The sequence below is a fragment of the Acidovorax sp. GW101-3H11 genome, assembly GCF_001633105.1.
GTDB lineage: Bacteria > Pseudomonadota > Gammaproteobacteria > Burkholderiales > Burkholderiaceae_C > Acidovorax.
Genome location: NZ_LUKZ01000031.1, coordinates 55821 through 112823, shown reverse-complemented (window position 1 = coordinate 112823; position 57003 = coordinate 55821). Strand labels below are relative to the sequence as shown.

Sequence of the window (57003 nt, the reverse complement as noted above, 5' to 3'; positions counted from 1 at the left end):
CGCGCGTGGTACGGGCCTTTTTTGCTATCAATCTGGTAGTTACTGGATCGTGAGCGTGGTGGCTTTGCTGGCAGGTTCCACCTTGGCAAGGGTCAGCGTCAGCACGCCGTTTTCCAGCTTGGCGCTGCTCTGGGCGGCATCGATGTCGGCCGCCAGCTCCCAGGCGCGCTGCACCTGGCGCGGGGCGCCTTCCACACTCTGCAGGCGCACCACATTGCCTTCGATGCTGATTTGCAGCTGTTCACGGGCCAGGCCGGGCACATCCAGCTGCAGCGTGGTGGCCTTGTCGTCCTGCGTCACGGTGCAACCGGCCGAAGGGGCTGTGGTGGGCTCTGCCAGCGCGCCCATCAGAAAACGCTGCAGCGCGAGGTCGGCGGAACGGGGGGCCTGGGCGTAGGCGGCGCGGCGGATCACAGGGGCGAAGATCATGGGTAACTCCTATAAACTGCGCGGCTCTCGACGTGGTCGCCGCATGCCAAGGAGTTGTGTACGCCCGCGTCGCTTTTCAAGGGAAAAAGTGGCATGAATAAATTGCAAGCCGTGGGCTTGAAATCGGGCGCAGCAGCATTACGTCACACTGTTTGGGCCACTGCCATGGTGGTGGCGGGCGCCGTGGCCCCTGTGTCCGCCAGCTGGGCACAGGCCCCGGCGCCAGCCGCTGCGGTGGCCCAGGCCAAGCCCGTCAAGGTGGCGCTCATCGAAAGCCTGTCGGGCGCGTTCTCCAACACCGGCGAGGCGGTGTACCGCAACGTGTACTGGGCCATGGAGCGTGTGAACGCGCGCGGTGGTGTGCAGCTGCCTGCCAGCAGCGGCGGCCCCCGCCCCCTGGCCCTGGAGCGCTACGACAGCAAAGGCCAGAACGAAGAGGCGCTGTCGGCCTTGCGCGCTGCCATTGACGATGGCGCGCAGGTCATCCTGCAGGGCAATTCGTCCGCCACGGCAGCGGTGCTGATCGAGGCCATCAACAAGCACAACGAGCGTGAGCCGAACAAGCGCGTGCTGTTCCTCAACTACTCGGCGGTGGACCCCATCCTCACCAACGAGAAATGCAGCTTCTGGCACTTCCGTTTTGACGCCCATGCCGACATGCGCATGGCGGCGCTGATGGACGTGATGCGCGAGGACAAAAGCCTCAAGAGCGTGTACCTCATCGGCCAGGATTACAGCTTCGGCCAGGCCGTGCTGCGTGAGGCCAAGAAGCAGCTCGCCGCGCAGCGCCCCGACGTGGCCGTGGTGGGTGAAGAGCTGCACCCCATCGGCCGTGTGAAGGACTTCGCGCCCTACGCCGTGAAGATCAAGACCAGCGGTGCCCAGGCCGTGGTCACCGGTAACTGGGGCAATGACCTGACCCTGCTGGTCAAGGCCGCGCGCGAGGTGGGCTACGAAGGCAGCTTCTACACCTTCTACGGCAATGCACTCGGCGCGCCCGCCGCCATTGGCGACGCAGGCATCGGCAAGGTGGTGGCCGTGGCCGACTGGCTGCCCAATGTGCCGGGCGCGCAGAGCGAGGCGTTCTACCAGTCCTTCCGCACCCGCTTCCCCAAGCCGCAGGACGACTATGTGCACATGCGCATGCAGCTCATGGTCGAGGCGCTCGCCCAGTCCATCGAGCGTGCAGGCAGCACTGATGTCGTGGCCATCGCGCGGCAGATGGAGAGCGCCAATGTGCAGCTCTCCGGCCAGGGCGGCACCATGCGCGCGGCAGACCACCAGTTCCAGCAGGCGCTGGTGGTGGGCGTGATGGACAAGAAGGGTGCGCCGGGCGTGAAGTTCGACGTGGAAGGCTCGGGCTACGGCTTCCGCGTAGTGCGGCAGATCCCTGCCGCCAAGGCCCAGCAACCCCACAGCTGCACAATGCAGCGGCCCTGACCCACGGCGTGGGCGGTATGCGGCGCAGCGCGCGCCGCATATCGATATGAAAAGTTAGCGCAACCGGTGCAGGCCCCCGGGCCACAGAATTTGTCGCATTGATCACTCATGCGCAAATTGCTGCTCCCACCGTGTCCTACGCCCTTTCCCTGCTCGACAAAAGTCCCATCCCTGAAGGGGCCACGGCGGCCGAGGCGCTGCAGCGCACCGTAGCGCTGGCCCAGCGCGCAGAACAACTGGGCTATCGCCGCTTCTGGGTGGCCGAGCACCATGGCAACCCGGGCCTGGCCGGTTCGGCCCCCGAAGTGCTGGTGGCACATCTGCTGGCGCGCACCTCGCGCATCCGCATCGGCTCCGGCGGCGTGATGTTGCAGCACTACAGCCCCTTCAAGGTGGCCGAGGCCTTCAAGGTGCTGGCCTCGCTCGCGCCGGGCCGGGTGGACCTGGGCGTGGGCAAGGCCCCTGGCGGTTTGCCACTGGCCACCCGGGCGCTGCAGGCCCTGCACGACAAGTCCCCGGTTTCAGGCTTCGATGTGCGCTTTGCGGAGCTGGATGCCTTCCTGCACAACACGCTGGACCCGGAGCATGCGCTGGCCGGTGCCATCGCCTTCCCCAGCCCACCGAGCCTGCCCGAGCGCCATCTGCTCGGCGGCAGCCCCGACAGCGCCGCGCTGGCCGCGCGCCATGGCTGGCACTTTACCTACGCGGGCCATTTCAACGGCGACCCGGTGAACATCGAGCGCACGGTGCGCGTGTACCGCGAGGCTTCGGGGCGGTCGCCATCGCTGGCGCTGTATGCCCTGGTGGCCCCCACGCAGGCGCAGGCCGAAAGCCTGGTGGGTGCCTTGCGCGTGTTCAAGCTGCACCTCTCCACGGGGCAAAGCGTCAACCTGCCCAGCGCCCAGGCCGCAGCGGAGTTTGCGCGCCAGGCGGGCGTAGTGGACTACCGGCTGGAAGAGACCCGCCCCCATGTGATTGCGGGATCGCCCGAGCATGTGCGCCAACAGCTCGATGCGCTCAGCGCGCGCTACGGCATTGAGGAGTTTGTGATCGATACGCCCGTCACGGGTTTTGCCGAGCGGCTGGCCTCCGTCGAACTGCTGGCCAGCGCCTACGCCATGGCCGAAGCCTGAGCTTGCTCCCCACACATCCCCTGGAGAAAAAACCATGAGCCACCACCACAACAACAACAACAAGTCTCCCATCCGCTTTGGCGTCATGCTGCACGGCGCGGGTGGCCACATGAATTCGTGGAAACACCCTGCGGGCCCGGCGGACGCAAGCGTCAACCTGGGCTTCTACATCGAGACCACGAAGAAGGCCGAAGCCAATGGCATTGCTTTTGCCTTTGTGGCCGACGGGTTGTTCATCAACGAGAAGTCCATCCCGCACTTCCTGAACCGCTTCGAGCCCATCTCCATCCTGTCGGCGCTGGCCGTGGCGACGTCCAAGATCGGCCTGGCGGGCACCATCTCCACCTCTTACAGCGAGCCCTTCACCGTCGCCCGGCAATTTGCATCGCTGGACCTCATCAGCCAGGGGCGCGCAGGCTGGAACGTGGTAACCACGCCGCTGGAGGGCACGGCCACCAACTACAGCCGCAACCACCCCGACCATGCGCTGCGCTACGAGATCGCCGACGAATACCTGCAGGTGACGCAGGGCCTGTGGGACAGCTGGGACGACGATGCCTTGGTGCGCAACCGCGAGACCGGCCAGTTCTTTGACCGCGACAAGCTGCACACGCTGAACCACAAGGGGCGTTTCTTCCAGGTGGCGGGGCCGCTGAACATCGGCCGCTCCCCCCAGGGCCAGCCGGTGATTTTTCAGGCGGGCTCTTCGGACGCAGGCATTGGCCTGGCGGGCAAGTACGCCGATGCGGTGTTTACCCACTCGCCGTCGGTCGAGGAAACGCGCAGCTTTCTGCGCAAGGTCAAGGCCAGCGCTGTAGTGCACGGCCGCCAGGCCGACGACGTGAAAATTTTCCCGGGCATCGGGCCCGTGGTCGGGGCCACGCAGGAAGAGGCCGAGGCCAAATACCAAGCCATCCGCGAGCTGCTCTCGGTCGATGAAGCGCTGGCCTACCTGGGCCGCTACTTCGACCACCACGACTTCAGCCAGTACCCGCTGGACGAGCCTTTCCCCGAGCTGGGCGAGATCGGGCGCAACAGCTTTCGCTCCACCACCGACCGCATCAAGGCCGATGCGAAGGCGCGCGGCCTGACCCTGCGCCAGGTGGCGCTGGAGGCAGCCACGCCGCGCTCGCAGTTCGTGGGCACCGGCGCACGCGTGGCCGACGAGATCATCCGCTGGGTGGACGAAGGCGCGGCCGATGGCTTCATCCTGGGCTTCCCGGTGCTGTCGCAGGGGCTGGATGACTTCATCACCCACGTGATCCCCGTACTGGAGGCGCGGGGCCGCTACCAGCGCACGCTGCCGGGCAGCACCTTGCGCGACCACCTTGGGTTGCCGCGCAAGGCCAGCCGCTACGCGCAGGCCGATGCAGGTGCTGCACTGGCACCGGCCCGGAAGGTGGCGTGATGGGGGCTGTGTTGCCCGCCGCGCCGAAGCAGGATGTGGAGCGTGTGGAAGCAGGCATTGCCGCCTTCATCCACGAGTTCAAGGCATTGCGCCGCGACCTGCATGAGCACCCCGAGCTGTCGTTCCAGGAGCACCGGACCTCGGCCATTGTGGCCGAGCGCCTGGCGCACTGGGGCTATTCCGTCACCACAGGCATTGCGGGCACCGGGGTTGTGGGCACGCTGCGCAAAGGGCAGGGCAGCAAGGCCCTGGGCATCCGTGCCGACATGGACGCACTGCCTATCACCGAGGCCACGGGCCTGCCCTATGCCAGCCGCAACGCCGGGGTGATGCACGCCTGCGGGCATGACGGGCACACCACGGTGCTGCTGGCGGCCGCACGTTTCCTGGCGGAGTCGGGCCGCTTTGACGGCACGTTGAACCTGATCTTCCAGCCTGCCGAGGAGCATGGCGGCGGTGCGAACCGCATGATCGGCGAGGGCCTGTTCGAGCGCTTTCCGTGCGATGCCGTGTTCGGGCTGCACAACTGGCCCTGCGTGGGCGAGGGGCACTTTGGCTGCGTGACCGGTCCGGCCATGGCCTCGGTGGACCAGATCACCATCACCGTGCGCGGCAAGGGCGGCCACGGCGCCGCACCGCACGAGACGGTGGACCCGGTGGTGGCCAGCGCCCACATCATCACCGCACTGCAGACGGTGGTGTCGCGCAACGTGGACCCGCTGGACATGGGCGTGGTCACGGTGGGCTCCATCCACGGTGGCAATGCGCCCAATGTGGTGCCCGAGAGTGTGGAGCTCAAGCTCACTGCGCGCGCCTTCAAGCCGGAGGTGCGCGAGATCCTCAAACAGCGCATTCCCGCCATTGCCCGCGCGCAGGCCGAAAGCTTTGGCGCGACCGCCGAGGTGCTGTACCTGCCGGGCTACCCCGCCGTGCTGAACCACGAAGCCGAGACGGAACTGGCGCGCAGTGTGGCGCGGGACACCTTCGGCGATGCACGCGTCGATGCGGGCTTTCGTCCGCGCACGGCCAGCGAGGACTTCGCTTTCATGCTGCTCAAACGACCTGGCAGCTATGTGTTTGTGGGCAATGGCGATGGTGCATCGCTGCACAGCCCTTACTACGACTTCAACGACGCCATCCTCGCGCCCTCGGCCACCTACTGGGTGCGCCTGGCCGAGCGGTTTTTGGCCTGACCCGGAGCCCACCATGAGCGACAGATTCATCTACACCACGCCTTTGGACCCGCTGGCACGGCCCCTGATCGACGAGCTTTCGCAGGAGTACGAGAGCCGCTACGGCGAGTTCTACCAGCAGGACGGCGGCCCGCGCGAGATGGACAAATACGCGCCCGAGCTGTTTTCGCCCGCGCAAGGCGGCAACTTCGTGCTCCTGCTGCGCGATGGGCAGGCCATTGGCGGCGGCGCCTTCAAGCGCCACGACGACCCCGACACGGCCGAACTCAAACGCGTGTGGACCCACTCGGCCCAGCGCCGCCAGGGCCTGGCGGCCCGCGTGCTGCAGGAGCTGGAGGACCAGGCGCTGCGCCAGGGCTATGCGCGGCTGTACCTCACCACCGGCTTTCGCCAGCCCGAGGCCGTGGGGCTGTACCTGCGCCACGGCTACACCGCTTTGTTCGATACCTCGCTGCCGCACGAGACCTACCGGCACCTGCCGTTCGAGAAGTGGCTGCGGGTGGCCGCGCTGGCCCGCGCTGCCTGATTCCGCCCGCTGTTGATCGATCACTCCCCACAAGTTCTCACCATGTCCACAACCACCACCCTGGATGCCGCTGGAGGCCTGCCACGAGGCCCAGTGCATCCCGCTGCACCTGCTACACCTGTTGGCAGCCACGCGCCCAGTGCGCCCCCTGCAACACCATCGCCCGCGCCCGCCAAGGGCGACTACTCGCACTACCGGGTCGTGCCCGCGCGGCACCGGGCGCGGGCCGTGGGCACCGTGTTTGCCACTGTTGTCATTGCGCTGGTGCTGTATTCGGTGCTGACCAACCCGCGCTGGGGCTGGGGGGTGTTCGGGGAGTATTTCTTTTCGGAGCCCGTGCTGGTGGGCCTGGGCCGCACCCTGCTGCTCACGGCGCTGGGGGCCTTGTTCGGCTTCACGCTGGGCACGGCGCTGGCGCTGGCCCGGGTGTCGCGTTCGCCGCTGCTGGCAGGGCTGTCGTGGACCTTCATCTGGATCTTCCGGTCCATCCCGGTGATCGTGCTGCTGCTCATCATCAACAACCTGGGCTACCTGTACGAGACCGTGAGCGTGGGCCTGCCGTTCACCGACTGGACGTTCTTCTCGTACCCCACCACGCAGCTCATCAGCCCCTTCGTGGCGGCGCTGATCGGGCTCACGCTGAACCAGGCGGCCTTCGCATCGGAGATCGTGCGCGGCGGCATCCTGTCGGTGGACCAGGGGCAGCTCGAAGCGGCGGCCGCGCTGGGCCTGCCGCGCCGCCGCCAGGCGTTTCGCATCGTGTTGCCGCAGGCCATGCGCTCCATCCTGCCCGCAGGCTTCAACGACATCATCGGCCTGGCCAAGGGCACGTCCAACGTGTACATCCTGGCCCTGCCCGAGCTGTTCTACACCATCCAGATCATCTACCGCCGCAACCTGGAGGTGATCCCGCTCTTGATGGTGGCCACCGTGTGGTACCTCGTGATCCTCACGGTGCTGTCGCTGCTGCAGTACTACATCGAGCGCCATTTCTCCAAGGGTGCGCTGCGCAGCCCGCCGCCCTCTATCTTCAGCGCTGTCGCGGCCCGGCTGTGGCCTGCGCGGCGGGCCGTTGTGGCGCCGGGCCCTGTGGTGCCGGCAGCGCCTGCGCCTGTGGCCGTTCCCCGCTGGACAGGCGCACTCAACCGGGGCGGCGAGGTCACCATCCACGGTGTTTCCAAACGCTATGGTGCGCTGGAGGTCTTGAAGGACGTGACGCTGACCGTGTTGCCCGGCAGCGTGACGGTGATCCTCGGCCCGTCGGGCTCGGGCAAGTCCACGCTGCTGCGTTCCATCAACCACCTGGAGCGCGTGGACGGCGGCTTCATCGCCATCGACGGCGAGTTGATCGGCTACCGCCAGGATGCAGACGCGCTCTATGAGCTGGGCGAAAACGACATCCTCAAGCGCCGTGTGGACGTGGGCATGGTGTTCCAGAACTTCAACCTGTTCCCGCACCTCACGGTGCTGGAGAACATCGTCGAAGCGCCGGTCACCGTGCGCAAGCTGGCGCGTGCAGAGGCGGAGGCCCTGGCGCTGGAGCTGCTGGCCCGCGTCGGCCTGTCGGACAAGGCGCACAGCTACCCCCGGCAGCTTTCGGGTGGGCAGCAGCAGCGTGTGGCGATTGCCCGGGCGCTGGCGCTCAAGCCCAAGGTGCTGTTGTTCGACGAGCCCACCTCGGCGCTCGACCCCGAGCTGGTGGGCGAAGTGCTCGACGTCATCAAGGAGCTGGCACGCACCGGCACCACGCTGGTCATCGTGACGCATGAGATCGGCTTTGCCCGCGAGGTGGCCGACACCGTGGTGTTCATGGAGCAAGGCCGGGTGGTGGAGACCGGCACGCCCGCCAAGGTGTTCAGCCAGCCCGATCACCCGCGCACGGCGGCCTTCCTGGCCAAGGTGCTCTAGGGACCCTCTGCACGAATCACCGCGCCGTGTGCATCAGCGGTCTCGGGCGGTCTGCGGCGTTGCAAATACTCGCAATAGCTACGGCTATTGCTGCGTTTTGCGCCTAGCAGCCCATCCCGATCCGCAGTGCCCACTTACCGCTCGATTCGTGCAGAGGATCCCTAGACCTCTCTCTCGCACCGCTGTGGCAGGCCTGTGCCCAGGCCTGGCGGCAGCGTGGGCGAAGCAGTTTTTTCCTTCTCAACCATCCCACAACCCTTTTTTATCCCGGAGCCCATCCATGACCCTTCTGAACAAGACCCTGGCCGCCCTGGCGCTGGCCGCTGCCTCCATCGCAGCCCTCGCGCCCATTCACGCCTCCGCGCAGGCCATCGACCTGAGCCCCGAGCAGCCCGGGCGCCCACGCTCGCAAAAGGTGGACGAAGCGATCAAGCTCGTCGCCAAGGACTTCAAGTTCGCCAAGGAGGGCGTGTTCACCGTGGGCACCACCACAGGCCGCCTGCCGTTTGGGGCCTATGCCACCGACAACAAGACGCCCGTGGGCAACGCGCCCGACATCGCGCAGCTGGTGGCCGACAGCTTGGGCCGCAAGCTGGAGCTGGTGTCCGTGGCCTGGGCCGACTGGCCGCTGGGCCTGCAGTCCGGCAAGTTCGACGTGGTGATCTCCAACGTCACCGTGACCGAGGAACGCAAGGAGAAGTTCGACTTCTCCACCTACCGCAACGACCAGCTGGGCGTGTACGTGAAGGCCGACAGCAAGATCACGGCGATCAAGGAACCCAAGGACGTCGCCGGCCTGAAGGTGGTGGTGGGCGCAAGCACCAACCAGGAGCAGATCCTGCTGCGCTGGAACCAGCAGAACATCGCGGCGGGCTTGAAGCCCGTGGACATCCAGTACTACGACGACGATGTGGTGCTGTACCTGGCCCTGGCCTCGGGCCGCGCCGACGCGTACCTGGCACCCAACGGCATTGCCGCGCACAACGCACGCGACGGCAAGACCAAACTGGTGGGCACCTTCTCGGGCGGCTGGCCGCAGGCGGCCGAGATTGCCGTGACCTCGCGCAAGGGCTCGGGCATTGCGGAAGCCGTCACCGCGGCGCTGAACGCGCAGATCAAGAACGGCAACTATGCCAAGGCGCTCGAGCGCTGGAACCTGCAGTCCGAGGCGATCCAGGTCGCGCGCACCAACCCACCCGGCCTGCCCAAGAAGTAAGCCTGCAGCGTTCAAGGACCTTCCATGACTCTCCATTCCCTATCTTCCCTGTCGCGCCGCCGCCTCGTGGCCCTGGCCTCGGCATGTGCGCTGTCCTGCGAATGGACCGTTGCCAGCGCTGCCGCCGCGTTCGATTTCAGCCCCGAGCAGAAAGGCCGCGTCCGCGCCGAGAAGGACGCCGCTGCCATCCAGGCGATCCCGAAGAACTTCAAGTTTGTGAAGGAGGGCGTGTTCACCGTGGCCATCGCCCCCTTCGCGCCGCCCATCGCCACCTACGCGAGCGATGCCAAGACCGTGGTGGGCTTCGATCCGGACTACGCGCAGCTCATTGCCGATGCACTGGGCCTCAAGTTGGAGCTGCTGCCGATTGCCTGGGCCGACTGGCCGCTGGGCCTCTCCTCGGGCAAGTACGACGCGGTGATCTCCAACGTGGGCGTGACGGAGCTGCGCAAGGAGAAGTACGACTTCTCTACCTACCGCCTGGGGCTGCACGGTTTCTACGTGCGCGCCGACAGCAAGATCACGTCCATCAAGGAGCCCAAGGACATTGCCGGGCTCAAGGTCATCACCGGCTCGGGCACCAACCAGGAGCGCATCCTGCTGGAGTGGAACAAGCAGAACATCGCTGCAGGCCTCAAACCCGTGGAAGCGGTGTACTTCGACGACGACGCTGCGCGGCTGCTGGGCGTGGTGTCAGGCCGGGCCGATGCCAACTTCAACCCCAACGCGCCGCAGGCCTACCACGCGGCCAAGGACGGCAAGATCAAGCTCGTGGGCACGGTGAACGCGGGCTGGCCGCTCAAGTCCGACGTGGCCATCACCACGCGCAAGGGTTCGGGCCTGGCCGACGCGCTCACGCTGGCGACCAACGGGCTCATCAAGAGCGGCAAGTACACGCAGGCGCTGCAGCGCTGGAGCCAGCTGGAAGAGGCCTTGCCCAAGTCCGAGACCAACCCCCCTGGACTGCCGAAGTTCTGACCATGGCCATTGCGCATCTCGCATTTCTGACGCCCGGCAACTATGCCGAGGACAGTCCGTTCCAGGGCCTCGAAGACACCTTGCGCCTGTTCGAGCAGGGGGAAGCCCTGGGCTACCAGGGCGCGTGGGTGCGCCAGCGGCATCTGGAGCGGGCGGTCTCGTCCGCCACCACGCTGCTGGCCGCCGCCACGCAGCGCACGCGGCGCATCGCGCTGGGCACGGCGGTGATCCAGATGGGGTATGAGAACCCCTTCCGGCTGGCGGAAGACCTGGCGACGGTGGATGTGCTCGCGCGCGGGCGGCTGCTGGTGGGGCTGAGCGCGGGTGCGCCGCCGTATGGGCCGCTGCTGGGTGGGCGCCTGTTCGATGGCGATGCGCAGGACATCGACTTTTCGCATGCGCGCGTGGAACGCCTGCGCAGCAACCTGCGGGGTGATTTTTTTGGCGATGACGACTTTGTCGTGGAGTCGCCTGCAGGCCGCCACCGTCCGCGTGTGCAGCCCCATGCGACCGGGCTGGTGGAGCGTCTGTGGTATGGCGGCGGCTCGTTGAAATCGGCGCAGTGGGCGGGTGCGCAGGGCTACCACTTGCTGATCGGCAACCTCAACCGGGGCGAGCAGACTAACGATTTCTTCGAGGCGCAGCGCAGCCAGCTGGACCTGTTCCACGCGAGCTGGTCGGCGCCCCATGCCCCGCGCGTGGCGCTGGGGCGGGTCATCGTGCCGCTGGACAGCGCGGACGCCGCCACGCGGGCCCACTACCGTGCCTGGGCGGCGCTGCGGCTGCCGCGCACGCTGGGGCCACAGGGCGATCGCCGCACGCTGTTCGCGCGCGATCTGGTGGGCACGTCCGATGAGATTCTGGAGAGCCTGCGCCAGGACCCCATCGTGCCGAGCGTGCAGGAACTGCGGCTGGAGCTACCGTACGACTTCACGGGCGAGGAGTACGCCCAGATCCTGAGCGACACCGCGCGCTACATCGCGCCCGCGCTCGGCTGGTCACCGGCGCAGGCCGTGGAGGCGCCCGATCACGGTGTGCCGCGTGCGGCGGCCACCTCGCGCCCCAGCTCGATCACCGCCATCGCGTAGTAGCTGGACCAGTTGTAGCGGGTGATGGCGTAGAAGTTTTCGGTGCCCGCCACGTAGCTGGGCGCGTCGCTGCCGTTCTGCAGCTCCACCAGCGCCAGCGGGCCGGTGTGCTGCGCGCCCTGGGCATCCAGCACAGCGCCCTTGGCCAGCATGCTGGCCGCGCTGAAGGTGGGCAGGATGTCAGGGGCGAGCAGGTCGTCCAGCTGCAGGCGTGCGTTGTCGAACTGCACGCCAAAGTGTGTGGGCATGCCCGGTGTCCAGCCGTGGCCCCGGAAGTAGTTGGCCACCGAGCCGATGGCGTCGGCCGGGCTGTTGAACAGGTCCACGCGGCCGTCGCCGTCGAAGTCGATGGCGTAGCGCACCCAGCTCGATGGCATGAACTGGCCCAGGCCCATGGCCCCGGCGTAGCTGCCGCGCGGCTCGAAGGGGTCGGTGTTGCTGCGGTTGGTGAAGCTCAAAAACTGCTCCAGCTCGCGGCGGAAGAATTCGGTGCGCTCCTTGGCGCGCGGGTGGGCCGCAGGGAAGTCGAAGGCCAGCGTGGCCAGTGCGTCCATCACACGGAAGTTGCCCATCTGCTGGCCGTAGATGGTCTCCACGCCGATGATGCCCACGATGGTTTCGGCGGGCACGCCGTACTCGCGCTCGGCGCGCTCCAGCGCCGCCTGGTTCTGCTGCCAGAAGCGCACACCGGCGCGGATGCGGATGGGTTCCACAAAGCGGCTGCGGTACACGCGCCAGTTCTTGGCCGTGCCCTTGGCGGGCGGCAGCATGAGCTTGGGCACCTGGGGCAGGAAATGCGCCTGGCCAATCGCCTGACGCACCCATTCGCGGTCCAGGTCGCGGCGCGCGGCCAGGTCGTCGGCAAACTGCAGGGCCTCGGGGCGCGAGGCGTAGAGCACAGCAGGCTGTCTGGTACTGGTGGTTTTTGATGTTTTTTCGGGCTTTGCGCCCGCTGGTATTGCGCAAGTAGCTATTAATAACGTAGCAATGAGGGCAATCGGTCGGTGGGTCTTCGGCATGTCCGGGGTCAGTGTTTGGATGCGGGGGGCCAGGGCAAGGTGTTGAACTCGCGCCGCAGGTGGCTCCATTCGGTATCGGGCTGGGGGGCGTAGCGCAGGCGTTCCAGGCGCAGCAGCCAGTCGGCCACCGCGGCCGCCGGGGCGCCGAATTGTGCCTGTACCCGCTCGGCCATGGCGCGGGGGGGCAGGGTGGGCGGCAGCACCAGTCCGGCGCGGGCCAGGCGCTGGCGCGCGCGGGCCAGCAGGCGCAGCCAGGGGTCGTGCTGGCTGCGCTCCCACAGGCTCCAGGCCATGCCAGCCAGGGCTGCAAAAATGATCAGGAAACCCAGCACCATGGTCAGGTCCTGCCAGCTGGGGGCTTCAAAGCCCAGAGCCTTGAGCAGGTCGAGCTGGCGGCTTTGGGTGTAGTCGAGCACCCACTGGTTCCAGCTGTTGTTGACGGCCTCCCACACTGCGCGCAGGCTCTGCGCCAGGCCGGGGCTGAGCACCGTGCCCATGGCAGCAGCCAGCGCACCCTGCGGCGCACGCAGCCGCTCGAACGCGCCGGTGCGCCCGGGGGCCACGGCGCCCGTCGGGTCCACCCGCACCCAGCCGCGCCCGGCCAGCCAGACCTCGGCCCAGGCGTGGGCGTCGGCCTGGCGCAGCGTCCACAGGCCGTCCACGGGGTTGCGGTCGCCGCCCTGGTAGCCGGTGACGATGCGGGCCGGGATGTCCAGCGCGCGCATCAGCACCACAAAAGAGGAGGCGATGTGCTCGCAAAAGCCTTCCTTGCGGTCAAACCAGAACTCGTCGGCCGTGTGCTGGCCGTACACGCCGGGCTCCAGCGTGTAGGTGTAGCCGCCGGTGCGCAGGCGCGCCAGCGCGGCGTTAACCAGGGCTTCGGCGTTGTTCTGGGCGGGGTTGGGGGCGATCTGCGGGTCATTGCGCATCTGCTGGGCCAGCGCCAGCGTGCGGGGGTTGAAGCTTGCGGGCAGCTCGGTGTAGGCGCGCAGGCTGGGGGTGGGCGCGCTGGGGCCGTGGCTGAAATCGGGGTGGCTCTCGGCCTTGTAGCGCACCACGGCGGTGATGGGGCGGTTGGTGAGCCACTGCAGGTCCTGCGTCATGAGCGTGTCCATGCCCGAGATGGCGGGCTTGGTCGCAGCGGCATCCAGCAGCAGCAGCCAGGGGCGCTGGTGGGCTTCCAGGGTCACTTCGTAGCGCACGGGCTCGCCGCGCACCTGCAGGTTGGCCAGGGTGCTGGGGCTCGACTGCAGCATGTCGCCGCTGCGCGCGCCCAGCGGGTGCCATTCGACGCCGTCGAAGGCGCCAAACACCGGCCCGCGAAAGTACAGATCGCTCTGTGGCGGTGGCGCGCCGTTGGGGGTGTCGAAACGCACGCGCATGGCCACGCTGTCATCCAGCGCCAGCTCGGCGATGTTGCCCACCTTCATGACGCCTGAGAGCCCGCTGCGCCCTGCCATGGTGTCGCTGGGCATGCCCCACAGCGGCGCCATGCGCGGGAACAGCATGAACAGCGCCGCCATGATGGGCGCGCCCAGCAGCGCCATGGTGCCCGCCGTGCGCAGCGTTTGCGTCAGCGGCGGCCGCCCCACCGGCATGTGTGCGTTGACCACGGCCGCCAGCAGCCCGAGCAGCGCCACCAGCATGGCAGCGGCGGTGAACAGCGACTGCGAGAAGAAGAAGTTGCTGAGCATCGTGAAGAAGCCCAGGAAGAACACCACCATCGCATCGCGCCGGGCGCGCAGCTCCAGCATCTTGAGCGCCAGCAGCATCACGATCAGCGTCACGCCCGCATCGCGGCCCAGGATGGTGCGGTGGGTGTACAGCGTGCCACCCACGGCCAGGATCAGCGGGATGGCCAGCACCCAGCGGGTGGGCAGGGGCCGCCCCTTCCAGGCCAGCCAGCCGCGCCACAGCAGCAAGCCGCCCGCCAGCAGGCAGGCCCAGACAGGCAACACGTTGACCTGCGGCGCGATCACCCAGGCGATCACACACAGCAGGAACAGCGTGTCGCGAGCGTCGCGGGGCAGGGCGTGGAGGGTTTGGCGCAGGGTCATGGTTGTGGGGATGGTCCCAGGCACGGCGTCATTTGTTTGCTATTAAATTTATAGCTATAAAGGCAATATGGTCGCGCGCAGGAGGCTGTTTTGATTGAGTTTTTTATCAACGCTTCACTGTCCGTCATTTCCATTCTCCACTGCGCTGCGCTTCACCCGCAGCCTACGAAACTGGCGCGCCCCAACGCCAGGGCAGCCAAGCAAGGGCCGCCCCGCAGCGAGGGCTGCGTCCCCCTGCCCGCAGCGCGCAGCGCTGCGAGAGCGGGGGGAAGCGGCGCAGCCGCTCAGGGGGGTGTTCCCTACTAACACAGGGCCAGTGCCTCCAGGCAGCGCCTGCGGTGGGCAGCGCCGGTGTCGGGGGCGATCTCGCCGCCGGGCAGGCGCAGGCCGTAGTCCAGGCCCAGCCGGTCGGCCTGCAGCACCCAGGCGGTCAGGCGCGAGACGCGGGCTTCGTGGTCGGGCAGGGCGGCGCGGGCCAGGTCCAGCCACAGCTCGTGCCGCTGGGCCTGTTGGGCGTCGCGGCTCACCAGGTCGTCGGTGCCGGTGGCCAGCGACTTGGCGGCCTTCTTCCACACCACCAGCTTGAGCGGGTCGCCGCGCCGGTAGGCCCGCACGCCGTCGAATTCGCCAATGCCCTGCGACGGCGCACTGCCTGTGCCGCCCGCGCGGGGCTCGCCCGGGGGCAGGGGCGGCGCGGGCACCTCGGGTGCGGGGTAGACCAGCACCTCGGAGGCCGGGCGCCAGTAGGTCCAGACGCGGAAGGTGCCCAGCGGGAACCGCGTCTCGGCCGTGAGCGTGGGCACGCGGTGCAGGCCCCGGCGCGTGGGGCGGAAGGCCACCTGCACGCTGGCCTGGCCCTGGGCGGGCACGTCGGTCCAGGCCCAGTGGTGTTCGGCCTTGCCCGTGCCATGCACCGACAGCGCAATGCCATAGCGCGGCGACTTGCGCTCGCTGGACAGCTGCAGTTCAAACGCCGTGCTCGTGCCCATGAACTGGGGCTCGGGCGCCTTCAGGTGCAGCGTGAGGCCCCGCAGGTTGGCGTGGCAGATGTGCATGCCCGCCGCTGCGCTGCCCGCCAGCAAAAAGGTGAGCAGGTAGCCCAGGTTGAGCTGGTAGTTGATGGAAGCCACCAGCAGCACGACCAGCGTGAGCGCCAGCATCCAGCCCGAGCTGGTGGGCAGGATGTAGACGTTGCGCTGGGTGAGCAGCAGGGTGTCGTTCAGCGGCAGGCGCGCCTGCCACCAGTTCTGGAAGCGCTTGCGCAAGGGCGCCAGCGGGCTCAGCCGGGCGAGGGCGGTGCGCCAGGGGGCAGTGGGGTGGGCGGAGACGGATGTCATCTCAGGGGTTCATGGTGATGTGTGTTGCCCACAGCCATCCTCACTGGCGCAGTCTAGGCGAGGGACGCCAAGCAAGGGCCGCCCCGCAGCGAGGGCGTCGTCCCCCTGGGGGGAAGGCGCGAAGCGACTCAGGGGGGCTTCATTCATGGCAAGGGCACGGCGTCCACCATGGCGCGCACCTGCTCTACGGCTCCCCGCCCGGCGTCGCCCACGGGCACCAGGCGGTGGGCGATGGTCTGGGGTAAAACCGCCTGCACGTCGTCGGGCGCCACATAGTCGCGCCCGCTGATGAGGGCCTGGGCCTTGGCCGCGCGCAGCATGGCAATGCCCGCGCGGGGCGACAGGCCCTGCAAAAACCAGCGGCCCGAGCGGGTGGCGGCGATCAGGTCCTGCACGTAGTTGAGCAGCGGCTCGGCCGTGTGCACGGCCTGCACCTGGCGCTGCAGCTCGGTCAGTTCGTCGCTGGACAGCAGGGGCAGCAGGCTGCTCACCATGTCGCGCCGGTCGGCGCCCGACAGCAGCAGGCGCTCGGCCGCACGGTCGGGGTAGCCGATGGAGATGCGCATGAGGAAACGGTCGAGTTGCGACTCGGGCAGCGCAAAGGTGCCCAGCTGGTCGTGCGGGTTCTGGGTGGCGATCACGAAGAAAGGGTGGGGCAGGGCGCGGGTTTCGCCCTCCACCGACACCTGCTTTTCTTCCATGGCTTCGAGCAGGGCGCTTTGGGTCTTGGGGCTGGCGCGGTTGATTTCGTCGGCCAGCAGCACCTGGGCAAACACCGGGCCGGGGTGGAACACAAAGGCTTCCTTGCCGCGTTCGTACACCGACACGCCGGTCAGGTCGCTGGGCATCAGGTCGGCGGTGAACTGCACGCGCGAAAACTGCAGACCAAAGGTGTGCGACAGGGCGTGCGCCAGGGTGGTCTTGCCCACGCCCGGTACGTCTTCGATGAGCAGGTGGCCGCCTGCCAGCAGGCAGGCCACGCAGTCCTGCACCTGGGCCTGTTTGCCCACAATCACCGTGTTAAGCTGGTCCAGAAGCGATTTGATCTTGTGCTGTGCATTCATGGCGCGACGTTATCCTAAAAAATTGAGACACGGGGATTGACTGTGAGCAAGACGGGCTATTTCACCCACCGGGATTGTTGGAAGCACGAGATGGGCCCGGGGCACCCCGAATGTCCTGAACGGCTCGATGCCATCGAAGACCGTTTGCTGATCACCGGCGTGGCCGACGCGCTGGAGCGCTACGAGGCGCCCGAGGCGTCGCTGGCCGACATCGAGCTGGCCCACGGCCGCATGCACATCGCGGCGCTGCGGGGCCTGTCGGACCGGCTGAACGAAGAGCTGATGGCCGGTGGCCCGAACTACGCGCAGATCGACACCGACACCTCCATCAACGCCCACACCTGGAAGGCATCCCTGCGCGCCGCCGGGGCCGCCCTGGCCGCCACCGATGCCGTGATGGCGGGCGAGGTCGAAAATGCCTTTTGCAGCGTGCGCCCCCCGGGCCACCATGCCTGCCGCGACAAGGCCATGGGATTCTGCTTTTTCAACAATGTGGCCGTGGCGGCCAAATATGCACTGCAGCGCTACAACCTGCAGCGCGTGGCGGTGGTGGACTTTGACGTGCACCACGGCAATGGCACTGAAGACATCCTCGCCAACGACCCCCGGGCGCTGATGGTCAGCATCTTCCAGCACCCGTTCTACCCCTATAGCGGCGACCACAATCCTGCCCCCAACATGGTGAATGTGCCGGTACCGGCCTACACGCGGGGCATGGACATCCGGGAGATCATCGAGATGATGTGGATGCCCCGGCTCGAAGCCTTCAAGCCCGAGATGATTTTTGTGAGCGCGGGCTTCGACGGACACCGCGAGGACGACATGGGCCAGCTGGGCCTGACCGAGCAGGACTACGCCTGGATCACCCAGCGTGTGAAGGATGTGGCGCGGCGCTATGCCAAAGGCCGCATCGTGTCCTGCCTGGAAGGTGGCTATGTGATGGGGCCGCTGGCGCGCAGTGTGGAGACGCACCTGCGGGTCCTGGCGGACTTGTAAGCCCCCCTGAGCCGCCTGCGGCGTCTTCCCCCCAGGGGGACGCCACCCGTGGCCTGGCAAAGCCAGCTCCACGGTGGCGCTGGCCTGGAGGCGCGCCAGTTTCGGCGCGCCCAGGCCGTGCAAAAAACTGGAGAAAAAATGACGACGAATTCCGACGAACTGCTGCAAACCACCCGCGATACCCGTGGTGTGGTCACCCTGACCCTGAACGACCCCGCCCGCTTCAATGCGCTGGGCAGCGAGATGCTCGCGGCGCTGCAGCGGGCGCTGGACGATGCCGGTCGCGATGAATCGGTGCGTGTGGTGGTGCTGGCTGCGGCGGGCAAGGCGTTTTGCGCGGGCCACAACCTCAAGGACATGGCGGCCCACCCGGAGCTGGCGTACTACCAGCAGCTGTTTGCCCAGTGCAGCCGCATGATGCTCACCATCCACAAGCTCAGCGTGCCCGTGATCGCGCGCGTGCAGGGCATGGCCACGGCGGCGGGTTGCCAGCTGGTGGCGCAGTGCGACCTGGCCGTGGCGGCCGACACGGCCAGTTTTGCGACCAGCGGCATCCACTATGGCCTGTTCTGTGCCACCCCCAGCGTGCCCCTGGTGCGCAACGTGCCCGCCAAGCGGGCGATGGAGATGCTGCTCACCGGCGATTTCATCGACGCCCCCACGGCGCTGGCGCAGGGGCTGGTCAACCGCGTGGTGCTTGCGGATGCCCTGGATGCCGAGGTCGAAAAGCTGGTGTTGTCCATCCTGCAAAAGCCCCGCGTGGCCGTGGCCATGGGCAAGGCGCTGGTCTACCAGCAGCGCGAGCTGGGCATGGACGCCGCCTACCAGCTGGCGGGCCAGGCCATGGCCACCAACATGATGGACGAGGCCGCGCAGGAGGGTGCACGCGCCTTTGCTGAAAAGCGCCAGCCCGGCTGGAAGCGCTGAGGGCCCGCACGATGGCAATAGACAAACCGATGCTGGACGATGTGGGCCTGTGGGTGCAGGCCTTTTTGAGCCCCACCGTGCTGGTGGAACTGGCGGCCCTGGCGGGCTGTGTGGCCCTGGCCTGGGCGTTGGTCGCGCTGCTGCAGCGCGGCCTGCAACGGGGCGACCCGCGCTCCATCCTGTTTGGTGTGCGGATCGTGGACGGCGCGCTGTTCCCGCTGCTGCTGCTGGGCCTGGCCTATGTGGCGCGCACCGTGCTGCACCACTGGGTGGCGCTGGCGGCTTTCAAGGTGGCGATCCCGGTGCTGGTGGCGCTGGTTGTGATACGGATTGGTGTGAAGGTGCTGCAGGTCGCGTATCCCGATGCTGCCTGGGTGCGGCCCATCGAGCGGTCCATCTCCTGGCTGGCCTGGCTGGGCATGGTGCTGTGGGTCACGGGGCTCTTGCCGCTGGTGCTGGACGAGCTGGACCAGATCCACTGGAAGGTGGGCGGTGCCACGCTGTCGGTGCGCACCATGATCGAAGGGGCCGTGACGGCCGGTGCGGTGCTGCTCATTGCGTTGTGGGTTTCTGCGGCCATCGAGTCGCGCCTGCTGCGCTCGGCCACCGGGGCCGAGCTGTCGCTGCGCAAGGCCGTGAGCAATGCCGTGCGCGCGCTGCTGGTGTTTGTGGGCTTGATGATGGCCTTGTCGGCCGTGGGCATCGACCTTACGGCCCTGTCGGTGCTGGGGGGCGCGGTGGGCGTGGGCATCGGTTTTGGTCTGCAGAAGCTCGCGTCCAACTATGTAAGCGGTTTTGTCATCCTGGCCGAGCGCAGCATGCGCATTGGCGACAACGTGCGCGTGGACAACTTCGAAGGCCGCATCACCGCCATCAACGCCCGCTACACCGTGGTGCGTTCTTCCACGGGCCGCGAATCCATCGTGCCCAACGAAATGCTGATCACCCAGCGGGTGGAGAACCTGTCGCTGGCCGACCCGCGCGTGTGGCTGTCCACCGTGGTGAGCGTGGCCTACGAAAGTGATGTGGAACTGGTCACCCGCCTGCTGGGCGAGGCGGCCCTGGCCAGCAGCCGGGTGCTGCGCGATCCGGCGCCCAGCGTGGCCTTGTCGGCCTTTGGTGCCGACGGGCTGGAGTTCACGGTGGGCTTCTGGATTGCCGACCCCGAGAACGGCGCCTTGGGCCTGCGCTCAGAGATCAACCGCGCCATCCTGAGCGCCTTGCGCGCCCACCAGATCGAAATCCCGTACCCCCAGCGGGTCATGCATGTGCAGGTCGATGGGGGGCTGGCGGCGGCGATGTCGCCCGGCGCTCCGGCGGCACCCGCACCGGCTCCCGCGCAGTGAGTCCGGCATGCAGCCCTGGTGCCGGGTTCCGCAGGCGACAACAAACACTGGACAGTGGCCCGGCCCACTCGCCTATAATCGACAAAAAGCACGATCGTTCTTTTTTGATCGTGAAGTCTCTGCCCCGGCTCTGTAGCACTTGCGTTGCAGTGCGGCATAGAATGTTCCAGTTTACGTAAACGTCAATTCAACCAACTCTCTAGGAGCCGCAGCAATGAAGGTCTTGGTCCCTGTCAAGCGCGTGGTGGACTACAACGTGAAGGTCCGCGTCAAGTCGGACAACACGGGTGTGGACATCGCCAACGTGAAGATGAGCATGAACCCCTTTGACGAAATCGCCGTCGAAGAGGCCGTGCGCCTGAAAGAAAAAGGCCTGGTGACCGAAGTCATCGCTGTCTCCTGCGGCGTGGCCCAGTGCCAGGAAACCCTGCGCACCGCCATGGCCATCGGCGCCGACCGTGCCATTCTGGTCGAGACCGACGTGGAACTGCAGCCCCTGGCTGTGGCCAAGCTCTTGAAGGCCCTGGTGGACAAGGAACAGCCCAGCCTGGTGATCCTGGGCAAGCAGGCCATCGACGACGACGCCAACCAGACCGGCCAGATGCTGGCGGCCCTGGCCGACCTGCCGCAAGCCACCAACGCCAGCAAGGTGGACCTGGCGGCCGACAAGGTCAACGTGACCCGCGAAATCGACGGCGGCCTGGAAACCCTGGCCCTGTCGCTGCCCGCCGTCATCACCACCGACCTGCGCCTGAACGAACCCCGCTACGTCACCTTGCCCAACATCATGAAGGCCAAGAAGAAGCAGCTGGACACCGTCAAGCCCGAAGACCTAGGCGTGGACGTGGCCCCCCGCCTCAAGACCCTGAAGGTCAGCGAGCCCGCCAAGCGCGGCGCTGGCGTCAAGGTGGCCGACGTGGCCGCCCTGGTCGAGAAACTCAAGAACGAAGCGAAGGTGATCTAAATGTCGGTACTCGTTATTGCTGAACACGACAACGCATCCATCAAGGGCGCGACCCTGAACACCGTGACGGCCGCTGTGGCCTGCGGTGGCGACGTGCATGTGCTGGTGGCCGGTCACAACGCGGGCGCCGCTGCTGCTGCCGCTGGCCAGATCGCTGGCGTGAGCAAGGTCATCCACGCCGACGCTGCAGGCCTGGCCCATGGCCTGGCCGAAAACGTGGCCGCGCAAGTGCTGGCCATTGCTGGCAACTACAGCCACATCCTGTTCCCGGCCACCGCCAGCGGCAAGAACATTGCCCCCCGCGTGGCTGCCAAGCTGGACGTGGCCCAGATCAGCGACATCACCAAGGTGGTGAGCGCCGACACCTTCGAGCGCCCCATCTACGCAGGCAACGCCATCGCCACCGTGCAAAGCGCTGACGCCGTGAAGGTTGTCACCGTGCGCACCACGGGTTTTGACGCCGCAGCCGCCACCGGTGGCAGCGCCGCCGTCGAAACCGCTGCTGCCACCGCCGACGCTGGCAAAAGCAGCTACCTGGGCAGCGAGATCGCCAAGAACGACCGCCCCGAGCTCACCGCCGCCAAGATCATCGTCTCCGGTGGCCGTGCGCTGGGCAGCAAGGAAAAGTTCGACGAAGTCATCACCCCCCTGGCCGACAAGCTGGGTGCCGCCATCGGTGCCAGCCGCGCTGCGGTGGATGCGGGCTACGCCCCGAACGACCTGCAAGTGGGCCAGACCGGCAAGATCGTGGCGCCGCAGTTGTACATCGCCGCCGGCATCTCGGGCGCCATCCAGCACTTGGCGGGCATGAAGGACTCCAAGGTGATCGTCGCGATCAACAAGGACCCCGAAGCCCCGATCTTCAGCGTGGCCGACTACGGCCTGGAAGCCGACCTGTTCACGGCCGTGCCGGAACTGGTGAAGGCGCTGTAAGGCGCTCTGGCCCACCAGCCGCCACAAAAGGCATCGCTTGCGATGCCTTTTTTTTGACGATTTTTGCTTTCTCGGAGACTTCAATGAGCTACACCGCCCCCGTCAAGGACATGCTGTTCGGCATCGAACACCTGGCCAACATCGAACAGATCGCACAAATCCCCGGCTTTGAAGACGCCGGCCTGGACACGGCCGCTGCCGTGCTGGAAGAGTGCGCCAAGTTCAACGAGGGTGTGCTGGCTCCGCTCAACTTCGAGGGCGACAAGAACCCGTCAAGCTGGAAAGACGGTGTGGTCACGACCACCCCCGGCTTCAAGGACGCCTTCCGCCAGTACGGCGAAGGCGGCTGGCAGGGCCTGCAGCACCCGGCCGACTTTGGCGGCCAGGGCCTGCCCAAGACCATTGGCGCGGCCTGCATCGAGATGACCAACAGCGCCAACATGAGCTTCGCGCTGTGCCCGCTGCTGACCGACGGCGCCATCGAGGCGCTGCTCACCGCAGGCAGCGACGAACTCAAGGCCACCTACCTGGAAAAACTGGTGACGGGCGAGTGGACCGGCACCATGAACCTGACCGAACCCCAGGCGGGCTCGGACCTGGCCCTGGTGCGCACGCGTGCCGAGCCGCAAGCGGATGGCAGCTACAAGGTCTTCGGCACCAAGATCTTCATCACCTACGGCGAGCACGACATGGCCGCCAACATCGTGCACCTGGTGCTGGCCCGCGTGGCGGGCGCGCCCGAAGGCGTGAAGGGCATCAGCCTGTTTGTGGTGCCCAAGTTCATGGTCAACAAGGACGGCACGCTGGGCGCTCGCAACGACGCGCACTGCGTGAGCATCGAGCACAAGCTGGGCATCAAGGCATCGCCTACCGCCGTGCTGCAGTTCGGCGACCACGGCGGTGCCGTCGGTTACCTGGTGGGCGAGGAAAACCGCGGCTTGGAGTACATGTTCATCATGATGAACGCCGCGCGCTATGCCGTGGGCATGCAGGGCATCGCGGTTGCCGAGCGCGCCTACCAGAAGGCCGTGCAGTACGCGAAAGACCGCGTGCAAAGCCGCCCGGTGGACGGCAGCATCGCCGCCAGCGCGCCCATCATTCACCACCCCGATGTGAAGCGCATGCTCATGACCATGCGCGCCTACACCGAAGGCTGCCGCGCCATGGCCACGGTGGCGGCTGCTGCGTTCGATGCTGCGCACCACCATCCTGATGCCGACACGCGCAAGCAGAACCAGGCGTTCTACGAATTCATGGTGCCGCTGGTCAAGGGCTACAGCACCGAGATGAGCCTGGAAGTCACCAGCCTGGGCGTGCAGGTGCACGGTGGCATGGGCTTCATCGAAGAAACGGGCGCTGCGCAGTACTACCGCGACGCCAAGATCCTCACCATCTACGAAGGCACCACCGCCATCCAGGCCAACGACCTCGTGGGCCGCAAGACGGCGCGCGACGGCGGCCAGACGGCCAAGGGCATTGCGGCGCAGATCGAGAAGACCGAGGCCGACCTGCTGGCCAGCGGTACACCCGCAGCGCAAGCCGTGGCCAAGCGCCTGACGGCCGCGCGCAAGGCGCTGCTCGATGTGATCGACTTTGTGGCCGGTGGCACCAAGGCCCAGCCCAACGCCGTGTTTGCGGGCAGCGTGCCCTACCTGATGCTCGCGGGCAATGTGGTGGCGGGCTGGCAGCTGGCGCGCAGCCTGCTGGTGGCGCAGGACCTGTTGCAAAAGGGACAGGACCAAGCCTTCATGCGCGCAAAAATCACCACGGCGCAGTTCTACGCCGACCACATCCTGGTGAAGGCCCCCGGCCTGCGCGACAGCATTGTGGAAGGCGCGGCCAGCGTGACCGAGCTGGCGCTTGACGCCTTCTGAGGCGTGAAGAGCGTGCTGTGAGGAGACGCACCCCTGTGTTGCATGGGTGCTATAAAAATAATAGCTGCTAACGCATATCCATCAGGCGGTAGCGGCTAATTTCATCCTAATTTCTTGTCCTGGAAGTTGTTGCCATGTCCAAACTGCCTCCCGTGCTGCAAAACCTGTCGCTGCCCGTCATCGGCTCGCCGCTGTTCATCATCAGCAACCCCAAGCTCGTGATCGAGCAGTGCAAGGCCGGTGTGGTGGGCTCCATGCCCGCGCTCAACGCCCGCCCTGCCGAGCTGCTCGACGAATGGCTGGCCGAGATCACCGAGACCCTGGCGGCCTACAACAAGGCCCACCCCGACAAGCCCGCCGCGCCCTTTGCCATCAACCAGATCGTGCACAAGAGCAACGACCGGCTGGAGCACGACATGCAGGTGTGCGCCAAGTACAAGGTGCCGATCATCATCACGTCTTTGGGCGCACGCGAGGACGTGAACCAGGCCGTGCATGCCTGGGGCGGTGTGGTGCTGCACGACATCATCAACAACAAGTTCGCACGCAAGGCCATCGAGAAGGGTGCCGATGGCCTGATTGCCGTGGCCGCCGGCGCGGGGGGCCATGCGGGCGTGAAGAGCCCGTTTGCGCTGATCCAGGAAATCCGCCAGTGGTTCGACGGCCCCATCGCGCTCAGCGGCTCCATCGCCAGCGGCGGCGCCGTGCTGGCCGCGCAGGCCATGGGGGCAGACTTCGGCTACATCGGCTCGGCCTTCATTGCCACGCACGAGGCGCGCGCCAGCGATGCGTACAAGCAGGCCATCGTGGAAGGCAGCTCGGACGACATCGTCTACAGCAACCTGTTCACCGGCGTGCATGGCAACTACCTGGCGCCATCGATTCGCGCGGCGGGCATGGACCCGGACAACCTGCCCGAGTCCGACCCGAGCAAGATGAACTTTGGCGGCGACGCCAAGAAGGCCTGGAAGGACATCTGGGGCTGCGGCCAGGGCATTGGCGCCATCAACGCCGTGACCAGCACGGCCGAGCTGGTGGCCAAGCTGCGCAGCGAGTACGAAGCGGCACGCGCGCGCCTCAAGCTGTGATGCTGCGCTGATCCTCTGTTTTCCGGGCATCGCCCACGCCAGTGGTAGGGCGTGGTGGTGGCCCGAGAGACACCGGCTTCGCCCACCCAGCGCCTCACGCGCACGGTGGGCGAAGTTGTTTCAGGCACCTTCACGCAAGGGCAAACCCCCATAAACCGGCCCCGGTGGCTGCAGATAATGGTGATGAACAATAACCAAAGCAAGACTGCTTTGGTGGCTGGTTCAGCACATTTTTTGCAAGGTGGTGCGTGATGGTTCGTTCTTTGGTAGTGCTGCTGGCGGCTTTGTGCGCCACCGGGCTGGGCCATGCCCGCAACGAGGGCGTGACCGCCGACGAGATCCGCCTCGGGGCGTCGGCCGTGCTGTCGGGGCCGCTGGGCCCGCAGACGGCGCAGTATGGCGAGGGCTCGCGGCTCATGTTCGACGCGGTGAACGCCCAGGGCGGCGTGCATGGCCGCATGATCCGCTACACCACGCTGGACGACGGCTTCGATCCGCAAAAGGCGGTGGAAAACACCCGCCAGCTGCTGGAGACCGACAAGGTCTTCATGATTTACAACAGCACGGGCACGGCGCAGACGGCCGCCATCCTGCCGCTGATCAAGGAGCACCGCACGCTGCTGTTCGGCCCGGTCACCGGCGCATCGGTGTTCCGCGAAACCTTCAACCCCTATGTGTTCCATGTGCGCGCGGGCTACGCCAGCGAGGCCAGCAGAATCGTCTCGCAGCTGCGCCAGCAGGGCATCAGCCGCGTGGCGCTGTTCTACCAGGACGACGGCCTGGGCAAGACCCTGGCCGCCGAGCTGAAGAAAGCATCGGACGACGAAAAACTGCCCTTCGTCGCCGAGATCAAGGTAGACCCCAAACAACCCGACTTTGCCGCTGCGGCCGCCGCCACCGAAAAGGCGCAGCCGCAGGCGGTGATCGTGGCCACGGCGGGCACCACCTTCACCCACTACATCAAGGCCGTGCAGGCCACGGCCGCGCGGCCTGCGTACTATGGCTTCTCGGTCGCCAGCCTGGATGTGATCAACCGTGAGCTGAAAGACAAGGCGCGCGGCATCATCCTCGCGCAGATCATGCCGTCGCTGCGCAACACCACCATCCCCGTGGTGGCCGAGTACCTGGGCCTGCTGCGTGCCAAGTCGCCCACGGCGCAACCGTCTGCGTCGCAGTTCGAAGGGTTTGTGCATGCGCGCCTGCTGGTGGAGGGCCTGCGGCGCACCGGGCGCAACCTGACCACCGAATCGTTCACCAAGACCATGGAAGACGCGGGCGAAATCTCGTTCGGCCGCTTCAGCGTGAAGTATTCGCCCAAGAGCCACAACGGCTCCACCTATGTCGAGCTGGCGATCGTGGACGCGGAAGGCAGCCTGCGGTACTGAGCCTGGAGGGGCGCGCAGGCCTGCGCGGAATAGGGGTGTGTCGCGCCCAGCGCAGAGCGGTTGCGAAAAAAACGTGCTGACAGAGGACAATAGAGGTTTTTGCCTGCTGTTGCGGCCCTTTGTGGCCTCGGCAGCCCACCACGTCCACCGGCACCTCACCGACCCCGCGCAGCCATGTCGTCCTCCCCCTCCCGCACACCCCTGATCGACATGGTCAAGGCCATGGCGTGCATCACCATCGTCTGGCACCACCTGGCCTTCTATGGGCCCATGTCGGACATCGCCCAGCCCCTGGCCCCGGCCCTGATGGCATGGCTGTACGACTATGGGCGCATGGCGGTGCAGGTGTTTCTGGTGCTGGGCGGCTACCTGGCCGCCGCCAGCCTGGCCCCCCAGGGCGAGGCGCGGTTTGACCATGCGGGCAATGCGGTGGCCAAGCGTTTTGTGCGGCTGGTCGTGCCCTATGCGGTGGCGCTGCTGTTGACCGTGGTGGTGGCTGCGCTGGTGCGACCTTGGATGGCACACCCCTCCGTGCCCGAGGAGCCGACCCTGGCGCAGCTGCTGGCCAATGCCCTGCTGCTGCAGGACATCGTGGACGAAGATGCGCTGTCGGCCGGGGTCTGGTACGTGGCCATCGACTTCCAGCTGTTTGCGCTGAGCGTGGCGGTCTGGGCGGGCGTTCGGGCCCTGCCGGGCGCGTGGGCGCAGCGGCACGGGGCTGTGCTGGCCCGGGCGATCATCGTGGTAGGTGTGGCCGCATCGCTGTGGGTCTTCAACCGCATGGCCGGGCTCGACATGTGGGCCATCTACTTCTTTGGCGCCTATGGCCTGGGCATGCTGGCCTTCTGGGCTGTGCGTGCGCCCAGCCCGGCGGGGTGGCTGAGCGCCATCGTGCTGCTGGGCGGTGGGGCCCTGGCGATGGATTTCCGGGGCCGCATTCTGGTGGCGCTGGTCACGGCGCTGTGCCTGGTGGTCGCGCTGCGGTCCGAGCGTGTGCGGGCCTGGGGGGGCTTTGCGCCGCTGGTGCGCGTGGGGCAGATGTCCTACTCCATCTTCCTTGTGCACTTTGCAGTGTGCCTGCTCGTCAACGCGGTGGTCAGCCACCTGTGGCCGACGTCGCCTGTGCCCAATGCGCTGGGCATGCTGCTGGCGTTTGTGCTGTCCCTCGCTGCCGGGCGTCTGTTGTACCTGCGGGTGGAGCAGCATGTGCCCACCTGGTCCACCGCCTTGCGCTGGCAGGCGGGGCTGGTGGGCACTGGTCTGCTGGTCGCTGTCTCCAACAACGGGTTCTGATTCTGGGTGAGGGCTCGCCAAGAGCCCTTCAACGCTGCAGCTTGCGCTCGCGCCGCTTGCGCTGCCGGTCCAGAAACCAGGCCATGAAGGGCAGGATCAGCATCGAGCCCGGGATCACCCAGATGAACAGGTAGGGGCTCACGGACGATGCCGACCGCATCACATCGCGCAGATGGGCACGTTCATCGGCCGTCCAGTTGCCCTGGCGGCGCTGCTGCACCAGCCACACCACCGATCCCTTCATGGTGGCCATCTCGCGCTTGAGGCGGCTCTTTTCACGGCTGTTACCCGCGAGGAACGAGCAGAACCACTCGGGCGCCCGCTCCATGCGGCTCTGGAAGGCGAGGGTGGAGTCCGGGTCGAACTGGTCGATGGACGGGGGCAGGTCTGGCGTGTTCTGGGCGGGCGGTGTGGTCATGGCGGCTGCCATTGTCACTGGTGACCGGTGTCGCGCCAAGCAGCATGTTGCCCGCCGCTCGGCGGCGGGGGGCATCAACGATGCAATTCGCCAGCGCTTTCGGGCTGGTACAGGATGTCCTTCACCCGCACCGTCATCGACTTGCCGCCCGGTCCGGGCCAGGCCAGTTCGTCGCCCACCGCCAGGCCCAGCAGGGCGCTGCCCACGGGCGCAAAGATCGAGATGCGGTCTGCGGTGCCGTCTGCGTCGCGCGGGTAGACCAGCGTCAGGCAGAACTCCTTGCCCGTCTCCAGGATGGAGAACTGCACGGTGGAGTTCATGGTCACCACATTGGGCGGGATCTCCTCGGGCGGCACCACGTCCGCCCGGTCGAGCTCTGCCTGCAGATCCGCCTTGCCTGGAAAGACGCTGGCCGGAATCGCGGCCAGCAGGGCCTCGATGCGGTCAACGTCGAGTGACGACAGGATGATCTGGGGCTTGCGCGCCATGGCAGTACCTCTGGGATGGTTGTGACAAAGCGCGGGACTGTAGTCCATCGCGAATCTCGCACTGCCGTGCGCGGGCATTCGGGGCTGCGTGGGCGGCGTTCAGTCGCCCTTGATGTTGCGGGCCTGGATGAGTGCGCCAAACCGTGTGCTGTCGATGGCGGCGCGTGCGTGGAAGTCGGCGGGCGACATCGGCGCGGGCACGCCGCCCAGCGCCGTGATGCGTTCCTTCACGGCGGTGGTGGCCAGCACCTTGTTGATCTCGCGGTTCAGGCGCGCCACCACCTCGGGCGGTGTGCCTGCGGGGGCATAAAAGCCAAACCAGGTGTCGGCATCAAAACCCTTGAGGCCCACCTCGTCGAGCGTGGGCACATCGGGGAACAGGGGCGAGCGCTTGGCACTGCCCACCGCCAGCAGCCTGAGCTTGCCCGCCTTCACATGCGAGAGGCCAATGCCGGGGTCGAACATGAAATCCACCTGCCCGCCCAGCAGGTCCTGCATGGCGGGGGCCGCGCCCCGGTAGGGCACATGCACGGCAAACACATTGGCCTGGGCCTTGAGCATCTCGGCAGCCAGGTGTGGCGAGCTGCCATTGCCTGGCGTGCCAAAGCTCAGCTTGCCGGGGTGGGCCTTGAGGTACTGCATGAACTCCTGGATGGTGTTGACCGGCAGCGTGGGCCGCACCTCCAGGAACACCAGCACGCGCGCCGCCGCCGCCACGGGCACCAGGTCCTTGGCGGGGTCGAAAGGCATCTTGGGGTAGAGGTGGGGGTTGACCGAGACCATGCCGCCCGAGCTCATGAGCAGGGTGTAGCCATCGGCGGGCGACTTGGCCACTGCCTCGCCGCCGATGTTGCCGCCCGCACCGCCCCGGTTCTCGACCACCACGGGTTGGCCCAGCGCAGTTTGCAGCGGCACGCTCACTGCGCGCGCAATCTGGTCCGCTGCGCCCCCGGGCGGGAAGTTCACGATCACCTTGATGGGTTTGCTGGGCCAGGCTTCGGTCTGGGCCTGGGCGGGCTGTTGCAGCAGGCTGAAGGCCATGCCAGCCAGGGCCAGCGCGCCCAGCAGGCGGCGCTTGGAGCGTGGGGGATAGGAATGCATGCGTGTCTCCGGTAAAGCCCGGGTGTGCCGGGTCTTGTGCAATGAACCAAAAAAATTGGAAGGCATGGTGGGTTCGTTCACACCTTCTCAGGCCACATCCACCTCCACCAGCATGGCGCGGGGGTGCGCCAGCGCCTCGCGCAGCACCGGTGCCAGCTGGCTGGCATCGCTCACGTGCACGGCGTCGCAGCCTTGGCCCCGCGCCAGCGCCAGGAAGTCCAGGTCGGGCAGCTCGGTGCCTTCCAGCTTGGCGCCTTCATGAAAACCAAAGGTGGGCGCGAACTCCTGCAGCGCCGCGTAGCGCCGGTTCTTGAGGATGATGAAGGTGATGGGCAGCTGCAGCTGCGCCGCGCTCCACAGCGCCTGGATGGAGTACATCGCCGAGCCGTCGCCGATGAGTCCGATGACCTTGCGATCAGGCTTGGCCAGCGCCACCCCCACGGCGGCGGGCAGGCCATAGCCCAGGCCGCCGCTGCACATGGTGTAGAAGGTTTCGCTTTGCAGGATGGGCAGGTAGGCGTGCATGGCGGCGCGCGCGCTGGGGGCTTCCTCCACCACGATGGAGGCGGCATCGCGCACCTCGGCCAGTGTCTGCATTACATACGGCACGCTCATCAAGGCGCCGGGTGCCGAGGCTTCGACCCGTGGCCGCGCAGCGCGGGCCGGGGGCAGGGCGCGCGCGATGGGCGCGGGGCGCGCGAGCAGGTCTTGCACGCCCAGGCGCACGCTGCCCACGGCCGAGGTGCCCTCGGGCGTCCAGGCGGCCGTGCCCGGGTCGTCAATCAGCTGCACCAGCTGCGCCCCGGGCGGCACATGGGGGCCGAAACCTTCCACGTGGTAGGTGAAGGCGGCGGCGCCCAGCGCAAACACCAGGTCGTGCCCGCCGAGCAGTGCCACGATCTTCTCGCGCATGGCGGGCAGCACACCCGCAAACAGGCGGTGGTCCTGCGGAAAGCCACAGCGGCCGGACATGGGCGCGATCCACACGGCGGCGTTGTGCCGCTCGGCCAGGGCCAGCACATCGTCCCAGGCGCGGTCGCGGTCCACAGCGGCGCCCACCACAAACACGGGGCGCTGCGCGGCATCCATTGCATCGCCAATGGCCTGCAGCACGCGGGGCTCGGGGCGCGACTCGGTGCTCACGGTGCGGGCCTGCAGCGGCTCGCAGGGCTTGTCCCAGTCGTCGGCGGGGATGGACACCAGCACCGGCCCGCGCGGCTGCTGCATGGCGATGTAGTAGGCGCGGGCAATGGCCAGGGGCACGTCTTCGGCGCGGGCGGGCTCGATGCTCCACTTCACGTAGGGCTTGGGCAGCTCGGTGGCCTGGCCCGAAAACAGGAAGGGGTCGAACGGCAGGATGGAGCGCGCCTGCTGCCCGGCCGTGATGACCATGGGCGTGCGGTTTTTGTGCGCCGTGAAGATGTTGCCCATGGCGTGGCCCACGCCTGCGGCCGAGTGCAGGTTCACAAACGCCGCGTTGTGTGTGGCCTGGGCGTAGCCGTCGGCCATGCCCACCACCACTGATTCCTGCAGGCCGAGGATGTAGCGGAAGTCCTGGGGGAAGTCGAGGAACAGCGGCAGCTCGGTGGAGCCGGGGTTGCCAAAGATGGTGTTGATGTGAAAGCCGCGCAGAAGGTCCAGCACGGCCTCGCGCACGGTGGGCAAAGGGGTTGCGTCAGAAGGCATCCCGCCATCTTCGGGGGGCTTGCTTCATCCATCAATACAATGAAATGACTAAGCGGTATTCATCCAATGCATATCAAGGACATCGATCTCAACCTGCTGCGGCTGTTCGATGCGGTCTACCGCACACGCAATGTGAGCCGCGCCGCCGACCTGCTGGACCTGACCCAGCCCGCCGCCAGCCAGGCGCTCACCCGGCTGCGCCTGCTCATCAAAGACCCGCTGTTTGTGCGCGCAGGCGGTGGTGTGCAGCCCACCCCCAAGGCCGACCGGCTGGCCAACGCCGTGCGCAGCGCCCTGGGCCTGCTGGAAGAGGCGCTCAACGAGTCCGCCCAGTTCGAGCCGCTGCAGTCGCACAAGGTCTTCCGCATCCACATGAGCGACATTGGCGAAGGCCGCTTTCTGCCCGACCTGATGGTGGCGCTGCAGCACCAGGCGCCCGGCGTGCGGCTGGAGACATTGCCCGTGCCGCGCCACGAGATCCCCCAGCGGCTGGACAGCGGCGCCATCGACTTCGCTTTCGGCTTTTTGCCCACGGTGAAGGACACGCAGCGTGTGCAGCTCCTCCACGACCGCTACGTGGTACTGCTGCGCGCAGGCCACCCCTTCGCCGCCACCCGGCGCAGCGGCCCGGTGCTGCTCAGCGCCCTGCGGCAGCTGGAGTTTGTGGCCGTGCGCGCCCACTCCGACACCCTGCGCATTCTGGAGATGCAGCAGCTGCAGGACCGCATCCGCCTGACCACCGAACACTTCATGGTGCTGCCCGCCATCGTGCGCGCCACAGACCTGGCCGTGGTCATGCCCCGCAATATTGCGCGCACCTTTGCGGCCGACGGGGGTTACACCCTCATCGAGCCCGCATTGCCGCTGCGCGACTTCACCGTGTCGCTGCACTGGAGCCGCCGCTTTGAAAGCGACCCCGGCAACCAGTGGATGCGCGGCCTGATCGAGCGGCTGTTCAAGGAGTGAGCAGGGCCAGGGGGTGCAAGCACGCAACACCAAATAACTGTATATTTGTAAGGGGTATCTATTTAGCTCCAGTGACGTCAGAATAGCTGGATGGAAACCCAGATGCTAACGCCAACTCCTGGACAGGACTACCCTCGCACCTGGAACGAATTTCTTGACTGGTTTGCCACCGAAGAGGCCTGCCAGGCGTTCCTGGANAAGGGGTATCTATTTAGCTCCAGTGACGTCAGAATAGCTGGATGGAAACCCAGATGCTAACGCCAACTCCTGGACAGGACTACCCTCGCACCTGGAACGAATTTCTTGACTGGTTTGCCACCGAAGAGGCCTGCCAGGCGTTCCTGGAGAAGCTGCGCTGGCCCCAAGGCTTCGTCTGCCCGCGTTGCGGCAACGCTGGTGATGTGTACCGCGCCAGCCGCACCCGCCTGATGTGCCGCTCATGCCAGTACCAAGGCACAGTGACATCTGGAACCATCTTCGACAAGACGCGCACACCGCTGCGTGTCTGGCTGGCTGCAGCTTGGTACCTGACCAATCAGAAACAAGGCGTGAGCGCCCTGGGGCTGCAGCGCGTATTGGGTTTGGGGAGCTACCAGACTGCCTGGACGATGCTGCACCGGTTTCGACGCGCCATGGTTCGCCCGGGCCGGGACAAGCTCAAGGGGCTTGTCGAGGTGGATGAAACGTACCTGTCCATTACGGACCGCAAAAATCCCGCCACCCCTGCAGGGCGCAAGAGCAGCACCACCAAAGTGTTGATGGTCATGGCGGTGGAGATCGTGGAGCCCAAGGGGTTTGGGCGCATCCGGTTACGCCGTATCGACCGAGACTCCGCCAGCCACGTCATTCCCTTCGTGCAAGAGGTGGTCGAGCCCGGAGCCCAGGTACGCACGGATGGTTCGGCGGCATACCGCGCTCTGGGAGAACTCGGTTACACCCACCAGCGCACCGTCATGCTCGGTTCAGGCGTACCTGCCCATGTCTCCATGGCGGGAGTGCACCGGGTCGCCTCACTGGTACAGCGCTGGGTGCTCGGAACGCATCATGGCTCTGTACAGCCAGACCACCTGGATGCCTATCTCGATGAATTCGTGTTCCGTTTCAACCGGCGCACATCCAGCTCACGCGGGATGCTGTTTTACCGCTTGCTGCAGCAAGCGGTGGTTACGCCGCCAGTGACGTATGGGGATGTCGTGAGCAAGAACACCGGGGAGAGGCAATCGGATACTATTGCTGGATGAAATTACAGTATCAACGGGGCTACTGGAGCTAAATAGATACCCCTTATGTCTCAACAGGTGTGGGCCGCGCAGGCCCTTGAATCTTTCGATGCGGTGGTGCAGGCCACCGAAGGTTTTCGCAGCCGCRCTGGCCAGCGGCTGATGGCCNTACCGCTTGCTGCAGCAAGCGGTGGTTACGCCGCCAGTGACGTATGGGGATGTCGTGAGCAAGAACACCGGGGAGAGGCAATCGGATACTATTGCTGGATGAAATTACAGTATCAACGGGGCTACTGGAGCTAAATAGATACCCCTTATATTTGTACAGTTATGCCCCGCACCTTCACCGACAAGTCCGACATCCCCGCGCCGCCCGAGGAGGTCCGCATCCCGCTGCAGGCCATCCGTGGCCGGGGCGCGGCCACCGCCCTGGCGCACCGGTTTGTGCGGGACGTGCGCGAGGCGGCCGACGACGGCTGGGGCCAGCCGCCTGGTGATGAGGACGGTGCAGGCGATGTCCCAGCCACCCCCGCCGCCACCCGCGTGCACCTCGAAACCGCGCGCAGCGCCATCTGCGCCAACGACTCGCCGGACATCTTTTTCGAACTCTCGGTCAACCCCTACCGGGGCTGCGAGCATGGCTGCATCTACTGCTACGCCCGGCCCACGCACAGCTACCTCAACTTCTCGCCCGGGCTGGACTTTGAAACGCAGATCGTTGCCAAGCACAACATCGCCAGCGTGCTGCGGGCCGAGCTGGCCCAGCCGCGTTATGTGCCGCGCCTGTTGAACATCGGCTCCGCCACCGATTGCTACCAGCCCGTGGAGCGCGAGCTGAAGCTCACCCGCAGCGTGATCGAGGTGATGCGCGACGCGCGCCACCCGTTTTCGCTCATCACCAAGTCCAGCGGCGTGGAGCGCGACCTGGACCTGCTCGCCCCGCTGGCCGCGCAGCGCCTGGCCGCCGTGTACGTCACCATCACCACGCTCGATGCCACCCTGGCCCGCCGCATGGAACCCCGCGCCGCCGCGCCCCACCGGCGCCTGCGCACCATCCGCGCGCTGGCCGAGGCGGGCGTGCCCGTGGGAGTGAGCGTGGCGCCGCAGATCCCCTTCATCACCGAAGACATGGAGCAGGTGCTGGAGGCCGCACGCGAGGCGGGCGCGCGCAGTGCCTTCTACGCCGTGCTGCGCCTGCCATGGGAGCTGGACACCCTGTTCCGCGAATGGCTGCAGGTGCACTACCCCCAGCGCGCCGCGCGCGTGATGGCGCGTGTGCAAGACCTGCACCACATCAGCGACGCCGAGCGCCGCGCGGGCAAAACCTACAACAGCGACTTCGCCACCCGCATGAAAGGCACCGGCCTGTGGGCCGACCTGGTGCGCCAGCGTTTTGCCACCACCTGCCGCAAGCTGGGCCTGAATCGCGAGCGTGTGGAGCTGGACCTGGGCCAGTTCCGCCCCGGGCTGCTGCGGGGGCAAAGCAGCCTGTTCTGACCCGGTTGTGTGGCGCAGTGGGGTGAGAATCTGGATAAAAATGGCCGTTACCGCGCGTCCAGAATGCCTTGTTAGCTATTTAAAAGATAGCAATTAGTCCAGGCCCTGTAAGTGCACGTTAGGGGGCACATAGGGGCACATGGGGGCTGCGGCATCGCCCCCTCACACGGCCCACAGGCTTTGCACCACATGCGTGTACAGCGGAATGCCCAGCACGATGTTGAGCGGAAACGTCAGCCCCAGCGACAGGCTCACATACAGCGACGGGTCGGCCTCGGGGATGGCATAGCGCACCACCGCAGGTACGGCGATGTAAGAGGCACTGGCCGCCAGCACCATCAGCAGCACCGCATCGCCTGCAGGCACCGCCACCAGCCAGGCCAGGCCCAGCGCCAGCGTGGCGTGGGTGATGGGGCCCAGCACCGCATAGGCCAGCAGCCAGGGCGACTGCTGGCGCACCGCAGGCAGGTTGCGTGCGGTCGATAGGCCCATGTCCAGAAGGAACAGGCACAACATGCCCTTGAACAGATCACCCGAAAACGGCTGCATGGCCGCCTTGCCCGCATCGCCCGTCAGCAGGCCGATCAGCATCGCGCCCAGCAGCAGCAACTGCGTGCCATCGGTGAACGACTCGTGCAGGATCTTGCCCACCGACAGGTGCGGGCCGCTCTTCCCACTGACGTTGCCCGGGCCACGACCGCCCAGCGTGGCGGCGCCCCCGCTGGTCATCGCCACCACAGGCGTGGCACTGGTGGCAACGGCCACTGCCTGCTGTTTTTGCCGCAGCGCATTGGCCAGCAGCACGGCCAGGATGATGGCGGGCGACTCCATCAGCGCCATCGCCGCCGCCATATGACCGCCGTAGGTAATGTGCTGCGACTCCAGGTACTGCGTGGCCGTCACAAACGTCACCGCGCTCACGGATCCATAGGTGGCTGCCACCGCCGCCGCATTGAAGCCCGACAGCACCCGCCGCAAGAGCGCGTAGCCCACCAGCGGCACCACAACGGCCAGCAGCACCGCCAGCCCCAGGCTGGTCGCCACGCTGGGCGTGAAGCCCGACGCCGCCAGCGCAAACCCGCCCTTGAGGCCCAGCGCCATCAACAGGTAGATCGACAAGAACTTGGAGATCGCCGCAGGCATCTCCAGGTTAGACCGCACCAGGCCCGCAAACACGCCCAGAGCAAAAAACAGGATCGCAGGGTCCAGCAAACTTTGCATCATTCAACTCCTTGGGCGCCAATGCTATGCAGTGCAGGGTGCAAAGTAAAATCGATTCGAATGTGCTTATATATAGATAAAAATCTATGAACATCACCTTCCGCCAGTTGCGGCTTTTTCTGGCGCTGGCCGAAACCGGCAGCGTCAGCGCGGCCGCCAAGGTCATGCACGTCACGCAGCCCACCGCCTCCATGCAGCTGCGCGAGGTGGCGCAGGCCGTGGGCCTGCCGCTGTACGAAGTCATCTCGCGCCGCGTGCACCTTACCGATGCGGGCCACGCCCTGGCCCGCACCGCGCGCGCCATCGCGGGCGAGTGGGACGCGTTCGAGCAGCGCATCGCAGGCGCCAAGGGCCTGACCAGCGGGCGCCTCAAGGTCGCCGTGGTCAGCACCGCCAAATACTTTGTGCCGCGCCTTTTGGGCAGCTTCTGCAAGCTGCACCCGCATATCGACATCTCGCTGGAAGTGCTCAACCGCGACCACGTCATTGGCCGCCTGCGCGCCAACCAGGACGACCTCTACGTCATGTCCATGCCGCCCGCCGACCTGCCGCTGGAGGACCAGATCCTCATGCCCAACCCCCTGGTCGTCATCGCCCCCGCAGGCCACCCGCTGGCGGCCAAGAAGCGCGTCAAGCTGGAGCAGCTGCAGGCCGAGCGCTTCATCCTGCGCGAAAAAGGCTCGGGCACCCGCATGGCCACCGACGCCCACCTGCGCCAGGTGGGCTTTGCCCCCCGCACCGTGCTGGAGCTGGGCAGCAACGAAGCCATCAAGGAGTCGGTGGAAGGCCAGTTGGGCCTCTCCATCGTCTCCCTCCACGCTCTGGGCCCGCACCACGAGGGCCTGGCCGTGCTGAATGTGGCGGGCTTTCCCATCCGCTCGCAATGGCACCTGGTCTGGCCCAAGGGCAAGCAGCTGTCACCGATTGCGGAGGTGTTTCGCGGGCACTTGATGGGGGAGGTGGAGGGGTGGATGGGGCGGGGGTAGGCCTGCCGGAGGTGTGCCGCGTTACGACTCGTTTTCTGGCTTGCCCGCGAGCCAGCGCGGGTGGGTCTTGGTCGCCCGATCTCTCTTGGCCTCGCGGTAGATCACAAACACCAGTACGGGAACCACGGCGCCCCACAGCAGCCAGCGCTGCGGTCCCGGTGCAACCAATGGGGCCACGGCGGAAATGCCCAGTACGAACAGCAGACACCCCATCTCTTCACGCAGGCTGCGGGGCGGCAGGTTGGAGAGAATGGTTCCGCCACAGCGGGGACACCGCTGGAACGGCTCCCACCGCTTCCCTACAAGTGCCCCGCCCTCCGCCTGGCGGACCGGCAACCACCGCAGGGACCGCTGGCAATGGGGGCAGGCGTGGTTCATGGGGGGAATTTCCGTGCGGAAAGTTTCCGTGGCTAGGTGCTGATTGCGGCTGCGAGCTGTTGTAGCGAGGCCTTCCAAGCGTCGGATTCTTCTGCTTCCTCCCACAGTTCCAGCAGTTCTGAATCTTCGGACTGAATACGCTCAACAACTTTTTTTGCCTTGGACAGCAGTGAAAGGCTTGGCTGCTGGGGGTGTTGTTTGACCCATTGGTCGATCTCATCCGTATAGGAATCGATCTGGGTTCCTTTGCCTTGCAGCTTTGCCAGAACTTCAATTGCAGCGATTGCTTCGCTCGCCAAATCAGCGTCCAGATAGTCCTCATCGTTGTCAAGGACGGCATCCAGAGCTGACTCGATGCTTGAAAGGTCTTCTGTTTCCAGCAAGCCATAGCTCCAATCGCAAGCGGTGTCATTGCCGAACGGTTCGTGTGACCAGGCTCCCACGTGTTTTCTCCTCTTGGTGAACTGAACCAGGGCTACCTGGCGCTGCGTGACTTTATCGCACAGCATCTTGTGGGTGGCGCTGCGCTGGATGGCCTCACCCCTCAGCCCACCGACATCCCAGCCCCCGCCCCCTGCTTGCACCCCCCAAACATATCCAGCCCCGCGCTGTACGCCCCGGTCTTCACATCCATCAACCCCAGCACCGAGTGAAAGTAGTGGTCGTGCGTTATGCGCCGCTCGGCCAGCTCGTGCTGCAGGCAGCCGGTGGCGATGTGGGTGCGGGCCTGCATGGCGGGCGAGAGCCAGGTGATCCACGGCACATGCTTTTGCACGTCGGGAGCAATGGAGTAGGGCAGGCCGTGCAGGTAGATGTTGTTCTCACCCAGCGATTCGCCATGGTCTGCTACGTAAATCATAGCTGTCTGTGATTGTTGTTCCTGCGCACCCAGCCATTGGAGCACTGAATCGAGGAAGTGGTCGGTCTCGACGATGCTGTTGTCGTAGGCGTTGGTCACCTGTTCACGCTGGCATTCCTGCAGCGCGGTAGAGGTGCACTCGGGGCCGAACTTCTTGTTCTCGGGCGCGGAGCGCTTGTAGTACGCGGGGCCGTGGCTGCCCATCTGGTGCATTACCACCACGGTGCCGCGCTGGCGTTGTTCGACGGGCAGGGCGGCAATCTGGGCGTCCAGTTCCTTGAGCATCACGCGGTCCAGGCACTCGCCGCCAGCGCACAGCGCGGGGTCTTTCTGGGTGCTGGTGATGGTCTCGCCCACCCGGTCGCACACGCCTTTGCAGCCAGCCTGGTTGTCCACCCACAGCACGGCCAGGCCCGCGTGGTGCAACACGTCGATCAGGCTTTCGTAGTTGGCCGAGCGGCCCTCGTAGCCTGTGCGGCCCAGGTGCGAATACATGCAGGGCACCGATGCGGCGGTGCTGGTACCACAGGACCAGGCATTGCGTGCGCTCACCAGGTCCTTGCGGGCCGACAGGCGGGGCGTGGTATCGCGCTCATAGCCGTTCAGGCCAAAGTTGCCGCTGCGGCCCGTCTCACCCAGCACCAGCACCAGCAGCGGTGGCTTGGCCTGACCTTCGTAGCTCGCGCCCAACTGGGCATCGCGGCCCAGGGGCAGGATCTTGCTGGTGTCCATGCGCAGGGGCTTGGCGGCAATATTGCCCAGCGCGTACACGCTGTTGAGCGGGTTGATCAGGTAGCGCAGCTTGATGTGGTTGCGCATGGTCGATGCAAAGTCCTGAAACACCAGCAGCAGGCACACCACGATGACGGCGATGGAGCCCACCAGCAGCAGCCCGTTGTGCGCCACATGGCGCAAGGCCGTGAGGCGCTGCACGGGGCGGCGGTACAGCCAAAGCAGCGGAGGTCCGGCCAGGATGAGCACGGTGCCCAACATGCGCAGGTTGAGCAGGTCGCCGGCTTCCTTCACGTCGGTCTGCATCACGTTGACCAGCATGCTGGCGTCGATGGCGATGCCGTAGGCCAGCATGAAGTACGCGCCAAATGCGGCCATCAGCACCAGCACCAGCACGGCGGGCTTGAGCGTCCAGCGCCAGGCCAGCAGGCTCAGCAGCGCCGCGTTGCCCGCCGCGACGATAAGCGCAAACGCCAGTGCAAACCCCCAGCCGCGCAGGCTGCCATGGCCAGGCAGCTGGGACACCTCGCGCCACAGAGGCACGTTGCAGGCCGTGGCCAGCCAGGTGCTGATGAGCACGACCACCCACACGGGGTGCAGGGGCTTCTGCTGTTCAGGCTGCCTTGGTTGCGTGGTGTTGACGAGTCGGGCAGGGAAGGGCAGTGCAAGTGGCATGCTTGGCATTCTCAAAATGTCGCCTTAAGGCGGCATTAAGAGCGGCCAACAAGACTCCCCTGGCGTCGTTGCCTGGTCTCGTCGTACTGCTTGTACTGCCTGCGGTGAAACGGTTGGCCAGGGCCGCTTCGTTGAGTTTTTCCGCCGCTCCAAGAGAGGTTGAGAGCTCTCTGCTGGTTCTGTGGTTGCCCAGCGCAGAGGAGCGCCGCGCCGAGCCACGCAGAGAGTACTGGTGCTAGTCTGCGGGGGGGAGGCGGATATCCATTGCCAACTGCAGGCCTTCGATCTTGGCGTAGCGTCGGATGCGGGAAATCAGGTCTGCAGTGAGTACATGGCCTGCAGACAGCAGCAAGACGCCCTCCTTGGATAGAAGGTCCTTGTCCAGGGTCATGCCGGGTTCCAATTTTTCAGCGGTCACAGGTTCAATCCGTATTGATTTGGGCTTGACTTCCTGGGTGATGTGCAGAAAAACGTCGATGACCTCCGCATCAAACTGTGTTCCGCGCCCGCGTTGCAGGATAGTCCTGGCCTCGGCCTCGGTCAGCGGGGCTCCTGTGAGGTGCCCGTGAGTCAAATCGTCGTAGGTGTCGACCACGGCCAGAATTCGGGCACCGACCGTAATTTGTTCCCCCTTGAGTTGGTCGGGAAATCCGGTGCCGTCATGACGTTCGTGGTGAGACCGAATGATGGCGGCGACCGCCTGATGGTCGTCCAGTGCCATGAAGGATTGTGCGCCCAGCACGGGGTGGCGCTGGTAGCTTGTCATCTCTTCGGCAGTGAGCTTGCCGACAGGCTTGCTCAGAATGGCGTCGGGCAGTGCCATGAAGCCAACATCATGAAGCAGCCCCGCCACGAACACGTCTTGCAGTACTTCCTCGGGCAGCCCCATGGCCTGGGCGACCTTGCGCGACAGGCTGGCCGTGCGCTTGCCGTGCCCGGCGAGCACGCCACTGCGCAGCTCCATGAGGTTGGAGAAAATTTTGATACTTGTGAGGTAGTTGCGGCGCAGTTGCTCGTTGGCCTGCCGCAGCTCTGATGTGCGCTCATCGACACGTTGTTCCAGGCCAATGTTGAGGGCCTTCAACTCCTCGTTCTGTTCGTGAGTCAGCGCCTGCAGACGGGTGCGTTCGCGTTCCAACAGCTGGCGCTCAGCGGCCTGGCGAATGGTCAAGCGCAGTTCGTTTTCTTCCCAGGGCTTGTGGATGTAGCGGTAGATCTGCCCCTCGTTGATGGCCGTTATGGTGGCATTCATGTCGGCGTAGCCGGTCAGCAGTACCCTGGCGGTGTGGGGCCACCGTTGGCGGACCTGGGCCAGCAATTGCGCACCGTCCATTGCGGGCATGCGCATGTCACTCACGACCACGTCCACAGGGTGCTGTTCCAGCAGCGTCAGCGCCTCTGCCCCGCTGCCCGCCTGCAGTACCTGGCAGTCTTCACTGCGCAGCACACGCTTGAGGGCGGCCAGAATGCTGGGCTCGTCATCTACGCACAGCACTGTCCACGAGGTGTGTGGCGTGGTTGTGGGCAGGGGCGTGTCTGTTGCGTTCATGGCGGTGTCTTGCAGGGTGCGGCGGGCATCTGGGTGCCAAGGGTTTTCAGCTGGCGGAGTCCTGCGCGGCTGTTGCTGAGTGGTGCAGGGGGAGGGTCACGCGAAAGGTGGTGCCTTGCCCCACTTCGCTGCGTACCTCCATGCGGCCCTGGTGCTTTTGCACAATGCCATAAGACAGCGACAGTCCTAGCCCAGTGCCCTTGCCGACGGGTTTTGTGGTGAAGAAGGGGTCAAAAATGCGCTGAAGGTTCTCGGGCGCAATGCCTTGGCCGTTGTCGGCCACCTCGATCCATGCATTGGTGCCTTCCGTCCCTGTTCGGATGGTGATGGTGCCTCGCTCTGCGGTAATGGCATGGGCCGCGTTGACAAGCAGATTCATGAATACCTGGTTCATCTCCGAGGGAAGGCACTGCACCTCCGGCAGGTCGCCATATTCCTTGATGACATCTGCCTTGTACTTGATTTCGTTGTTGACGATGTTCAGTGTGGAGTCGATGCCGTGGTGCAGGTTGACGGATTCCCATTCCTGGCGTGCGTCCACGCGCGAGAAGTCCTTGAGGTCCTGAACGATCTTGCGCACCCTCTGTATGCCATCCCGCGACTCGCGCATCAGGTTCGGGATGTCGTCTTTGAGGTAGTCGATATCAAGGTCTTTACGCAGCTTCTGCAGACGCTGGCGGGTTGTCGGGTCCTGAAGACCAGGTTCGGATTCCTCATATGCGTCGAGCATTTCGAATAGGTCTTGGAGATACTGCTCGAGGGTGCCGAAATTGGAAAAGATGAAACCGATGGGGTTGTTGATTTCATGGGCGACGCCAGCGGCCAGCTGTCCGATGGAAGCCAGCTTTTCGGACTGCATGAGCTTGTTCTGTGCGTCGGACAGCTTGGTGTTGAGCTCCTTGAGCGCTTTATTCGCTTGAAGAAGCTCGCCAACGATGGCACGGATCTGGGCGTCGGACATCTCGGCCAAAGTCATTTCGCTGGGTTGAACGATGGTACACAGTGGTCCGTGGGTTGTGGTTTGGGAAGGGGTTTGCAGTGTATTGGTCATGGTGCTTCCTTCGAGGGGCTTAGCACGGTCTCCAGGTGAGAAAACTCTTCTTCAATGTTGCCCAGCAGGGTGGGCAGGCCCGATTCGATCAATCCCAGGCGCTGCCACGCGGCGTTGCTCAATGGGGGCACGGCTTCGTTCTCCAGCCCCGCTACGTCCAGGGCGTGCGCGATGGCGTCGGCAACGTGAACCACGTCAGCCAAGTCGGCGGGGCCGTCAGCCCTCGGTCGGTGGTGGCCTGCTATCGCATGGCAGATATCGGGGGAGAACCGCCAGTGCTGGCACACCCAATGCCCCAGCTCTGTGTGGTCGATGCCCATTAACGTTTCCTCGGCTTCGCTGTGCGAGATGTCCTGCTGGTCTGCCCAGGCGATGATCTCCGCAGCCTTTTCGGGGTAGTGGCTGTCGATCACGAGCCTGCCAACGTCGTGCAGCAGGCCTGCGGTGAATGCGGCGGCGTCGTTCCATCCCTGCCGCTGGGCCAGTTGCCGCGCGGCCACCGCACAGGCGATGGCATGCCGCCAGAACGCCCGCATGTGCAGCGACGGGCCATGTAGCGCCTCAAATTGCAGCGTTAGCGCAGCTGCGATGACCAGCGTGCCTAGCTGGCGAAGCCCGAGGACGTTGATCGCGTCGCGCACGGTAGTGATGCGCCCTGACATGCCGTAGAAAGGCGAGTTCGCTAGTTGCAGCACTTTGACCGAGAGCGCCTGGTCCAGCCGCAGCGTGTGGGCGAATGCGTCGAGGCCCGTATCGGGTTGCTGCAGCAGGCTCATCAGCTCCAGTACCACTGGGGGCAGCGAGGGGAGGGCGCGGATATCGCGCGCCAGGGTTTCGCGGTCCAATATCAGCGTGGAAACCGGTGGTGCAAGTGCATTCATGGGGCAATCCCTCTGTAGATCCGCACGGCCCGTTGCAGGGCCTCGGTGCTGCTGTTGGCCTGCCCATTCACACGCCTGAAAATGTAGTCTAGGCGTTGGGCGTGCTGTATTGGCGCCGTGTCGGGATGTTCTGCGGGGCTGGAGTGTGCTGGAGTCGTTTCACAGGCCTCCTGCAAGGCCATCTGCGGCGCAATGTGCAGTGTCGCGACCTGCGACCTACCTTGCGGTGGCGCCTCAGCAACGCTGGTGGGCTGCGTGGCAGCGCGTAGCTCCGGAGGCAGTGTCGGGTGGTTGAGGGTCATGATGGGGTCCAGGTTTCAGAAGCCGTGTGGAATCTCTGCCGGTGACACCGCGAGCAGTACGCCTCTGGGGGGCGTTGCGCCCATGGAGCGCGCACGTACCCGCCAAGGCGAGCCATGCAGCGCAATGGGGGCTGCAGCGGCAGGGGCGTCCAGCGCCTGCGCCCACTCGGTCGGCAAGGGTTCGACTAGCCCGAGCACGCGCTGCGCGGACTCGCCGAGTAGTGGGGAGTGGGGCTGAAAAAGGCGCTCTGCTTCGCGGTTGGCCAGCACAATCGTGCCGTCCGGGTCCACGCCGAGCACGGCTGCAGGCAGCATGTCGAGCATGTCGCGCGCCGTGTTCGCGCGTGCAGCTTCCAGGTCTATCTGCTGCTGCTGGCTGCCCAGTACCAGTTCCAGCCGCTCGTTCGCGCGCGTCAGGGCTTCGCTGGCGGCAATCACTTCGGTGGCTAGGCGTTTGTTGTCGTCTGCCAGTTCCTTGTGAGCAAAGGCCTCCCGCACGTGCTCCAGAAGCCTTTCATCGTCCCAGGGCTTGGTCAGAAAGCGATAGATGGCGCCTTCGTTGATGGCGTCCGTGATCGACTGGAGTTCGGTGTAACCCGACAGCACCATGCGGACCGTATCGGGATACAGCTCTTTGGCGCGACGCAGGAACTCCACCCCGGTCATGCCTGGCATACGCTGGTCGGACAACACAACGTCCACCTCGCATTCCGCCATGCGTTGCAAGCCTTCCGCGCCGCTGCCCGCGGTGACGATCCGATACCCCTCGCGCCGAAAAAGCCGGCGCAGCGCAGACACGATGTTGGGCTCATCGTCCACCAGCAGGAGCGTTCGCTCGCGCTTGCGGGTGAGCAGGTTTTCCGGCAAACGCATGTGCTGGTCGATGAGGTTGGCCAGCTCCTGTGCCTGCACTGCCTGCGCGAAGACGGGGCCTTCCATGCGGTCGCAGCCATTGGCAATGAGCAGTGCCAGTTGGCCGTTGGTTTCCACGCCTTCGGCCAGCACTTTCATCTGCAGGCTGTGCGCCATGTTGATGATGGCCCGTGTCAGGGATACGTCGCCTGTGGCTGCGGTGACGTCCGGCACGCACGAGCGGTGGACCTTGATGACATCCACGGGGCGCGTACCCAGCAACCCGAGGTTGGTGGAGCCCGATCCGAAATCCCCCAGCGACAGTTCGATGCCCATCGCGCGAAGCTGGCTGAGCGTGCGGCTCAGCTGGGCAGTGGAATTCACGAGCGCGTGTTCGCTGATCTCCACCCCCAGCGCCTGCGGTGTCAAGCCGTTGCTCGACAGGCTGCGGCGCAGCTTGTCCACGATATCTGGTTGCTGCAGTTCCAGCGTGGAGACCTTCAGGTGCAGGCGGGGCATGCGCCGACCGTTCTGATCCCAGGCGCGTAGCTGCTTGCAGGCCATGTCGCGCTGCCAGTCGCCCAGCATCACGATGAGGCCGGTCTGAAGGGCTATGGGCATGTACTCGCCTTCCATCACCGTGCCGAGGTCGGCACTGTTCCACTGCAGATGGACCTGTGCTCCGATCACCCCGCCGCTGGTCAGGTCCGCCTGCGGCAGGAACGACAGACACAGCTCCGAGCGTTCTGCCGCATGCCTTAGCCCGGACTCAATGGCCAGGCGGCGCAGGCTGGCCGCGCGGGTCTGGGGTGTGAAGACAGCCACTTGCTCACCGTCAGAGCGGATGCCCATGCGGGCGGTTTGCGCGGCTTCGAGCAACTGGCCCGCGCTATCTGCATCGGCCGGGAATCGCGCCACGCCAACCCGCGCGCCCGGCACAATCTCTGCAGCCCCAAGGCGTTCAGCCTTGGCCATCGCCTGCACCACTGCGCGGGCATGTTGCAGCCCTAGTGTGTCCTGTGCGCAGCTATCGGGGTTCAGCAAAATGGCGAACTCTCCACCGTCTATACGTGCCACCGTGTCTCCAGGCTGGGCCAAAGCCGTCAGGCGGGCCGCCACGGCCATGGCCATTGCATCACCTGCGCCGTACCCCATGGCCTGCTTGAGCTGATCCACCTGATCCACTTGGATCGACAGCACCAGGAAGGATTGTGGGTTCCAGCGGGCGCTGTGCACGGCGGCATCGATTCGATCTAGCAGTTGTGTCCGGTTCGCCAGACCTGTGACCTCGTCATGGTTGGCCAGTTCCTGGATACGCTGCTCTGCTTCGCGCTGTACGGTGATGTCCTGGACGATGATGTACCCATGCTGGCGGCCTGTGGCGTCGGTTTCCACCATGCCGCGCTGCAGTACCTCCAGCCGGGTGCCGTCGGCGCGGACCAGTCGGTGCTGAAATTCGAAAGGCTCATCGGGCAACGCGCCGCGCCAAATAGATGCTACGTAACCCCTTTCCTTTAGGGGTACCCAGCGCAGCATGTGCCACGCGGAGCGCGCGGCAGCGTCGAAGGGAATCCCGAGCAGCATGTGCATGCCTTTCGACAGCACCGCCTTGCCCGCCTGGAGGTCTATCTCGCCTGATCCACTGCGGCCCATTGTTTCGATCTGCTCCAGCATGCGTGCGCGCCAGTGCGACGAAAAAGCGATTTGCGCGCGGTGGGGGTCGTCCACCAGCGTAATCAGCTCCGCTTCGGGGTCCAGTGACGGGAATGGGCGCGAATAGGCGCGGCCGTCGAAGGTCTCACCAGAAGCTTTCCGCACCGTCACATGGCGCGGTGTTCTGCCAATACCCTGCAGTTGCGGCCACAACTCTGGCCAGCAGGAGGTCAGCATGTTGAACCCGGTGCTGGTCGCGAGTACGGGTTCACCCCCGAGGAGGTGGATGAATTGCTGATTGACGAGTTGAGGTAGCCCCCGCACAAGTACACACAGCCCGAAGGGCGCTGTATCAAAAATGCGGCGTTTCAGTGATTCTGCTGCATCGTTTCCACCACTCGGGTGAATTGGCCTTGCAGAGGTGGCCGGCTCAGCGGTGCCTGATTGCATAAATCGTCTCCCAGCGCAGCGGTCGAGCAAACCGTGACCAGTGCATCACTGCGCTTGGATGACATTATGCGTTTTTTTCAAATTCAAAGATCATATTTATCATTAAAGTGATAAAAATATATCCATTAGCGCACGTTACGCGCAAGGCTGCGGCGTAAGGCTCAGAGTTGCCGCGCGTGGTGCTGTAGGTGGTCGGCTATGAAGCTCTGCACGAAGTAGTAGCCGTGGTCGTAGCCCGCATGGCGGCGCAGCGTGAGCGGCTGGCCGATGGCGGCACAGGCGGCTTCGAGCAGGTGGGGGTGCAGCTGGTCGGGCAGGAATTTGTCGGCCAGGCCCTGGTCGATGAGGATGCCCGCCGGGTAGGGGGCGACCGGCTGGTGCTGCATGAGCACGGTGGCGTCGTGTTCGATCCAGGTGCTGCGATCCGGGCCCAGGTAGCCGGAGAAGGCTTTGTCGCCCCAGGGGCACTGGGTGGGGGCGCAGATTGGCGCAAAGGCCGACAGCGACTGGAACCGGCCCGGGTGGCGCAGTGCCAGCGTGAGCGCGCCATGCCCGCCCATCGAGTGGCCGGTGATGCCCAGGCGGTTGCCGTCGATGGGCAACTGGGCGGCCACCTGGGGCAGCAGTTCGCCCAGCAGATAGCTTTCCATGCGCCAGTGGGTGCGCCAGGGCGCCTGGGTGGCGTCCAGGTAGAAGCCTGCGCCCACGCCAAAGTCCCAGCTGTCGGCCTCGCCCGGCACGCCTGCGCCGCGCGGGCTGGTGTCGGGCGCGATGAGGGCCAGGCCCAGCTCTGCGGCCAGGCGCTGGGCGCCCGCCTTGACCATGAAGGTTTCTTCTGTGCAGGTGAGGCCTGCCAGATAGACCACGGCGGGCACGGGGCCCTGCTGCGCCTGCGGCGGCAGGTAGGCCGCAAACTTCATCGGCAGGCCGATGGTGGCGGAGGCGTGCTGGTAGAAGCGCTGCTCGCCGCCGAAGCAGGCGTGGCTGCTGAGCAGTTCCAAAGAGGTGGTAAGAGGGCTCGTCATTTTGTCCGGTGTCTTTGTCATGGGGCAGCGCGTTGCACTGCCATCTTGGTACTGAGCGCAGGCCTTCGAAACTGGCACGCACGAAGCCGGTGCCCCCGTGCAAGGGCCGCCAAGCCGCTCTGACGGCGCTTCACTTGCGTGCACTGGGGGCGTCCCCCTCCCGCCTTGCGCAGCAAGGCGAGAGAGGGGGAAGGCGCGAAGCGACTCAGGGGGAGCTTCATTTCAAGCTGCGTATTTGACGACCGAGCGGATCGACTTGCCTTCGTGCATCAGGTCAAACGCCTCGTTGATGTCCTTCAGGCCCATGGTGTGGGTCACGAAGGGTTCGAGCTGGATCTTGCCCGCCATCGCGTCTTCGACCATGCCGGGCAGCTCGCTGCGGCCCTTGACGCCGCCAAACGCCGTGCCCAGCCACTTGCGGCCGGTGACGAGCTGGAAGGGGCGGGTGCTGATCTCTTGCCCGGCTCCGGCCACGCCGATGATGACGCTCTGGCCCCAGCCCCGGTGCGCGCACTCCAGTGCGGCGCGCATCACGTTGACGTTGCCGATGCACTCAAAGCTGTGGTCCACGCCCCAGGTGGTCATCTCCACGATGACTTGCTGGATCGGCTTGTCGAAGTCCTTGGGGTTGATGCAGTCGGTAGCGCCGAAGGTGCGGGCCAGGTCGAACTTGCTGGGGTTGGTGTCCACGGCGATGATGCGGCCCGCCTTCGCCAGCTTGGCGCCCTGGATCACCGCCAAACCAATGCCGCCCAGGCCAAACACGGCCACGGTGTCGCCCTCTTGCACCTTGGCGGTGTTCTTCACGGCGCCCAGGCCCGTGGTCACGCCGCAGCCCAGCAGGCAGACCTGCTCGGGGTTGGCCTGGGGGTTGACCTTGGCGAGCGACACCTCGGCCACCACGGTGTATTCGCTGAAGGTGCTGCAGCCCATGTAGTGGTAGATGGGCTGGCCGTTGTAGCTGAAGCGCGTGGTGCCGTCGGGCATCACGCCTTTGCCCTGCGTGGCGCGCACGCTCACGCACAGGTTGGTCTTGCCGCTCTTGCAGAACAGGCATTCGCCGCATTCGGCGGTGTACAGCGGGATCACGTGGTCGCCGGGCTTCACGCTGGTCACGCCTTCGCCCACTTCCACCACGATGCCCGCGCCTTCATGGCCCAGCACCACGGGGAACAGGCCTTCGGGGTCGTCACCGCTCAGGGTGAAGGCGTCGGTGTGGCACACGCCGGTGTCGGTGATGCGGATCAGCACTTCGCCTTTTTTGGGCGGGGCGACGTCGATCTCGACGATCTTCAGGGGTTCTCCGGCTTTGAAGGCAACGGCGGCGCGGGATTTCATGGGGTGGTCCTTTCGGTCAATCGGGTGAATGGGGTGGGGTCGGGGTTTGGGTCTATTTGAGGTACGAGCGCAGCAGGGCCAGGGTTTCGTCGATCGCAGCCTGGGAAGGTGCGGGTTTCTCGGCCAGCGTCTCGCGCACATGGCTGTCGAGCAGGTCGGCCATCAGCCCGTGCACGGCGCCGCGCATGGCAGCCAGCTGCTGCAGGATGGGGGCGCAGTCGCTGCCTGCCTCCACGGCGCGCTCCAGCGCCTCGGCCTGGCCCTTGATGCGGCGCAGGCGGGTGATGGCGCGTTGCTTGTCTTCGGGGGTGTGGGGCATGGGCTGCGGGGTGTGTGGTGCGGGTGCTGCCTGTGTACTGGGTGGCAGTATAAAAGATAGCCCCATGCTGGTCGCGCGGTAGGCCGTTAAAAAACCTTTTAACTAGGGGGGAGTATGTGTACCCAGCGGGGCCTGGCCTTGGTGTGGCGCCCATGAAAAAAGCCCGCAGGCACAAGGCCTGCGGGCTTTTTGGGGGGGCGGACGGCGCGCTGGGCGCCGTGCCAGCGGTCAGCGGCTGGCCAGAGGCGGCACGTCGCGGCGCACGGAGCCGGTGAACAGCTGGCGTGGGCGGCCGATCTTGTACTCGGGGTCGCCAATCATTTCGTTCAGCTGGGCGATCCAGCCCACGGTGCGGGCCAGGCTGAAGATGCCGGTGAACAGGTTCACCGGGATGCCGATGGCGCGCTGCACGATGCCGGAGTAGAAGTCCACGTTCGGGTAGAGCTTGCGCTGCACGAAGTAGTCGTCTTCCAGGGCGATCTTTTCCAGTTCCTTGGCCAGCTTGAACAGCGGGTCGTTTTCCAGGCCCAGCTCGGCCAGCACTTCATTGCAGGTCTCTTGCATGAGCTTGGCGCGGGGGTCGTAGTTCTTGTACACGCGGTGGCCAAAGCCCATCAGCTTGACGCCGGAGTTCTTGTCCTTGACCTGCTTGATGAAGTCGCCGATCTTTTCCACGCCGCCTTGGGCCTGGATGTCGTACAGCATGTTCAGTGCAGCTTCGTTGGCGCCGCCGTGGGCAGGGCCCCAGAGGCAGGCCACGCCGGCAGCGATGGCGGCGAACGGGTTGGTGCCCGACGAGCCGCACAGGCGCACGGTGGAGGTCGAGGCGTTCTGCTCGTGGTCTGCGTGCAGGATGAAGATGCGGTCCAGTGCGCGTTCCAGCACGGGGTTGACCTTGTACTCTTCGCAGGGCGTGCCGAACATCATGCGCAGGAAGTTGCCCGAGTAGCTCAGGTTGTTCTGCGGGTACATGTAGGGCTGGCCCATGCCGTACTTGTACGACATGGCTACGAGCGTTGGCATCTTGGCAATCAGTCGGATCGCCGAGATATCGCGGTGCTCTGGGTTGTTGATGTCCGTGCTGTCGTGGTAGAAGGCCGACAAAGCGCCCACCAGGCCGGTCAACACCGCCATGGGGTGCGCGTCGCGGCGGAAGCCACGCAGGAAGAACTGCATCTGCTCGTTGACCATGGTGTGGTTGGTCACGCGGCTGGTGAAGTCGATCTTCTGCGCAGCGTTGGGCAGGTCACCGTACAGCAGCAGGTGGCAGGTTTCCAGGAAGTCGCAGTTTTCAGCCAGCTGCTCAATGGGGTAGCCGCGGTACAGCAGCTCGCCCTTGTCGCCATCGATGTAGGTGATGGCGGACTGCGTGGCTGCCGTAGACAGGAAGCCGGGGTCATAGGTGAACATGCCCGTCTGCGCGTACAGCTTGCGGATGTCGATGACATCCGGGCCAATGCTGCCCTGGTAGACCGGCAGGTCCACGCTGGGGCTGCCATTGCTGAAGGACAGGGTGGCTTTGTTGTCAGCTAGCTTCATTGTTACTTTCCTTGGGTAGGTTGCCGATAGTGATCCGGTCTTGGGCGTGCTTGGGCGCGGTGTCAGGCCTGCAGGGCCGTGGGGGTGCCACCACTTTGTCTCAGCATGCCGAGCACTTCGCGTGCTTCTTCTGTGTCTTGCTCGCCTGCTGGCTCGCGCCGCTGCAGCAGCAGGTCCAGGAGGTCGTTGTCCGCCAGGTCCATCAGCGCGCGCATGCCCTGCGCGTGGCGCTGGGTCAGCGACGACTCGTAGCGGGTGAAGAACTGTTCGATGAACAGGTCGTTCTCCAGCAGGCCGCGCCGGCAGCGCCAGTGCAGCTTGCTCAGTTCACGCGTGTCCAGCAGCGGCGAGGCTGCCGCTGGCGTGTTCGTGATGGATGGGACGGACGTGGATTCCATGGCCTGGTGCTCAGCAGGGGTGGGCTGGCTCAGACGGCGCGGCGCACCATCAGTTCCTTGATCTTGCCAATGGCCTTCGTGGGGTTCAGGCCCTTGGGGCACACGTCCACGCAGTTCATGATGGTGTGGCAGCGGAACAGGCGGTACGGATCTTCCAGGTTGTCGAGGCGCGCACCGGTGGCGTCGTCGCGGCTGTCGGCGATGAAGCGGTAGGCCTGCAGCAGACCGGCCGGGCCCACGAACTTGTCGGGGTTCCACCAGAAGCTGGGGCAGCTGGTGGAGCAGCTGGCGCACAGGATGCACTCGTACAGGCCGTTGAGCTCTTCACGCTCTTCGGGGCTTTGCAGGCGTTCCTTCTCGGGCAGCAGGCCTTCGTTGATCAGGTAGGGCTTGATCGAGTTGTACTGCTTGAAGAACTGCGTCATGTCCACGATCAGGTCGCGGATCACTGGCAGGCCGGGCAGGGGCTTCAGAACAATCGTGCCCTTGAGGGTGTTCATGTTCGTGAGGCAGGCCAGGCCGTTCTTGCCGTTGATGTTCATGGCGTCGGAGCCACACACGCCTTCGCGGCAGGAGCGGCGGAACGACAGCGTGGGGTCTTGTTCCTTGAGCTTGACCAGGGCGTCCAGCAGCATGCGTTCTTGGCCGTCGAGTTCGATCTCGATGGTCTGCATGTAGGGCTTGGCGTCCTTGTCCGGATCGTAGCGGTAGATTTGGAATGTGCGCTTTTGCATGGTTCTGCTCTCGTGGGGCTACTGTTTAGAACGTCCGGACCTTGGGCGGCACGCTGTCCACCGTCAGGGGCTTGAGGTTCACTGGCTTGTAGGTCAGGCTGTTGTCGGCGCTGTGCCAGAGGGTGTGCTTCATCCACTCGGCGTCGTTGCGGCCCAGCGGTGCCGTGGGGTGGTCGGCAGGCTGTTCGTAGTCGTACACCGTGTGGGCGCCACGGCATTCCTTGCGGGCTGCGGCCGACACCATCGTGGCCTGGGCCACTTCGATCAGGTTGTCCACTTCCAGCGCTTCGATGCGCGCGGTGTTGAACACCTTGGACTTGTCCTGCAGCGTGACACCGGCCACGCGGGTGCGCAGCTCGGCAATCTTCTTGACGCCTTCGTCCATGCTGGCCTGGGTGCGGAACACGCCAGCGTGTTGCTGCATGGCGGCGCGGATGTCGCCCGCCAGGGCCTGCGAGTAGGTGCCGCCGGTGGATTTGTCGAGCTGGTTCAGGCGCTCCAGCGTGCGGTCGGCCGCATCGGCTGGCAGGGGCTTGTGCTCCTTGTTCTTGTTGTTGAACTCGACGATGTGGCGGCCAGCGGCCTTGCCGAACACCAGCAGGTCCAGCAGCGAGTTGGTGCCCAGGCGGTTGGCGCCGTGCACGCTCACGCAGGAGCATTCGCCCACTGCATACAGGCCGTTGACCACCTTGTTGCTCGTGCCGTCGTGCGTGACGACCTGGCCGTTGATGTTGGTGGGCACGCCACCCATCTGGTAGTGGATGGTGGGCACCACAGGGATCGGTTCCTTGGTGATGTCCACATTGGCGAAGTTGACGCCGATTTCGTACACCGAGGGCAGGCGCTTGTGGATGGTGTCGGCGCCCAGGTGGTCGAGCTTGAGCAGCACGTAGTCCTTGTTGGGGCCGCAGCCACGGCCTTCCTTGATTTCCTGGTCCATCGAGCGGGACACGAAATCGCGGGGGGCCAGGTCCTTCAGCGTGGGCGCATAGCGCTCCATGAAGCGTTCACCGTTGCTGTTGAGCAGGATGGCGCCTTCGCCACGGCAGCCTTCGGTCAGCAGCACGCCCGCGCCGGCCACGCCGGTGGGGTGGAACTGCCAGAACTCCATGTCCTGCAGCGGGATGCCGGCACGTGCGGCCATGCCCAGGCCGTCACCGGTATTGATGAAGGCGTTGGTCGATGCGGCGAAGATGCGGCCTGCACCACCGGTGGCCAGCAGCACGGTCTTGGCTTCCAGGATGTACAGGTCGCCGGTTTCCATTTCGAGGGCCGTTACGCCCACCACGTCGCCGTCGGCGTCGCGGATCAGGTCCAGAGCCATCCACTCGACGAAGAAGTTCGTCTTGGCCTTCACATTCTGCTGGTACAGCGTGTGCAGCATGGCGTGGCCGGTGCGGTCGGCTGCGGCGCAGGCGCGTTGCACGGGCTTTTCACCGTAGTTGGCGGTGTGGCCGCCAAAGGGGCGCTGGTAGATGGTGCCGTCAGGGTTGCGGTCGAACGGCATGCCAAAGTGTTCCAGCTCATACACCACGTTGGGTGCTTCGCGGCACATGAACTCGATGGCGTCCTGGTCGCCCAGCCAGTCAGAGCCCTTGATGGTGTCGTAGAAGTGGTAGTGCCAGTTGTCCTCGCTCATGTTGCCCAGCGATGCGGACACGCCACCCTGGGCCGCCACGGTGTGCGAGCGGGTGGGGAACACTTTGGACAGCGAGGCCACGTTCAGGCCTGCGCGGGAGAGTTCAAGCGCGGCGCGCATGCCGGAGCCGCCGGCCCCGACGATGACGACGTCGAATTTGCGCTTGGTGATGTTAGCGTTGGTGTAGCTCATTGTTGTTTGCCTTCAGTCGCGGGGATCAATCAGAGACGCCACAGAACCTGGATACCCCAGCCGGCGCAGCCGACCAGCCAGACGATGGTGAACACCTGCAGTGCCAGGCGCAGACCCACGGGCTTGATGTAATCCATCAGAACTTCGCGCACACCGACCCAGGCGTGCCAGGCCAGCGAAATGATCACGGTGAAGGTCAGCACCTTCATCCACTGGGCCGAGAAGATGCCGGCCCATTTGTCGTAGCCGATGGGGCCCTTGGAGAAGATCACCTGGGCCAGCAGCGCCAGGGTGAAGAGAGCCATCAGGACTGCCGTGACGCGCTGGCTGAGCCAGTCGCGCAGGCCATAGTGGGCGCCGACGACGACGCGTTTGGAACCGTAATTGACGGACATGGATGTATTCCTCTTGTTGTGTGGGGCACTGGGAGGCAGCGGCCGCTGCCTTGTATGGAGACCGATCAGTACAGGCCGAACAGCTTGGCGCCCAGCACCAGGGCCAGGGCGATGCTCACGGCAAACACGGAGAGGGCCGAGGTCTTGCCGAACTGCTTGTTCACGGCGCTGTGGCTTACATCCATCCACAGGTGGCGCAGGCCGGCGCAGAAATGGTGCAGGTACGACCAGATCAGCGCCAGGGCCACGAGCTTGATGAACCAGCCGGGCACGAAGCCGATGCCGATGTTGAAGGCCGCCGAGAATCTGGCGAACGAGATTTCGGACGACACCGAGGTGTCAAACATCCAGATGATGAAAGGCAACAGCAGGAACATGATCAGCCCGCTGGCGCGGTGCAGGATCGAGACCCATGCCGCAGGGGTCATGCGGTAGGTGGTGAGGTCCTTGAAGGCATTGATGTTGCGGAATTCAGGCCGTTTTTTGGCAAGCTCGGTCATGTTGAGTGCTTTCGTGGATGTAACTTCTTTGTAATTCGGAGATGCAAAGAACGCAAAATTCTATTGCAACGCAACAATGAGGGGTTTGACCCCATCGGAATTTTCGACGTGTTTGCTCGGGTGCCAGCTTGTTGTCAGTTCAGTTCGTTACGGTAATGGTGGGTGTCGGTGAGGTAAAGCCCACGGCGTAACTCCATGGGAACATCGTTGTAGGTGTAGGCAATCCGCTCCACGCTCAGAAGTGGCGTGACGGGGGTGATCTGCAGCAGCTGGGCCTGCTCTTCGTCGGGTAGCACGGCGCGGATTTTTTCTTCGGCCCGCACCATGCGCACGCCAAAATCCAGCTCGAACATGGCGTAGGTCGGCCCCTGATAGTTGGCCAACTGCTCGGCTGTGAGGCCTTTGAAGGCCTGCCCGGGCAGCCAGATGTCTTCGAGGATGGTGGGCACCCCGGCAAACGACAGGATGCGCTTGGCCTGCATCACGGCGTCGCCGCTGCGCAGGGCCAGGGTGCGCGCCACATCGGCGCTGGCGCGCACGCGGCGGCAATCGATCACGCGGCGCTGGGCCGGGCCTTCGACCCGGGCGTCGCCGGTGTCGGGCAGCAGCTTCAGGAAGCGGTATTGCACATGCTGCTCGGCGTGGGTGGCAACAAACGTGCCTTTGCCCTGGCGGCGCATCACGAGGTTTTCTGCCGCCAGTTCGTCGATGGCCTTGCGCACCGTGCCCTGGCTCACCCGAAAGCGTGCAGCCAGCTCCATCTCGCTGGGGATCGCTTCGCCGGGTTTCCACTCGCCTTGCTGCAGGCTTTGCAGGATCAGGCCCTTGATCTGCTGGTACAGCGGGCTGAACGCCGGCGTGGTGGCGCCCGCTGCGCCAGAGGGCGTGGCGGGGGTGTCGGCGGCGAACGGCAGGGATGACATGGCGGGGTGGCGCGTGGTTGGTGGTGTGGCGCACCGGTTGCCACATGACAACCGGACGACAAACGGGTTGCAATCATATCTTATATAAGACATAAGACAAATTGACCGGGGCGTCCAATCGGGGGTAAACTCCAAGGCTGTTTTGCGGGGCACGGGCTGCTGGTAACAGGCGCTGGTGCTTGCGTTGCACACACACCTGTTTTCCTTACTTCCCTGGAGTTCTCACCATGAGCAAGAAGCCTGTTCGCGTCGCCGTCACCGGTGCCGCTGGTCAAATCGGTTACGCCCTGCTGTTCCGTATCGCCTCCGGCGAAATGCTGGGCAAGGACCAGCCGGTCATTCTTCAGCTGCTTGAAGTCCCTGTTGAAGGCCCTCAAAAAGCGCTCAAGGGCGTGATGATGGAACTGGACGACTGCGCATTCCCGCTGCTCGTCGAAATGACCGCGCACAGCGACCCCATGACCGCCTTCAAGGACGCCGACTACGCCCTGCTGGTGGGTTCGCGCCCACGTGGCCCCGGCATGGAACGTGCCGAGCTGCTGGCTGTCAACGGCGCCATCTTCACGGCACAGGGCAAGGCCCTGAACGCCGTGGCTTCGCGCAACGTGAAGGTGCTGGTCGTTGGCAACCCCGCCAACACCAACGCCTACATCGCCATGAAGTCGGCCCCTGACCTGCCACGCAAGAACTTCACCGCCATGCTGCGCCTGGACCACAACCGCGCTGCCAGCCAGATCGCTGCCAAGACCGGCAAGGCTGTGGCCGACATCGAAAAGCTGACCGTCTGGGGCAACCACTCGCCCACGATGTACGCCGACTACCGCTTCGCCACCATCAACGGCGAAAGCGTCGCCAAGATGATCAACGACCAGGAATGGAACGCCAACACCTTCCTGCCCACCGTGGGCAAGCGCGGCGCTGCCATCATCGAAGCCCGTGGCCTGTCTTCGGCTGCCTCGGCTGCCAATGCTGCCATTGACCACATGCGTGACTGGGCCCTGGGCACCAACGGCAAGTGGGTCACCATGGGCATCCCATCGGACGGCCAGTACGGCATCCCCAAGGACACCATGTTCGGCTTCCCCGTCACCTGCGAAAACGGCGAGTACAAGATCGTCGAAGGCTTGGAGATCGATGCGTTCTCGCAAGAGTGCATCAACAAGACGCTGGCCGAACTGCAAGGCGAGCAAGACGGCGTCAAGCACCTGCTGTAAACAAGCCTGGTGAACCCCATGCAGCCGACGCCCCTGGCATCGGGCCTTCGGGCCGCCCCGGTCCCCGCGCAGGGGCAGGGCGCTGCGCTTTCTTCTTCTGCCCTGCCTTCCGGCAGCGTGCATCCCCGGGATGTGCTGCTGGGTGCGCAGGCGCAGACCGGATTCTTGCCCGTGTGCGACCACTACAGCGGTGTGGAAGCACGCATGCGCAAAAGCCTGC

General features: G+C 65.5%; 51 protein-coding genes and 2 pseudogenes (1 of these 53 cut by a window edge). 26 read left to right on the top strand and 27 right to left on the bottom strand.

The annotated features are described in order from the left end of the window. Positions 1–39: 39 nt before the first annotated feature. On the bottom strand, positions 40–429 hold the full coding sequence (locus tag A1D30_RS22135; protein ID WP_063462886.1) for an Hsp20/alpha crystallin family protein: 390 nt from the start codon (positions 427–429) through the stop codon (positions 40–42). Between the two features lie 93 nt (positions 430–522). Here A1D30_RS22135 and A1D30_RS22130 point away from each other — a divergent pair, with 93 nt between their 5' ends. The 9 genes from A1D30_RS22130 (at position 523) to A1D30_RS22085 (ending at position 11319) form a co-directional block, all read left to right on the top strand. Next, positions 523–1869 carry a branched-chain amino acid ABC transporter substrate-binding protein gene (locus tag A1D30_RS22130; protein WP_063462885.1) on the top strand — a complete coding sequence of 449 codons (1347 nt, stop codon included), beginning with the start codon at positions 523–525 and terminating at the stop codon, positions 1867–1869. Positions 1870–2000: 131 nt separating this feature from the next. Next, the gene (locus A1D30_RS22125; protein ID WP_063462946.1) at positions 2001–3002 is read left to right on the top strand and encodes an LLM class flavin-dependent oxidoreductase; all 1002 of its coding nucleotides are present in this window, start codon (positions 2001–2003) and stop codon (positions 3000–3002) included. Positions 3003–3036: 34 nt separating this feature from the next. Next, entirely contained in the window at positions 3037–4410 is a 1374-nt protein-coding gene (locus A1D30_RS22120; protein ID WP_063462884.1) for an LLM class flavin-dependent oxidoreductase, read from the top strand. Continuing rightward, positions 4410–5603 carry a M20 aminoacylase family protein gene (locus tag A1D30_RS22115; RefSeq protein ID WP_063462883.1) on the top strand — a complete coding sequence of 398 codons (1194 nt, stop codon included), beginning with the start codon at positions 4410–4412 and terminating at the stop codon, positions 5601–5603. The genes A1D30_RS22120 and A1D30_RS22115 overlap by 1 nt, the downstream gene beginning before the upstream one ends. Before the next feature lie 13 nt (positions 5604–5616). Next, positions 5617–6129, top strand: coding sequence for a GNAT family N-acetyltransferase (locus A1D30_RS22110; RefSeq protein WP_063462882.1), 513 nt, complete (start codon positions 5617–5619; stop codon positions 6127–6129). Between the two features lie 42 nt (positions 6130–6171). Continuing rightward, entirely contained in the window at positions 6172–8037 is a 1866-nt protein-coding gene (locus A1D30_RS26670; RefSeq protein ID WP_082836582.1) for an amino acid ABC transporter permease/ATP-binding protein, read from the top strand. A gap of 280 nt (positions 8038–8317) precedes the next feature. Beyond that, complete coding sequence (locus A1D30_RS22095) at positions 8318–9253, top strand: ABC transporter substrate-binding protein (RefSeq protein ID WP_063462881.1); 936 nt, start codon at positions 8318–8320, stop codon at positions 9251–9253. A gap of 24 nt (positions 9254–9277) precedes the next feature. Further along, positions 9278–10231: an ABC transporter substrate-binding protein gene (locus A1D30_RS22090; RefSeq protein WP_063462880.1), complete on the top strand. Its 954-nt coding sequence runs from the start codon at positions 9278–9280 to the stop codon at positions 10229–10231. Positions 10232–10233: 2 nt separating this feature from the next. Next, a complete protein-coding gene (locus tag A1D30_RS22085; protein ID WP_063462879.1) occupies positions 10234–11319 on the top strand; it encodes an LLM class flavin-dependent oxidoreductase in 1086 nt (361 codons plus the stop codon). Here the strand turns inward: A1D30_RS22085 and mltB are convergent. The 4 genes from mltB to A1D30_RS22065 form a co-directional block, all read right to left on the bottom strand. Next, positions 11259–12338: a lytic murein transglycosylase B gene (gene mltB, locus A1D30_RS22080; protein ID WP_063462878.1), complete on the bottom strand. Its 1080-nt coding sequence runs from the start codon at positions 12336–12338 to the stop codon at positions 11259–11261. The two genes, A1D30_RS22085 and mltB, sit on opposite strands and share 61 nt — an antisense overlap. Positions 12339–12346: 8 nt before the next feature. Beyond that, on the bottom strand, positions 12347–14395 hold the full coding sequence (locus tag A1D30_RS22075; protein WP_063462877.1) for a DUF3488 and transglutaminase-like domain-containing protein: 2049 nt from the start codon (positions 14393–14395) through the stop codon (positions 12347–12349). A gap of 302 nt (positions 14396–14697) precedes the next feature. Continuing rightward, the gene (locus tag A1D30_RS22070) at positions 14698–15732 is read right to left on the bottom strand and encodes a DUF58 domain-containing protein (RefSeq protein ID WP_063462876.1); all 1035 of its coding nucleotides are present in this window, start codon (positions 15730–15732) and stop codon (positions 14698–14700) included. Between the two features lie 143 nt (positions 15733–15875). Then, the gene (locus A1D30_RS22065) at positions 15876–16796 is read right to left on the bottom strand and encodes a MoxR family ATPase (RefSeq protein WP_063462875.1); all 921 of its coding nucleotides are present in this window, start codon (positions 16794–16796) and stop codon (positions 15876–15878) included. A gap of 90 nt (positions 16797–16886) precedes the next feature. Between A1D30_RS22065 and A1D30_RS22060 the strand changes: the two genes are divergently transcribed. From A1D30_RS22060 to A1D30_RS22020, 9 genes are all read left to right on the top strand, one after another. Further along, positions 16887–17792: a histone deacetylase family protein gene (locus A1D30_RS22060; protein ID WP_063462874.1), complete on the top strand. Its 906-nt coding sequence runs from the start codon at positions 16887–16889 to the stop codon at positions 17790–17792. A 138-nt stretch (positions 17793–17930) separates the two neighbouring features. Next, positions 17931–18719, top strand: coding sequence for an enoyl-CoA hydratase (locus tag A1D30_RS22055; RefSeq protein ID WP_063462944.1), 789 nt, complete (start codon positions 17931–17933; stop codon positions 18717–18719). Positions 18720–18730: 11 nt separating this feature from the next. After that, the gene (locus A1D30_RS22050; RefSeq protein WP_242421997.1) at positions 18731–20065 is read left to right on the top strand and encodes a mechanosensitive ion channel domain-containing protein; all 1335 of its coding nucleotides are present in this window, start codon (positions 18731–18733) and stop codon (positions 20063–20065) included. Positions 20066–20279: 214 nt separating this feature from the next. Then, a complete protein-coding gene (locus A1D30_RS22045; RefSeq protein ID WP_063462872.1) occupies positions 20280–21029 on the top strand; it encodes an electron transfer flavoprotein subunit beta/FixA family protein in 750 nt (249 codons plus the stop codon). Then, positions 21030–21962, top strand: a complete 933-nt coding sequence (locus A1D30_RS22040; RefSeq protein WP_063462871.1) for an FAD-binding protein — start codon at positions 21030–21032, stop codon at positions 21960–21962. Between the two features lie 83 nt (positions 21963–22045). Further along, positions 22046–23836 carry an acyl-CoA dehydrogenase gene (locus A1D30_RS22035; protein WP_063462870.1) on the top strand — a complete coding sequence of 597 codons (1791 nt, stop codon included), beginning with the start codon at positions 22046–22048 and terminating at the stop codon, positions 23834–23836. A 134-nt stretch (positions 23837–23970) separates the two neighbouring features. Continuing rightward, positions 23971–24924, top strand: coding sequence for a nitronate monooxygenase family protein (locus A1D30_RS22030; protein ID WP_063462869.1), 954 nt, complete (start codon positions 23971–23973; stop codon positions 24922–24924). A gap of 251 nt (positions 24925–25175) precedes the next feature. After that, positions 25176–26309, top strand: a complete 1134-nt coding sequence (locus A1D30_RS22025; RefSeq protein ID WP_063462868.1) for an ABC transporter substrate-binding protein — start codon at positions 25176–25178, stop codon at positions 26307–26309. A 174-nt stretch (positions 26310–26483) separates the two neighbouring features. Next, positions 26484–27602 carry an acyltransferase gene (locus tag A1D30_RS22020; protein WP_063462867.1) on the top strand — a complete coding sequence of 373 codons (1119 nt, stop codon included), beginning with the start codon at positions 26484–26486 and terminating at the stop codon, positions 27600–27602. A 28-nt stretch (positions 27603–27630) separates the two neighbouring features. Here the strand turns inward: A1D30_RS22020 and A1D30_RS22015 are convergent, their stop codons facing one another. The 4 genes from A1D30_RS22015 to mdlC all read right to left on the bottom strand — a co-directional run bounded on the left by A1D30_RS22015 (position 27631) and on the right by mdlC (position 31295). After that, positions 27631–28020: a hypothetical protein gene (locus tag A1D30_RS22015; RefSeq protein ID WP_063462943.1), complete on the bottom strand. Its 390-nt coding sequence runs from the start codon at positions 28018–28020 to the stop codon at positions 27631–27633. Positions 28021–28094: 74 nt separating this feature from the next. Beyond that, positions 28095–28508, bottom strand: a complete 414-nt coding sequence (gene rnk / locus A1D30_RS22010; protein ID WP_063462866.1) for a nucleoside diphosphate kinase regulator — start codon at positions 28506–28508, stop codon at positions 28095–28097. Positions 28509–28607: 99 nt separating this feature from the next. Then, a complete protein-coding gene (locus A1D30_RS22005) occupies positions 28608–29609 on the bottom strand; it encodes a tripartite tricarboxylate transporter substrate binding protein (protein ID WP_063462865.1) in 1002 nt (333 codons plus the stop codon). An 87-nt stretch (positions 29610–29696) separates the two neighbouring features. After that, complete coding sequence (gene mdlC, locus A1D30_RS22000; protein ID WP_063462864.1) at positions 29697–31295, bottom strand: benzoylformate decarboxylase; 1599 nt, start codon at positions 31293–31295, stop codon at positions 29697–29699. A 66-nt stretch (positions 31296–31361) separates the two neighbouring features. On the opposite strand from mdlC, the gene A1D30_RS21995 reads away from it, so the two are divergent. The 5 genes and pseudogenes from A1D30_RS21995 to A1D30_RS21985 all read left to right on the top strand — a co-directional run bounded on the left by A1D30_RS21995 (position 31362) and on the right by A1D30_RS21985 (position 34978). Further along, complete coding sequence (locus A1D30_RS21995; protein ID WP_082836581.1) at positions 31362–32261, top strand: LysR family transcriptional regulator; 900 nt, start codon at positions 31362–31364, stop codon at positions 32259–32261. Between the two features lie 90 nt (positions 32262–32351). After that, a pseudogene (locus tag A1D30_RS25350) lies at positions 32352–32458 on the top strand (IS1595 family transposase); the annotation flags it as partial. 42 nt (positions 32459–32500) lie between these two features. Continuing rightward, entirely contained in the window at positions 32501–33502 is a 1002-nt protein-coding gene (locus A1D30_RS21990; RefSeq protein ID WP_063462862.1) for an IS1595-like element ISCsp2 family transposase, read from the top strand. A gap of 148 nt (positions 33503–33650) precedes the next feature. Next, positions 33651–33752, top strand: a pseudogene (locus tag A1D30_RS26545) (IS1595 family transposase); the annotation flags it as partial. Between the two features lie 59 nt (positions 33753–33811). Further along, positions 33812–34978 carry a PA0069 family radical SAM protein gene (locus tag A1D30_RS21985; RefSeq protein WP_063462861.1) on the top strand — a complete coding sequence of 389 codons (1167 nt, stop codon included), beginning with the start codon at positions 33812–33814 and terminating at the stop codon, positions 34976–34978. A gap of 162 nt (positions 34979–35140) precedes the next feature. Here the strand turns inward: A1D30_RS21985 and A1D30_RS21980 are convergent, their stop codons facing one another. Beyond that, positions 35141–36199 (bottom strand): sodium-dependent bicarbonate transport family permease, encoded by a 1059-nt coding sequence (locus A1D30_RS21980; protein WP_063462942.1) that lies wholly within the window; start codon positions 36197–36199, stop codon positions 35141–35143. Positions 36200–36285: 86 nt separating this feature from the next. Here A1D30_RS21980 and A1D30_RS21975 point away from each other — a divergent pair, with 86 nt between their 5' ends. Continuing rightward, positions 36286–37185, top strand: a complete 900-nt coding sequence (locus A1D30_RS21975; protein WP_063462860.1) for a LysR family transcriptional regulator — start codon at positions 36286–36288, stop codon at positions 37183–37185. Between the two features lie 21 nt (positions 37186–37206). Here the strand turns inward: A1D30_RS21975 and A1D30_RS25650 are convergent, their stop codons facing one another. From A1D30_RS25650 to A1D30_RS21890, 17 genes are all read right to left on the bottom strand, one after another. Beyond that, the gene (locus A1D30_RS25650; RefSeq protein WP_131798515.1) at positions 37207–37563 is read right to left on the bottom strand and encodes a hypothetical protein; all 357 of its coding nucleotides are present in this window, start codon (positions 37561–37563) and stop codon (positions 37207–37209) included. A 32-nt stretch (positions 37564–37595) separates the two neighbouring features. Beyond that, positions 37596–38147 carry a DUF4259 domain-containing protein gene (locus tag A1D30_RS21965; protein WP_199866029.1) on the bottom strand — a complete coding sequence of 184 codons (552 nt, stop codon included), beginning with the start codon at positions 38145–38147 and terminating at the stop codon, positions 37596–37598. Continuing rightward, complete coding sequence (locus A1D30_RS21960; protein ID WP_242421994.1) at positions 38108–39829, bottom strand: phosphoethanolamine--lipid A transferase; 1722 nt, start codon at positions 39827–39829, stop codon at positions 38108–38110. The genes A1D30_RS21965 and A1D30_RS21960 overlap by 40 nt, the downstream gene beginning before the upstream one ends. Before the next feature lie 235 nt (positions 39830–40064). Continuing rightward, complete coding sequence (locus A1D30_RS21955; protein WP_063462858.1) at positions 40065–41378, bottom strand: HD domain-containing phosphohydrolase; 1314 nt, start codon at positions 41376–41378, stop codon at positions 40065–40067. Positions 41379–41424: 46 nt separating this feature from the next. Further along, complete coding sequence (locus A1D30_RS21950; protein WP_082836579.1) at positions 41425–42429, bottom strand: ATP-binding protein; 1005 nt, start codon at positions 42427–42429, stop codon at positions 41425–41427. Beyond that, positions 42426–43310 (bottom strand): HDOD domain-containing protein, encoded by an 885-nt coding sequence (locus A1D30_RS21945; protein WP_063462856.1) that lies wholly within the window; start codon positions 43308–43310, stop codon positions 42426–42428. The genes A1D30_RS21950 and A1D30_RS21945 overlap by 4 nt, the downstream gene beginning before the upstream one ends. A 317-nt stretch (positions 43311–43627) precedes the next feature. Next, entirely contained in the window at positions 43628–46567 is a 2940-nt protein-coding gene (locus A1D30_RS21940) for an EAL domain-containing protein (protein ID WP_082836578.1), read from the bottom strand. 161 nt (positions 46568–46728) lie between these two features. Then, positions 46729–47592 carry an S-formylglutathione hydrolase gene (fghA, locus tag A1D30_RS21935; protein WP_063462854.1) on the bottom strand — a complete coding sequence of 288 codons (864 nt, stop codon included), beginning with the start codon at positions 47590–47592 and terminating at the stop codon, positions 46729–46731. A gap of 222 nt (positions 47593–47814) precedes the next feature. Further along, positions 47815–48930, bottom strand: coding sequence for an S-(hydroxymethyl)glutathione dehydrogenase/class III alcohol dehydrogenase (locus A1D30_RS21930; RefSeq protein WP_063462853.1), 1116 nt, complete (start codon positions 48928–48930; stop codon positions 47815–47817). Between the two features lie 52 nt (positions 48931–48982). Continuing rightward, positions 48983–49249, bottom strand: coding sequence for a metal/formaldehyde-sensitive transcriptional repressor (locus A1D30_RS21925; protein ID WP_063462852.1), 267 nt, complete (start codon positions 49247–49249; stop codon positions 48983–48985). Positions 49250–49477: 228 nt separating this feature from the next. Beyond that, positions 49478–50788, bottom strand: a complete 1311-nt coding sequence (locus tag A1D30_RS21920) for a citrate synthase (RefSeq protein ID WP_063462851.1) — start codon at positions 50786–50788, stop codon at positions 49478–49480. A 62-nt stretch (positions 50789–50850) separates the two neighbouring features. Continuing rightward, positions 50851–51186, bottom strand: a complete 336-nt coding sequence (locus A1D30_RS21915; protein WP_063462850.1) for a succinate dehydrogenase assembly factor 2 — start codon at positions 51184–51186, stop codon at positions 50851–50853. Between the two features lie 29 nt (positions 51187–51215). Continuing rightward, positions 51216–51920 carry a succinate dehydrogenase iron-sulfur subunit gene (locus A1D30_RS21910; protein WP_063462849.1) on the bottom strand — a complete coding sequence of 235 codons (705 nt, stop codon included), beginning with the start codon at positions 51918–51920 and terminating at the stop codon, positions 51216–51218. Between the two features lie 25 nt (positions 51921–51945). Further along, positions 51946–53751 carry a succinate dehydrogenase flavoprotein subunit gene (gene sdhA / locus A1D30_RS21905; protein ID WP_063462848.1) on the bottom strand — a complete coding sequence of 602 codons (1806 nt, stop codon included), beginning with the start codon at positions 53749–53751 and terminating at the stop codon, positions 51946–51948. Positions 53752–53780: 29 nt separating this feature from the next. Beyond that, positions 53781–54146: a succinate dehydrogenase, hydrophobic membrane anchor protein gene (gene sdhD, locus A1D30_RS21900; protein ID WP_063462847.1), complete on the bottom strand. Its 366-nt coding sequence runs from the start codon at positions 54144–54146 to the stop codon at positions 53781–53783. Between the two features lie 65 nt (positions 54147–54211). Then, positions 54212–54646 carry a succinate dehydrogenase, cytochrome b556 subunit gene (gene sdhC / locus A1D30_RS21895; RefSeq protein WP_063462846.1) on the bottom strand — a complete coding sequence of 145 codons (435 nt, stop codon included), beginning with the start codon at positions 54644–54646 and terminating at the stop codon, positions 54212–54214. Between the two features lie 134 nt (positions 54647–54780). Next, positions 54781–55569, bottom strand: a complete 789-nt coding sequence (locus tag A1D30_RS21890; protein WP_063462845.1) for a GntR family transcriptional regulator — start codon at positions 55567–55569, stop codon at positions 54781–54783. Between the two features lie 227 nt (positions 55570–55796). On the opposite strand from A1D30_RS21890, the gene A1D30_RS21885 reads away from it, so the two are divergent. Both A1D30_RS21885 and A1D30_RS21880 read left to right on the top strand, forming a co-directional pair. Then, positions 55797–56783, top strand: a complete 987-nt coding sequence (locus A1D30_RS21885; RefSeq protein WP_063462844.1) for a malate dehydrogenase — start codon at positions 55797–55799, stop codon at positions 56781–56783. A gap of 18 nt (positions 56784–56801) precedes the next feature. Beyond that, a protein-coding gene (locus A1D30_RS21880) for an aldolase/citrate lyase family protein (RefSeq protein ID WP_242421993.1) crosses the window boundary here: on the top strand, positions 56802–57003 show its start. Its footprint extends 893 nt past the window's final position; the window shows 202 of its 1095 coding nt (coding positions 1–202); its start codon is at positions 56802–56804; the stop codon falls past the right edge of the window.

Bases quoted from the DNA above. Each gene is read 5' to 3' on its own strand.
- A1D30_RS21950 (WP_082836579.1), bottom strand. From the start codon at position 42,429: ATGACCAATACACTGCAAACCCCTTCCCAAACCACAACCCACGGACCA.
- A1D30_RS21980 (WP_063462942.1), bottom strand. From the start codon at position 36,199: ATGCAAAGTTTGCTGGACCCTGCGATCCTGTTTTTTGCTCTGGGCGTG.
- A1D30_RS21890 (WP_063462845.1), bottom strand. From the start codon at position 55,569: ATGTCATCCCTGCCGTTCGCCGCCGACACCCCCGCCACGCCCTCTGGC.
- A1D30_RS22065 (WP_063462875.1), bottom strand. From the start codon at position 16,796: ATGAATGCACAGCACAAGATCAAATCGCTTCTGGACCAGCTTAACACG.
- A1D30_RS22020 (WP_063462867.1), top strand. From the start codon at position 26,484: ATGTCGTCCTCCCCCTCCCGCACACCCCTGATCGACATGGTCAAGGCC.
- A1D30_RS22060 (WP_063462874.1), top strand. From the start codon at position 16,887: ATGGGCCCGGGGCACCCCGAATGTCCTGAACGGCTCGATGCCATCGAA.
- A1D30_RS21930 (WP_063462853.1), bottom strand. From the start codon at position 48,930: ATGAAATCCCGCGCCGCCGTTGCCTTCAAAGCCGGAGAACCCCTGAAG.
- A1D30_RS22090 (WP_063462880.1), top strand. From the start codon at position 9,278: ATGACTCTCCATTCCCTATCTTCCCTGTCGCGCCGCCGCCTCGTGGCC.
- A1D30_RS25650 (WP_131798515.1), bottom strand. From the start codon at position 37,563: ATGAACCACGCCTGCCCCCATTGCCAGCGGTCCCTGCGGTGGTTGCCG.
- A1D30_RS22130 (WP_063462885.1), top strand. From the start codon at position 523: ATGAATAAATTGCAAGCCGTGGGCTTGAAATCGGGCGCAGCAGCATTA.
- A1D30_RS21910 (WP_063462849.1), bottom strand. From the start codon at position 51,920: ATGCAAAAGCGCACATTCCAAATCTACCGCTACGATCCGGACAAGGAC.
- A1D30_RS22015 (WP_063462943.1), bottom strand. From the start codon at position 28,020: ATGACCACACCGCCCGCCCAGAACACGCCAGACCTGCCCCCGTCCATC.
- A1D30_RS21885 (WP_063462844.1), top strand. From the start codon at position 55,797: ATGAGCAAGAAGCCTGTTCGCGTCGCCGTCACCGGTGCCGCTGGTCAA.
- A1D30_RS22035 (WP_063462870.1), top strand. From the start codon at position 22,046: ATGAGCTACACCGCCCCCGTCAAGGACATGCTGTTCGGCATCGAACAC.
- A1D30_RS22075 (WP_063462877.1), bottom strand. From the start codon at position 14,395: ATGACCCTGCGCCAAACCCTCCACGCCCTGCCCCGCGACGCTCGCGAC.
- A1D30_RS22120 (WP_063462884.1), top strand. From the start codon at position 3,037: ATGAGCCACCACCACAACAACAACAACAAGTCTCCCATCCGCTTTGGC.
- A1D30_RS21990 (WP_063462862.1), top strand. From the start codon at position 32,501: ATGGAAACCCAGATGCTAACGCCAACTCCTGGACAGGACTACCCTCGC.
- A1D30_RS22115 (WP_063462883.1), top strand. From the start codon at position 4,410: ATGGGGGCTGTGTTGCCCGCCGCGCCGAAGCAGGATGTGGAGCGTGTG.
- A1D30_RS21995 (WP_082836581.1), top strand. From the start codon at position 31,362: ATGCATATCAAGGACATCGATCTCAACCTGCTGCGGCTGTTCGATGCG.
- sdhC (WP_063462846.1), bottom strand. From the start codon at position 54,646: ATGACCGAGCTTGCCAAAAAACGGCCTGAATTCCGCAACATCAATGCC.
- A1D30_RS21955 (WP_063462858.1), bottom strand. From the start codon at position 41,378: ATGAACGCAACAGACACGCCCCTGCCCACAACCACGCCACACACCTCG.
- A1D30_RS21960 (WP_242421994.1), bottom strand. From the start codon at position 39,829: ATGCCACTTGCACTGCCCTTCCCTGCCCGACTCGTCAACACCACGCAA.
- A1D30_RS22030 (WP_063462869.1), top strand. From the start codon at position 23,971: ATGTCCAAACTGCCTCCCGTGCTGCAAAACCTGTCGCTGCCCGTCATC.
- A1D30_RS22050 (WP_242421997.1), top strand. From the start codon at position 18,731: ATGGCAATAGACAAACCGATGCTGGACGATGTGGGCCTGTGGGTGCAG.
- sdhA (WP_063462848.1), bottom strand. From the start codon at position 53,751: ATGAGCTACACCAACGCTAACATCACCAAGCGCAAATTCGACGTCGTC.
- A1D30_RS21925 (WP_063462852.1), bottom strand. From the start codon at position 49,249: ATGCCCCACACCCCCGAAGACAAGCAACGCGCCATCACCCGCCTGCGC.
- A1D30_RS21945 (WP_063462856.1), bottom strand. From the start codon at position 43,310: ATGAATGCACTTGCACCACCGGTTTCCACGCTGATATTGGACCGCGAA.
- A1D30_RS22025 (WP_063462868.1), top strand. From the start codon at position 25,176: ATGGTTCGTTCTTTGGTAGTGCTGCTGGCGGCTTTGTGCGCCACCGGG.
- rnk (WP_063462866.1), bottom strand. From the start codon at position 28,508: ATGGCGCGCAAGCCCCAGATCATCCTGTCGTCACTCGACGTTGACCGC.
- A1D30_RS22045 (WP_063462872.1), top strand. From the start codon at position 20,280: ATGAAGGTCTTGGTCCCTGTCAAGCGCGTGGTGGACTACAACGTGAAG.
- A1D30_RS22070 (WP_063462876.1), bottom strand. From the start codon at position 15,732: ATGACATCCGTCTCCGCCCACCCCACTGCCCCCTGGCGCACCGCCCTC.
- mltB (WP_063462878.1), bottom strand. From the start codon at position 12,338: ATGCCGAAGACCCACCGACCGATTGCCCTCATTGCTACGTTATTAATA.
- A1D30_RS21920 (WP_063462851.1), bottom strand. From the start codon at position 50,788: ATGAAGCTAGCTGACAACAAAGCCACCCTGTCCTTCAGCAATGGCAGC.
- A1D30_RS22005 (WP_063462865.1), bottom strand. From the start codon at position 29,609: ATGCATTCCTATCCCCCACGCTCCAAGCGCCGCCTGCTGGGCGCGCTG.
- A1D30_RS22085 (WP_063462879.1), top strand. From the start codon at position 10,234: ATGGCCATTGCGCATCTCGCATTTCTGACGCCCGGCAACTATGCCGAG.
- A1D30_RS21940 (WP_082836578.1), bottom strand. From the start codon at position 46,567: ATGCAATCAGGCACCGCTGAGCCGGCCACCTCTGCAAGGCCAATTCAC.
- A1D30_RS22135 (WP_063462886.1), bottom strand. From the start codon at position 429: ATGATCTTCGCCCCTGTGATCCGCCGCGCCGCCTACGCCCAGGCCCCC.
- A1D30_RS26670 (WP_082836582.1), top strand. From the start codon at position 6,172: ATGTCCACAACCACCACCCTGGATGCCGCTGGAGGCCTGCCACGAGGC.
- sdhD (WP_063462847.1), bottom strand. From the start codon at position 54,146: ATGTCCGTCAATTACGGTTCCAAACGCGTCGTCGTCGGCGCCCACTAT.
- fghA (WP_063462854.1), bottom strand. From the start codon at position 47,592: ATGACGAGCCCTCTTACCACCTCTTTGGAACTGCTCAGCAGCCACGCC.
- A1D30_RS22040 (WP_063462871.1), top strand. From the start codon at position 21,030: ATGTCGGTACTCGTTATTGCTGAACACGACAACGCATCCATCAAGGGC.
- A1D30_RS22055 (WP_063462944.1), top strand. From the start codon at position 17,931: ATGACGACGAATTCCGACGAACTGCTGCAAACCACCCGCGATACCCGT.
- A1D30_RS21975 (WP_063462860.1), top strand. From the start codon at position 36,286: ATGAACATCACCTTCCGCCAGTTGCGGCTTTTTCTGGCGCTGGCCGAA.
- A1D30_RS21915 (WP_063462850.1), bottom strand. From the start codon at position 51,186: ATGGAATCCACGTCCGTCCCATCCATCACGAACACGCCAGCGGCAGCC.
- A1D30_RS21985 (WP_063462861.1), top strand. From the start codon at position 33,812: ATGCCCCGCACCTTCACCGACAAGTCCGACATCCCCGCGCCGCCCGAG.
- mdlC (WP_063462864.1), bottom strand. From the start codon at position 31,295: ATGCCTTCTGACGCAACCCCTTTGCCCACCGTGCGCGAGGCCGTGCTG.
- A1D30_RS22110 (WP_063462882.1), top strand. From the start codon at position 5,617: ATGAGCGACAGATTCATCTACACCACGCCTTTGGACCCGCTGGCACGG.
- A1D30_RS22095 (WP_063462881.1), top strand. From the start codon at position 8,318: ATGACCCTTCTGAACAAGACCCTGGCCGCCCTGGCGCTGGCCGCTGCC.